Raw genomic sequence first — 44,489 nt, forward strand, 5'->3', positions numbered from 1 at the left:
CGGGGGTCGGCTCGTCTGCCGCTCGCGACACCGACGCGGCAGGCTCCGCGGCGACGGCAGGTTGCGGCTCGGCGAGCACGGCCGTCTCCGCGTCGGGACTCACGGGGTCCGCCGGGCGGGGCGGCACGTTCTCGGATCCGGCGGGGACGTACTCGCGCACGAACTCGAGCTGCTCCTCGGGGAGGGTCGGAGCACCGTCGGCTGCGGAGGCGTCGAGGGCGATACGGCCCTGGGAATCGAGGCGCCCCGGGCGATGCGCGGAATAGGACATCGTTCCACCATAGAAAAGGACGCCTGGAAGACCCGTGGGCGCTCGCTGTGCGCCAGCCGTGGACCGCCCCCTCCGCCCATCCCTCACGTCCGCCCCGCTCCCCCTCGTCGAGTGGTCAGTTTCTGTGGGTTCCACCGCCGCGAACCCACAGAAACTGACCACTCGACATGGCTGCGGCTCACTGTCCCCGCGGGCGCCCGATCTGCACACGATCGTCCGATCCGCGGAGGGATCGGTAGCTGCGGTGTGCAGATCGGGTTCGCGTGTGCAGATCGGGCCGGATGCGGCGAGCGGGGCCGAGGGACGACGCGAGGCGCCGGGGGGGGAGCCTCAGACCAGGGCTTCGGCGGCGGCCTCGTCCTCGGTGGTCGCGACGAGCTGGCCGCACGCGCCGTCGATCTCCTTGTGACAGCGTACGGCCCCACCCAGGACGGGAAAAGTCACGTCGGGCAGCGTCGAATCCCCTCGCTGTCCCGCTCAATCGGGGGTGCAGCCCCGGCTCCGGCTGCGCCCGATCTGCGCACGATGACCCGATCCGCGGTGGGATCGGCGGCGGTGTGAGGTCAACACTGCGGAACGAATAGACGACGCCGAGAGGTGCCCCGGGAATGGGGAACCTCTCGGCGTGGGGCGCGGAATATGTCAGAGCTTAGAACCAGTTCAACCAATCTCCGAGGAAGTAGATTCCCGTAATGAGCACAAGAGTCCCGACCCCGATCGACGACCAGATCATTCCCTGGTGTGTCGAATCCTTTTCGGACAGCTCGCGAAAAGAAGGGCCCACCTGACTGTCGTTGACACCCGGCATCTGCCCGAAATCTGAACGATGGGATTTCACTTCACGCCCCCTTGACGATTCATTCCGGCACCTCCAAGAGAGGGATAATGATCTCTTCGGCACCAACGATCGAACGGCCTTCTGCGCTTGCCGGTATGCGAACCGCACCGGAGACAGGGCTCGCGGAGTTCACGGCCACGGTGTCGGAGAGCCAGGTGAGCCCTGCGCCCGTCGTCGTCTCGAGGTCCAGGCCGCCCGTCGGTGAGTACAGAACCTGAAGGCTGCTTTCACCGTCGGGACTCAGGGCATGCAAGGAAACACCACCCGAACTCCCACTCCCGGCAGATCCGCAACTCGACGACGCATACTCCCCGTGGACGACATAGACGCACGAGCGCGCCTCGTTGATACCAGTCCAGAGCTCGGCAGCACCGATCGAACCATATGAGGTCAATGTCAAGCCTTCGACGTCACCAGCGCGAAGATCCGCGGCAGAGATCGTCGGAACCGGCGGTCCATCCGGTGAATCTTGCTCGAGCAAACCGAGTGGTGAAGACTTCGACGTACCGTTGAGCTTCGCATCGAGCAACCAGGCCTTTGCCTGAACGGTGTCGCCGGGATGATAGTCCCAGAACTCAAACGAAGCTTTGGTCGTCCCCCAGCCCCTCGGGCCGTTGACTTCCGCAGATCCGTTGCCGGACACCGAGTAGCCGTTGAACCACGCAGTTGTCTTCCATGTAGCGGAGGGGATCTCTGCTCGAAGTCCCGTTCGGGAGAAGTTCCCGGCCTCCGCCGTCTCGACGTATTCCCTGCCGTCGGGAGCAACTGAGCCATCCAGCCACATAAACGTTGCCGCGGATGCAGGGAGCGCGGCCGTGATTGTTGCTCCTACGACGAGCACTGCGACCGCGACCGCTCGACCGGCAAACTTCTTCTTCTGAATGTTATTCACACTAGTAACCTCATTGTTCCATTGAGCGTCACCATAGGAAGGTGAGCGTCCAAGCACGATACAGCGATGCCAGGGTGCCCACAAGGAATATCCCCAGTATTTCGGAGGTAATGTCCGCATGGAGTTGCAATAGTCGCCGCATGGGTGCGCGCGGATCCGGTTCGCGGCGGCGCCACTCCGCCCTGCTCCCGCAAGTAGCACACGATCCGCAGGCGTTATCGCGGGCAGGGATCGGTGGCTGCGGTGTGCAGATCGGGTTCGCGTGTGCAGATCGGGGCGGACGCGGCGAGCGGGGCCGAGGGACGACGCGAGGCGCCGGGCGGGGGGAGCCTCAGACCAGGGCTTCGGCGGCGGCCTCGTCCTCGGTGGTCGCGACGAGCTGGCCGCACGCGCCGTCGATCTCCTTGCCGCGGGTGTCGCGGAGGGTCGTCGGGATCCCGGCGTCGTTGAGCCGACGCACGAACTCGTCCTGCACGTCCTTCTCGGACGCGGTCCAGATGGATCCAGGGGTCGGGTTCAGCGGGATCGGGTTCACGTGCACCCAGCCGCGACCACGCGCGTTCAGCTTCTCCGCGAGGAGGTCCGCCCGCCATGCGTGGTCGTTCATGTCCTTGATGAGCGCGTACTCGATCGACACTCGACGGCCCGTCTTGTCGAAGTAGCCTCGGGCGGCGTCCAGCGCCTCGTCGACCTTCCACCGGGAGTTGACCGGGATGAGCTCGTCGCGCAGCTCGTCGTCCGGGGCGTGCAGCGACAGGGCGAAGGTGACCGGGATGTCCTCGTCGGCGAGCTTGTGGATCGCCGGGACGAGCCCGACGGTGGACACCGTGATCCCGCGGGCGCTCATGCCGAGCCCCTCCGGTTGAGGCGCCACCATGACGCGGACGGCATCCATCACGCGCTTGTAGTTCGCCAGCGGCTCGCCCATCCCCATGAAGACGATGTTGCTGACCCGCTCCATGGAGCGATCGTCCGCGCGCTTGCCGCCGAGCTCGCCCCGCGCGATCGCCCGGTTCGCCCGGACGATCTGCTCGACGATCTCCGCCGTGGACATGTTGCGGGTGAGGCCGGCCTGACCGGTGGCGCAGAACGGGCAGTTCATGCCGCATCCGGCCTGGCTGGACACGCACAGCGTGATCCGGCCGGGGTACCGCATCAGGACCGACTCCACGAGGGCGCCGTCGTGCAGGCGCCAGAGGAACTTGATCGTGTCGCCGCGGTCCGTCTCCAGGCGGCGGACCTCCGTGAGCAGGTTCGGCAGCAGCCCGCCGACGAGCTCCGCCCGCTGGGCAGCGGGCAGATCCGTCATCTCGGCGGGATCGGACGTGTAGTGCGTGAAGTAGTGGGTGGCCAGCTGCTTGGCCCGGAAGCCCGGAAGGCCCAGCTCCTTCGCCTTCTCCACGCGCTCGGAGGGCGTGAGGTCGGCGAGGTGCACCGGAGGCTTGCCGCGCTTGGGGCTCGCGAACTGCAGGAGCGGACGCCCTCCGGCATCCTTCTTCTGGGTCCAGCCCTCGGTGGCCGGCCGCACCTGCGGCGCGGCGGGCGTGCGCTCGGGCCGCGCGGGCGCAGGGTTCTCGGTCATCCCTCCAGGGTACGCGGTGGCGGGTGGGAGAGCGCTGGGGCAGCTCCGGCGACGGGGGACGACGTTTCGACTCGTCGCTGCGCTCCTCGCTCAACGAGCGACACCCGGGACGACCACCGGTCGTTGAGCGAGCGCAGCGAGACGAAACGCCTGCCCCCGCGACCGAAGCGTTTCGACTCGACACCGCGCTCCTCGCTCGACGACCGAGACGACCGAGACGGGGACACGGCGAGGGGCGGGACGACAAACGCCGCCCCGCCCCTCGCGTGCGGATCACTCCCCGCGCAGGACCTTCCGCCGGTGCAGCACCGCGGCGGTGCCGATGCCGAGGGCCACGAGGCCCAGCAGCGCTCCGAGCGCAGGACCCCACGGGTCGAGACCGGTCACCGGCAGCGCTCCGCCGCCGTCGGCACCCGCGTCACCCGACGGAGGGCCGGTCGGCGCGGGCGTCGGCGGATCCGTCGGCTCCGGCGGGTCCGTCGGCGTCGGCGTGGGCTCGGTCGGGCTCGGCGTGGGAGTGGGGGTCGGGGTGTCGGCCACCTCGACCGGGTACATCCACGCGTTCACCGCGGACCGGGCACCGTCGGACGCCGCGGTCGCGAACGACACGAGCACCATGGCGTCCTCGGTCATCGCCGCCTGCGTCTCGGCGTCGAGCGGGATCCGGATGCTGCCCCCGCCGATGTTCACCTCGGCGGTCGCGGTCGCCAGGAGGTGCCCGCCCATGTCCGGGGACCACGGCGGCGCCGCGCCGTCCTCTTCGGAGCACGCCTCGAAGCCGTACTCGTCACCGGGGCAGCTCGACGTCCACACCGGCACGAAGCGCGCGTCCCCCTTCCACACGAACACCCGGGCGGTGCCCGCGGCCTCCGCGCTGTAGGAGAGCGTCGCCCCCTCCGCGTCGAAGGCCACATCGCCCATCGTCAGCGCCGTGGTCGGCTGCAGCCCCGAGATCGTCCCGCCGCGAGTCGCGGACTGGAACACCGTCTGCGGCGACTCCACGCCCTGCAGCGCGGTCTGCGGGATGATCGCGGCCGGAGCCTCGATCGGACGCGACGACGGCGGCGTGTAGCCGTCGAGGTACGCGTGTCCCCATCGGTACGGCTCGGACTGCTGCGAGCCGAACGCCGACCAGGCTGTGCGCGTCTGCCCGATGAAGTCCTGCGTGTCGGAGTCGTACGGCGTGACGTTGAGCCCGAGGTAGGTCGGGTCCACCGTGTTGGTCGCTGCGTCCCCCGTGGGGACCGCGCTGGTCGGACCGACCGCCGCGGGAAGATCCGCGAGCGGGATCTTCACCTCGACGTCGTAGGCGCCGCCCTCGTACGCCCCGTCGGCGGTGCGGGCCGCGCGCACCGCGACCTCCACGCCGGGCGCGTTCGGGCCGCCCTCGACCTCGTCCGCAAGGGGACCGGTCGAGAAGCCCTGGTGGTTGTCCGCGTCGCGCGACCAGCATGCGCCGTCCGGCCCGTTGCCGTTGGTCCCCTCCGGGTCGTCCGTGAACGGGAACATCCCGAGCTTGAACGTCGACGAGGTGTCCACGGAGGACCCGCGCGGATCCAGCAGCAGCTCCACCGAGTCGACGAGCCAGTGCCCGAAGCAACGGTCCGGCGTGGCCGCGGCGCTCGCGATGTCGTCCACCACGCGCACCTGCGCGTAGAGGGCGTCGTCGTGCCAGCCGAGCACGGCGGTGCTGCCGGCTCCGCAGTCCGTGCCGTCGGGCTCGCACGCGTCGCCCTCCCACACCGCTCCCAGATCCAGCGGGGTCCCGGTGTAGACGTCGTCGGGCGCGCCGTCCAGCGCCGGTGCCGCCGCGAGCTGCGGGATCACCGTCGTGGGGACGACGTGCAGCGACAGGTCCTCGGAGGAGGCGCCCAGCGCCGAGGTCGTCGTCGCCGTCACCGCCTCGACGCGCCCGCCCGGATCGGCGGGGTCGAGGTGGGTGAGGACGAACGGCACCGTGGCGGTCTCCCCGGGCGCGACGGCCGGGACGTCCTTCGAGGCCGCGTCGAGCGAGAATCCGGCCGGGGCCGTCAGCGCGACCGTCGCAGTCTGCGGCACCGCGCTGCGGTTCGTGACGACGACCGGGATCGTCTTCGACTCCCCCGCGCCGATGGCGGCGATGGCGTCGGCGGGCCCGCCGATGTAGGCACCGGTGCGGTCCATCCACTCCTCGTACTCCGCGCCGTTGCCGGTGCGCTCGAAGCGCCCGTCCACCGGCGGGACGAGGTCGACGCGGGTGTCGTTGTAGGCGGTGACCCCTGCCCCGGCGAAGTCCGCCGAGATGCGGAACCGGCCCGGAACGGCGTCGGCTGCGGGGGTCACGGTGAAGGTCGCCTCCGCGGGCGCGTCCGAGGGCACCGCGTCGAGCGACACGGGGCCGTCCACGCTCCAGCCGTCCGGAACGGTCAGCGACACATCGCCGCCGTCGAGCGCGTCGGCGCCCGAGCGGATCCCCACGGTGACCGAGAACGGCTCGCCCGCGGCGACGTGGGCCTCGGCGTCGATCGTGAAGGTGGATCCGAGCGGCAGGCCGCCCGGGTCCGCGACCACGGCGCCGTGCAGCGGCGCGTCGTCGGAGCCGGCGCCCGCGCTGCCGTTCGGCTGCATCGGGACGGCGGACCAGTCCACCGCGAAACGCTGGCACGTGGGGTCCACGACGGTCTTCACCATCTCGCGCGCCTGCGTCGGATGGGCGCGGGCGCCCTCGCCGCCGACCTGCGCCCAGGTCTTGGCCGAGCCGGCCGGCTGCCCGGCGAGGTTGCCCTCGGCCCAGGTGTAGGGCGAGTCGTAGCCGGACCAGGTGCCGACGACGGTCTGCGTGCTGCCCTCCTCCGGGATGAAGCCGGCGTTGCAGCCCGGGCCGTCCACGCCGCCGGTGCCGCCGGTGGCCGCGAACCAGCCCTGCGAGAGGATCCGCTTCACCTGCCACGGCTCGACGGCGCCCTCGCCCTCCAGCTGCTCCGGGAACATCGACGGGTCCGCCGCCGCAGCGGCGGCCTCCCAGACCATGCGGCCCTGCGCGTACTGGTGGTTGCCGTGGCCGGCGTCGAGAGAGGGCGTCCAGCCGACGAGGATCTCCGGCTGGGTCTCGCGGATGATGCGCACCGTGCGGCGCAGCGTCTCCTCCGCGTCCCACACCTGCGCGGTCAGCGGCGCCGAGGTGTTGTAGTAGAAGTCGACCCGGTCGAGGTTGAAGATGTCGACCGTGCCGGAGCGGACGTGCGAGGTCCGGTCCTCGTTCTCGCGGCGCAGCCCCAGGTCGGGGCCCGCCTCGGGGCCGACGGAGTTGGATCCGCCCTCACCGCGCGTCGCCATGATGATGCCGCAGCGCACGTCGTACAGGTCCTGCCAGACGCCGCACGGGGTGGTGAACCCCGCGTCGTCGTCGGGGTGTGCCCAGATCCCGAGCACGTCGATCTTCTCGCGCGCCGTCTCGGTGGCGATCGAGGGATCGCCCACCTCCAGCGCCGGGGGCTCGGCCGCCTGTGCGGCCGTCGGCAGGGCGAGGCCGACCATCGTCAGCAGCGCCGTCAGCACGCCGATGTGCTTGCGTCTCATCTCTCCTCCAGGGGGCGACGGCGCGGGTGACACCGTCATCGCCCGTCACCCTAGCGAGAGTTTCGCGCAGAGAGCAAGCACCAATGCGCAATTACGCGCAAGAGCGTTCATCAATACGCAGGCACGCCGCCGGGCGGCATCGGGCACCGATGCCGCCCGGTCGCACGACGTCGCTCACTCCCGGACGGCGCCCTCGATCATCCCCTTGATGAAGTGGCGCTGCAGGAAGATGTAGAGCACCACGACCGGCAGCGCCACGAGCACCGCTCCCGCCGCGAGCAGGGCCGTCCCCTGGGTGTACTGCCCCTGGAAGAAGGCGAGCCCCAGCGGCGCCGTCCGGACCGCGCCGTTCGGCGACATGACCAGCGGGATGAGGAACTCGTTCCACGTCCACATGAAGGTCAGCAGCACCAGCGTCAGGATCGCCGGACGCCCGATCGGCACGAGGATCTGCCAGAGGATGCGCATGCTCCCGGCCCCGTCCAGCCTCGCCGCCTCGATCATCGCCCGGCTCGACGTGCGGAAGTACGTCCGCATCCAGTACGTCCCGAAGGCGATCGACATCGCGATCTGCGGGAGGGCGACGCCCAGCACGGTGTTCGCCAGCCCCAGCGCCCGCATGTCGAAGAACAGCGGCACGATGAACGCCTCCGTCGGCACCATGATCCCGAGCAGGAACAGGTAGAAGAAGAACGTCGCGCCGCGGAAGCGCATCGTGCCCAGGGCGTATCCGGCGAGGATCGACGCCGTCACGGCGACGACCACCACGATCGCGGCGACGGCCACGCTCGTGAGCATGTACTGCCCGAACCGGCCGACCTCCCACGCCTCGGCGAAGTTCTCCGGGTGGAACAGGCCTCCCTCCCGCGCCGCGCTGACGCTCTGGGGGCCGAATGCGGTCGTCAGGATCACGCCCAGCGGCCCCAGCACGATGAGCGCGAACACGACGAGCACCACGTAGTTGGCGACGCGTTCGAACGCCGAGACCCTCATCGCTTCTCCCCGATCATGTTGACCACCGCGTTGATCGCGAACACGATCACGGTGAGCACGACGCCGACGGCCGCCGCCGCTCCGACCTCTCCCAGCTCGAACGCGCGGCGATAGACCTCGTAGCTCGGCACGGTCGTCGAGGTTCCGGGTCCGCCGCGGGTGGTGACGTAGACGAGGTCGAAGGTCTTCAGCGCCGCGACGATCGTCAGCGTCAGCGCGACCGTGATCTCTCCGCGCACCGACGGGAGGGTGATCGCGAAGAACTCCCGCGCCGCCCCCGCGCCGTCGAGGCGCGCGGCCTCGTAGAGCTCGCGCGGAACGCGGCTCATCCCCGCCATCAGGAGCACCGTGACCAGGCCCGTCGACACCCACGTGCCGATGAGGCCCACGGCGGGCAGCGTCCACGTGTAGTCGCCGAGCCAGGCGCGCGTGAGCCCGCCCAGCCCGATCGCCCGCAGGAACTGGTTGAGCGGGCCGTCCGGCGCGTAGATCTGGCGCCAGGTGACGGCGACGACGACCATCGCGATGACCTGCGGGAGGAAGATGACGGTCCGGAAGAACCCGAGCCCGCGCACATTCGAGCGGGTGAGGATCGCCGCGAGGACGAGGCCGATCGCGAGCGGGATGATCGCGAAGAACACGATGAGCACGAGGGCGTGCGCGAACGCGTCGCGCAGCTGTCCGTTGCGGGCGATCTCGATGTAGTTGTCGAATCCGACGAACGTCGAGGCCCCCAGCCCGTCCCACTCGAAGAAGGAGAACTGCACCGCCCGCCCCAGCGGGAAGAGCAGGAATCCGCCGTACAGCAGCAGCGCCGGCGCGAGGAACGCGTACGGCAGCCACCGCGGTCCGGAACCGCCGGAGGGGCCGGGGCGCCGTCGGGCGCCCCGGCCGGTCATGACCGCATCAGCCATTCGACGAGACGAACTCCGCGTAGTCGGCCTGCAGGGCGTCCACGAAGGCCTTCGCGTCGAGCTTCCCGTCGATCAGCCCCTGCAGGGCGTCGCCGAGGGTGTCGCTGAAGGTCGGCGTCGCGTAGTCGAGGTACGGCAGCAGGGCGCCGGTCTCGGTCACACGGCCGAACTCGGTGAACACGTCCGCCTGCACGCCCGAGGCCGGTGCGAGATCGGCGGTGCCGTTGACCGGCATGTTCCCGGTCTCGGCGAGGATCTTCATCGCCTCGTCGCTCGTGATGAAGTCGATGTAGGCCGCCGCGACGTCGGTGTTCTCCGCCGCCGAGGTGATCCCGAACGGAAGGCCGGTGCCGCCGGTCGTCGCGGGCGTTCCCGCCGAGGTGTCGGGGACGAAGAAGCCCACGTCGTCGCCCATGGCGTCCTCGAGGTCCGCGGCCAGCCACGACCCGCCGATCAGGAAGAGGCCCTGGCCCTTGCCGAAGTCCTGCCACGCGGCGTCGTAGTCGGTGCCGTTGGGACCGTCGTTGAAGTAGCCCTTCGACGACCAGTCCGCGAGCTGCTGGGCTGCGGCGACGTTGTCGTCCGTGGTCCAGTCCGCGCCCTCGTTGCCCAGGCCCAGGTCCCGGATCGTGTCGGCGTCGACGTGCTCACCCTGGATCGGACCGAAGACGTGGATCGCCGGCCACTTGTCGATGTTGCCGAGCACGAGCGGCTTCTGACCCGCGTCGTGGGCCTTCACCAGCGCGTCCTCGAACGCGGACCAGTCCTTCGGCACCTCCACGCCGAGCTGCGCGAGCCTCGACTTGGAGTAGAAGACCCCTACGATCTCACCGACCTGCGGCAGGCCGTAGACGCTGCCGGTGCCGAACTCGACGGCGCCGTCGCCGTACGTGGAGTACTGCAGGACGGACGGGGCGAACCGGTCGTTCCAGCCGTAGAGCTCGGCGTAGTCGTCGAGTGCACGGAGCTGGCCGCCCTTGACGAAGGCGCCCATCGTGTTGCGACCGTTGTTGGCCTGCACCACGTCGGGGGCGTCATCGCCGGTGAGGGCGAGGCGCAGGGTCTTGTTGAGGTCGTCGAACGCCTGGGAGTTGCGGTCGATCGTGACGTTCGGGTACTTCTCCTCGAACGCCTTGTTGAGCTTCTCCATCTGCTCGTTCTGCCCGCCGCGGACCTCCTGGTCCCAGACGGTGAGCGTGACGTCGCCCGCGGCGGCGACGTCGGTGCTGATCTCTCCGCTCGGCGTCGATCCGCCCGCGGGCGCCCCGGCCCCCGGCGCGCAGGCGGCGGACAGGGCGAGGACGAGAGCGGTGCCGGAGACGGCGGCGACGGTGCGCATGTGTCGCTTCATCGGGATTCCTTTCGTGGATGGTGCTGCGTGCGGCGCCGGCCTCAGCGAGGCGACGGCAGGGACTCGGGTGCGGACGGATGGTCGGGATGGGGGCCGGTCGGGATGGCGTCGTCGAGGAAGCCGTACCGGGTGCGCAGCTCCTCGTCGTCCGAGCCGCGCACGTTCTGCCACCACCGGGCGATGTCGGCCCAGCCCGGAGCGGACAGCGCGCTGCCCCGGCGCGTCACGGCGATGCCGCTCGCGAGCACCGCGAACGCGGCCTGGTCGGCCAGGGGCAGGCCGAGCAGGCCCGCACGGACGAGGGCGGCGGCGAAGACGTCGCCGGCGCCGGTCGGATCGAGGACGCGCACGGGCAGGGCGGGGACGACGACCTCGGCGCCGGAGGCCGCATCGATCGCGACCACTCCGTCGCCGCCGCGCGTGACGACCACGAGGGGGACCCGCTCGGCGAGCGCCCGCGCGGCCGACACCGGGTCGTCCGTGCGGGTGTAGGCCATGGCCTCGCGCTCGTTCGGGGTGAAGGCGTGGCAGGACTCCAGCGGTGCGAGGTCCTCCTGCCGCCAGCGCTCCGTGGAGTCCCAGCCGATGTCCACGAACAGCTGCGTGCCCGCGGCGGCCGCACGGCGCCACCAGGGATCGGCCGCGGCCGGATCGAGGGTCTTCAGGTCCGCGATCACGGTCCTCGCCTCCGGTGCGGCGCCGATCGCCCGCACGGCGTCGTCCAGCCCGGGCGCGTAGGTGATCATGCTGCGGTCGCCGCCGTCGGCGATCGCGACCGTCACGGGCATCGGGAGCTCGGCGAGGCGCCGGGACGCGGAGAGGTCCACGCCCTCCTGGTCCTGCAGGACCGACCAGCACCACGCGGAGAAGGCGTCGGTCCCGAAGGGCGCCGCGAGCGCGGTGCGGAGCCCCAGGCGCGCGCCCGCCACCGCGAGGGTGGCGATGCCGCCCGGGCTGATCCCGGCCGTGCCGGCGAACACCTCGGTGCCCTCCTGCGGCGCCGCGTCCAGCGAGGCGAAGCCGTAATCGAGGAAGACCGGGCCCGCAAGCCCCACGTCCCACCGGAATCGGGTGTCCACCGAGTGCTCCTCCCTCGCCATCGAAATCAGGGTTTGTCAGATCATACGCGCAACTGCGCATTACTGCACATTGATGCTCAATCATGACTGATATGCTCACCGCATGCTCACGACCACACGTCAGGCCCGCATCCTGGATTCCCTGCGCGCCGACGGCCAGGTGACCGTCGAAGAACTCGCCGACCAGTTCGGCGTCTCCGCCTCGACGATCCGACGCGATCTGAACGCGTTGAGCGCCGACGGCCTGCTGCGTCGGGTGCGCGGCGGAGGCAGCATCGAGTCCGACCGCGTGCCGTTCGCCGACGTGCAGCACCAGCAGCCCGAGGAGAAGGCGCGGATCGCGGCACGGGCCGCGGAGATGGTGCGCGACGGCGACATCGTCCTCCTCGACATCGGCACGACCACCGCCCTGCTGGCCCGGGCGCTCCGCGGCCGGCGGATCACCGTGGTGACGTCCAGCCTCGCCGCCGTCGACCAGCTGCGTGACGACGACGCCGTCGAGCTCATCATCCTCGGCGGCGCGGTGCGGAAGAACTACAACTCCATGGTCGGCGCGCTCACCGAGCAGGCCCTCGCCCAGATCCGCGCGACCGTCTGCTTCCTCGGCACGAGCGGCATCCGCGCCGACGGCACGATCATGGACACGACGGGCATGGAGGTGCCGATCAAGCGCGCCATGATCGAGTCCTCCCAGCGCGTCGTCGTCCTCGCAGACGCGACGAAGCTGCCGGGCGTCGGACTGCTCAGCGTGTGCGGCCCGGAGGCGCTGGACGCGGTGGTGACCGATGCGGATCCGGGGGCGCCGACCGTCCGGACCCTCCAGGAGGGCGACGTCGAGGTGGTGTTCGCATGAAGCTGACGATCGTCGGCGGCGGCGGCTTCCGCGTGCCCCAGGTCTTCGAGGCGGTCGCCGCGGACGGCGCACCGACCCGGATCGACGAGCTGTGCCTGTACGACGTGGCACCGGAGCGCCTCGACATCATCCGGGCCGTCATCGACGAGCTCGCTCCGTCCTATCCCTCCGCGCCGCGGGTCACGACGACCACGGACGTCGTCGAGGCGATGCGCGGCGCGGACTTCGTCTTCTCCGCCGTGCGCATCGGCGGCACCCGCGGGCGGATCGTGGACGAGCGCACGGCCCTGGACCTCGGCGTGCTCGGACAGGAGACCGTCGGACCCGGCGGCCTCGCCTACGCCCTGCGGACCGTGCCGTTCATGACGGAGCTCGCCCGAACCATCCGCGACGTGGCCCCGGACGCCTGGGTCATCAACTTCACGAACCCCGCGGGCATCGTCACGGAGGCGATGCGTCAGGTGCTCGGAGACCGTGTGGTGGGGATCTGCGACACCCCGATCGGCCTCATGCGCCGGGCGGTGGCCGCCTCCGGGGCATCGGCCGGGTCGGACATCACGTTCGACTACGTCGGCCTCAACCACCTCGGCTGGCTCCGGTCCGTCTCCGTCGACGGGCGGGATGTGCTCCCGGACGTGCTCGGCTCCGACGCGTCCCTGGAGTCGATCGAGGAGGCCCGTCTCATGGGCTTCGACTGGGTCCGCACGATCGGGGCGCTGCCGAACGAGTACCTGTACTACTACTACTTCACGCGCGAGGCGGTCGCCTCGATCCGTGGCGCCGCGGCGACGCGCGGCGAGTACCTCGACGAGCAGCAGTCCGCGTTCTTCGCCGCACCGCCGGCGCAGCCGCTCGAGGAGTGGCAGCGCGTGCGGCACGCCCGTGAGTCGACCTACATGGCCGAGTCGCGCTCCGAAGGCGAGAGCCGCCATGAGGAGGACGTCGACTCCGGGGGCTACCAGCAGGTGGCGCTGGACCTCATGGCCGCGATCGCCACGGGGCGCCCCGCGACGATGATCCTCAACGTCCGCAACGGCTCGCTCGTGCCGCAGCTGCCCGAGGACTCCGTGGTCGAGGTGGGCTGCATCGTGGACGCCGAGGGCGTGCACCCGTGGCCGATCGCCCCGGTGCGCGGCGACATGCTGGGCCTGATGACCCAGGTGAAGTCCGCCGAGCAGCTCGTGATCGAGGCGGCCACGCGCGGGTCCCGCGAGCTCGCATGGCGCGCGTTCGCCGCCCACCCGCTCGTGGACTCGGTCTCCGTGGCACGGAGGCTCGTGGACGGCTACCGCGCCGGCTTCCCGTCCCTGGGCGACCTCCTGCACTGACCCGCACGCCCGGCCGTCGAGCGATCGGAGCGAGACGAACGCCCCCGGTCACCACCCCCGGTCGTTGAGCGAGCGGAGCGAGACGAAACGCGCTACCCCGGACACCACCCCGGTCGTTGAGCGAGCGGAGCGAGACGAAACGCGCTACCCCGGACACCACCCCGGTCGTTGAGCGAGCGGAGCGAGACGAAACGCCCCGGGTCACCGCGTTTCGTCTCGTCGCTGCGCTCCTCGCTCAACGACCGGGGTGGGGTCCGTCCGTGCGCCGACGGCCGCGGGCGCTCCAGCCCCGGACCGCGTCGATCCCTCCCGCCATGAAGGCCTCGCGCTTCGCGTGCCCCCACCCCTGGATGCGCTTCTCCCACGCGAAGGCCTCGTCGATCCTCTCGAATCGCTCGTGCCATGCCAGCGCCACGGGGAGCCGCCGTCGGGTGTACGCGCTGCCCTCCCCCGCCGCATGCTGAGCGAGACGACGATCGAGGTCCGTGGTGCTGCCGACGTAAAAGGTGCCGTCCGCGCATCGGAGGATGTACGTGAACCCTGACATGCCCGCACGCTACCCACCGTCCCGGACATCTGTGCCGGGTCACCACGTTTCGACTCGTCGCTGCGCTCCTCGCTCAACGACCGAACACCCCCGGCCGTTGAGCGAGCGAAGCGAGACGAAACGCCCCCACCCCGCGAAACCAGGGCACCACGTCTCGACTCGTCGCTGCGCTCCTCGCTCAACGACCGAGGACCACCGATCCGCGCGGGACGAAACGCCTCAGCCGAGGAGGGGGCGCTGGGCGGTGCGCTGCTGCTCGTACTCGGCGCGGGCGCGCTGCGCCGACGGGGTCTCCGAGACCTCCGCCACGGGCACGTCCCACCAGCCCTCCCCGTCGGGGGCGTAGATCGTCGGATCCGTCTCGATGTGGATGAGCGTCGAGCGCTCCGACGCCTTCGCCGCGGCGAGCGCCGCGCGAAGATCGTCCGCCGCCGACGGCGACGGTGCGATCTCGACCACGTCGATCCCGTAGCTGCGGGCGTTCATGGCGAGATCCACCGGCAGGATCTCGTCCCCCTGGAAGTTCCGCGCCCGCGGATCGTAGGCCCGGTACTTCGTCCCGAAGCGCTCGGCGCCGATCGTCTCCGACAGGTGCCCGATCGAGGCATAGCCGTGATTCTGCACGAGCACGACGATGAGCTTGATCCCCTCGGCCACCGCGGTCGCCAGCTCCGAGCTCAGCATGAGGTAGGAGCCGTCGCCCACCATCACGACGACGTCGCGGGCGTCGCCGTCGGCGAGCAGGCCGCGCTTGGCGCCGAGGCCCCCGGCGATCTCGTATCCCATGGTCGAGTACGCGTACTCCACGTGGTAGCCGAGGGGATCGCTCACCCGCCACAGCTTGTGCAGATCCCCGGGCAGGGATCCGGCGGCCTGGACGATCACGTCCTCGTCCGCGAGCGCTCCGCGCACCACCCCGATGACCTCGGGCTGCCCCGGGCGCGCGAGCCCGGAGGGGGCGAACGCGGCGTCGACCGCCGCGTCCCAGCGCGCCTTCTCTCCGGCGACCCGATCCGCGTGCCCCGGATCCACCCGATGGCCCGCCAGCGCCTCGGTCAGCGCCACGAGGGTTTCCCGGGCGTCGGCGACGATCGGCAGGCGCGAGCCGTGCTTGTACGCGTCGAACGATGCGACGTTGACGTTCACGAACACGGCGTCGGGGTTCTGGAACGCCGTGCGCGACGCCGTGGTGAAGTCGCTGTAGCGCGTGCCGATACCGATGACGACGTCTGCGTCCGCGGCGATCCGGTTCGCCGCGGTGCTGCCCGTCGCGCCGACGCCGCCGAGGTACTGCGGGTGGTCCCAGGGCAGGGATCCGCCGCCCGCCTGCGTCGTGCCGACCGGGATCCCCGTGGCCTCGGCGAAGGCGCGCAGCGCCTCCTCGGCGCCGGAGTAGAGCACGCCGCCGCCCGCGACCACGAACGGACGCCGGGCGGAGCGGATCGCGGCGACCGCACGCTCCAGCGGACCCTTCTCGGGAAGCGGGCGACGCAGGTGCCACTCGCGCTCGGCGAGGAACTCCTCGGGCACGTCCAGCGCCTCGGCCTGCACGTCCTCCGGGAGCGCGATGGTCACCGCCCCGGTCTCGGCGGGGTCGGTGAGCGTGCGCATCGCGGCGAGCGCGATGGAGAACAGCTGTTCCGGACGCTGCACCCGGTCGAAGAACGCCGACAGCGGGCGGAACGCGTCGTTGACCGTCAGCCCGGTGTCCCGCGGCACCTCCAGCTGCTGCAGCACCGGGTCGGCGACGCGGGTGGCGAAGGTGTCGCTGGGCAGGAGCAGGGCGGGGAGCCGGTTCGTCGTGGCCAACGCCGCGCCGGTGAGCATGTTGGTGGCGCCGGGGCCGACCGAGGCGGCGGACGCGAACGTGGCCCGCCGCCGGTGCATGCGCGCGAAGCCGACGGACTGATGCACCATGGCCTGCTCGTTGCGGGCCTGGTAGTACGGCATGAGGTCGGGCTCGGCGAGGTTCGCCTGGTGCAGCGCCTGTCCCAGCCCGGCGACGTTGCCGTGGCCGAAGATGCCGAAGACGCCGGGGATCGTGCGCTCCCGGATCGTCCCGTCCACGGTCCACTGGCGGGCCAGGAACTCGACCAGGCCCTGCGCGACCGTCATCCGCCTCGTCTGCATCCGCGTGCTCCTTCGTCCGTGTAGGGCAGGCGCGGATCCACGCCCTGCTCCTGCCACTGTTCCCGCACCCAGGCGTGCGCCGGGTCGTCCGTGATGAGCCACGCCCTGTCCGGGTCCGGCCCCGCCATCACGTTGAGGTAGTAGAGGTCGTAGCCCGGCGCGGCGGCGGCCGGGCCGTGGTAGCCGTAGGGGACGAGGACCACATCGCCCGTGCGCACGCGCGCGTCCACCTCGATCTCGCCCGCCGGGGACGAGGACGTGGCGAAGGTCCCGAACGCGTCGGCCGCGGGGCGCGGCACGGTGCCCCGCTCGGGCGCGGACTCGAAGTAGTAGATCTCCTCCAGCCGCGTCTCGTGGCCGGGGACGTGCTCGTCGTGCTTGTGCGGCGGATACGAGGACCAGTTGCCGGCCGGGGTGATCACCTCGCACACGATGAGCCGTTCGGCCTCCAGCGCCTGGGGCGTCCCGAAGTTGTGCACCTGACGGCTGGACGCGCCGGCACCGCGCAGCTCGACGGGGGTGTCCGCGGCCGGGATCCGGCGGGTCGGATGGATCGCCTCCGTCCGGGACGACGCCACGGCCACGCGGCCCGCTCCCGTGATCTCCGCGGTGGCCGCGGCCGAGAGGTAGAGCACGTCGGTGGGGCCGTCGAACACGGAGGCCCGCCCGTCGAGGGCCGTCTCGGAGGTGCGCCCCTCCTCCGTATGCACCACGGTGAAGGAACCGGCGAGCGGCACGACCAGGCGTTCGACCCCCGTCTCCCCGAGCGTCAGCCGCCCGCCGCCGCCGAGCACGCCGATGCGCAGACCGGTGTGCTCCCATCCGGGGAGCGTCTCATCGACGACGCTCTCCCAGCCGTTCCGGGACAGCGTGCCGCGCGGGTGGACCCACTGCGGGTCGGTCGTGCTCATCCGGTGCTCCTGACTCGCTCAGCCGTTCTGCGGGAAGCCGAGGTCGATGCCGCCGTGCGTCGCGGGGTCGAGCCAGCGGCTGGTGATCGCCTTCTCCCGCGTGAAGAAGTCGAACCCGTGCACGCCGTACGCCTTGGCGTCGCCGAACAGCGACGCCTTCCACCCGCCGAAGGAATGGTAGGCCACGGGGACCGGGATCGGGACGTTGATCCCGATCATCCCCACCTGGACCTCGTGCTGGAACCGCCGGGCCGCGCCGCCGTCGTTGGTGAAGATCGCGGTGCCGTTGCCGAAGCGCCCGGAGTTGATGAGGTCGACGCCCTCCTGGTACGAGGCGACGCGGACGACCTGGAGGACCGGGCCGAAGATCTCCTCCTGGTAGGCGCGGGAGGTGGTCGGGAGGTCGTCGATGAGGGTGGGGCCGAACCAGAACCCGTCCTCACGTCCGTCGATGCGGAGGTCCCGCCCGTCCACGACGATCCGCGCGCCGTCCTGCTCGGCGATGTCGACGAAGGACGCCACGCGGTCCCGGTGCTCGCGCGTGATGAGCGGCCCCATGTCGGGCTCGCCGTCGGGGCCTCCGGCGCCGTCCCCGACGCGCAGGGTGGCGATCCGCTCCGCGATCCGGTCGATGAGCGCGTCCGCGACCGGCTCGACGGCGAGCACGACGGAGATCGCCATGCACCGCTCCCCCGCGGCGCCGTATCCGGCGTTCACCGCCTGGTCGGCGACGAGGTCGAGGTCGGCGTCGGGGAGCACGAGCATGTGGTTCTTCGCGCCGCCGAGCGCCTGGACGCGCTTGCCGTGCCGGGACGCGGTCTCGTAGATGTACTGGGCGATCGGGGTGGACCCGACGAACGAGATCGACGCGACGGCCGGGCTCGTGAGCAGCCCGTCCACGGCGGCCTTGTCGCCCTGGAGGACGGTGAAGACCCCGGCCGGGAGCCCGGCCTCGGCCCAGAGCTCCGCCAGCCACAGCGCGGCGGAGGGATCCTTCTCGCTGGGCTTCAGGACGACGGCGTTGCCCGCGGCGATCGCGATGGGGAAGAACCACATCGGGACCATGGCCGGGAAGTTGAACGGGGAGATGATGCCCACGACGCCGAGCGGCTGCCGGAGCGTGTAGACGTCGACCCCGGTGGAGGCGTTCTCGGAGTAGGCGCCCTTGGTGAGGTGCGGGAACCCGCAGGCGAGCTCCACCACCTCCTGACCGCGCAGGATCTCGCCCATCGCGTCCGAGCGCACCTTGCCGTGCTCGGCGGTGATGAGCGCGGCCAGCTCGTCGCGGCGCGCGTTCAGCAGCTCGCGGAACGCGAACATCACCGTCTGCCGCTTGGCGATCGAGTACCCGCTCCACTCGGCGAACCCGCGCTCGGCGGAGGCGATCGCGGCGGCGATCTCGTCTTCCCCGGCCAGCGCGACGCGGCCCGACACTGCTCCGGTCGCGGGGTTGTGCACGGGAGCGGTGCGGCCGTTCTCAGGGGCGTGGGGCGCGCCGTCGATCCAGTGCGGGATGAGGGGCGCGGCGGTGTCGGTGGTCATCGATGGTCCTTGTCTGGGGGTCGGGCGTCCGGCGGGAGTCCCGTCGTCAGGACGCGGAGGTGAGGCCGGGGTGGACGAGGGAGGCGGCGATGTCGATCGCGGCCGCGACGTCGATGTCGGCGGAATACAGCAGGGTGCGTCCGACGGTCAGGCCGCGCACCCCCGGGAGCGAGAGGGCGTCCTCCCACGAGGAGAACGTGTCGTCGGGATCCGCGCCCGCATCCCCGCCGAGCAGCAGCACCGGCATCGTGGTCGCGGCGACGACCCGTTCCATGTCCTCGACGACGGGGAGCTTCATCCACGTCCGCGCGCTGCTCGCGCCGAGCCCCGAGGCGATGGCGATCGAGAGGATCACCCCCTCGGGGCTGAGGTCGTTGGCCACCCTCCCGTCGACGCGGCGGCTGAGGAACGGCTCGAGCATGATCGGCAGCTCCGCGCGGGCGGCGGCGGAGACCGCGGCGGCGGTCGCCTCGAGGGTGGCGGCGGTGCCCGCATCGTCCAGGTCCACGCGCACCAGGGCCTTCGCGAAGTCCACGCCGGACTCGACCATCGCGGGGACGTCGTATCCCGTGTAGCGGTCGTCCATCTCGAAGGAGGCGCCGCGGAGCCCGCCGCGGTTCATCGAGCCGACGAGGATCTTGTCGTCCAGCAGCCCGAGGACGGCGAGGTCCTCCAGGACGTCGGGGGTCCCGAGCACGCCGTCCACGCCGGGATGGCGGAGCGCGATCGCGAGACGCTCGAGGAGCTCGTACCGGTCCGCCATGGCGTACGGGGAGGAGCCGACCGCGAGGGCGCCGCGCGCCGGATGGTCGGCCGCGATGATGAACAGCCGTCCGTCGTCGCGGATGACGTCGCGCCGCCGGCGCCGAGCGAGGATCGCGGGGATCTCCCCCGGGCTCTCGGCGCGCACGGTCCGCAGCCGCGCGAAGTCCTCCTCGGTCAGCACGGACATCAGCGCTCCCCCTCCACGATGCGGGCGACCTCGGCCTCGGTGGGCATGGCCGTCGAGCACTCCCGCCGCCCGGCCACGATCCCGCCCGCGACGTTGGCATACGTGAGCGTGCGCTCCAGGTCCCACCCGGCGAGCAGACCATGGCAGAGCGCGCCGCCGAAGGCGTCCCCCGCCCCGAGTCCGTTCACGACGTCCACGACGGTCGCCGGGACCTCGATCCGCTCGGTCCGGGTCTTGGCGAGGACGCCCTTCGGCCCCTGCTTGACGATCGCGAGCTCCACGCCGCGATCCAGCAGCGCGTCCGCGGCCCGCTCGGGCTCCGTCTCGCCGACGGCGACCTCGCACTCCTCGCGGTTGCCGACCGCGACGGTGGCGAAGGCGAGCGCACGCTGGATCTCGGTCCGCGCCGCCTGCACGTCGGCCCAGAACATGGGCCGGTAGTCGAGGTCGAAGACGGTGTGGCGGCGACGCTCCCGCAGTGCGAGCAGGTCGATGTGCGTCTGCCTGCTCGGCTCCTCGCTGAGTCCCGTCGCCGTGAACCACATCAGCGCCGCCCCGCGCACGGCCTCCGGGTCGACGTCGGCCGGAACGATCTGCAGGTCGGGCGCCGTGGGCTCCCGGTAGAAGTACAGCGGGAAGTCGTCCGGGGGGAAGATCTCGCAGAAGGTGATCGGGGTCTTGTACGTCGGGTCCGTCGGCACGAACGCATTGCGCACGCCGAGCCGCGCCAGCTCGTCCTGGAGGTAACGGCCGAAGGGGTCGTCGCCCACCCGGGAGAGCAGGGCGACGTCGTGGCCGTACCGGGCGGCGGCGACCGAGACGTTGGCGGCGCTTCCCCCGAGGTACTTCCCGAAGCTCGTCACCTCGGCCAGTCCCACGCCGTCCTGCAGCGGGTACAGGTCGACGCCGAGGCGTCCGATCGTGAGGATCTCCGGTATCGATCGGTCCTGCGCCATCTCGCCCCTCTCCTCGGCTTATATGTCCTTACATTATCACTTAGGTGTCGAGACGGCGACGGATCGTGACGACCTGACCGCCCGGCACGGACAGCGATCCCGGATCCACCGCGCCCTCCGGCCGGCCGTCCAGATCCGTCCGCGTCCATGCCCCCGGCGCGGCGAAGCCCAGGACACGTTCCTCGTCGAGGTAGTTCACGAACCGGAGCTCCGCCCGATCGTCGACGCGGCGCGCCGACTCCAGCACGACGTCGCCGTCGAGCACCCCCGCCACGGCGGGCGCGGGAAGCGGCAGATCCCGTTCGCCCGTCCCCCGCACGACGATCGGGTCGTGCCGGAACAGATCCGAGGCGCGGACGATCGCGGCGTCATCGGACGAGGGCAGGATCGCGAGGTCCGTGTGGACGGCCACACCGAGGTACTGCGCGCCCGGGACCGGGATCTCGGACCCGGCCGGCTCGTCGCGGAGCGGATGGAGGTTGACGCTCATCATCCCCACGGAACGGGAGAGGGTGAGCGCCAGCGCGTCGTCGCCGCCCGGGGCGGACACCAGCTCGTACTCCGTGAGCTTGCGGACGAGCACGGCTGCACGGCCCGCCGCGGCGAATCGGTAGGCCGGGTAGGTCGGCAGCGGGTACTCGCCCCATCCGCCCTCGGCCTCGCGTCCGCGCGCGGTGATGCCGTACTGCCCGGCGCTGCGTGAGGCGTCCAGATCCACACCGCCGACCGGCACGAGGACCCTCAGGCGGTGGTCGGAGGCGGTGTTGACGTGGTCGACGCCGACCCGCAGGAACGGCTCGCCCTCGCGGAGCTCGACCGTCGTCTCCACGACCAGCGGCACGGTCGCGGAGGAACGGCGACGGCTTTCGTCGAGGCCCTCGGGAACGTCGTAGGCACGGCGGATGAGGAGGCGCCCCCGCAGCGGCCCCTCCTCCTGGACGACGATCTCCACCGACCGGGGCGTCGTCACGGACGAGGAGACGCCACCGTCGTCCGCGACCGGTCCGTAGTTGTAGGAGTCGCCGCGGTCGCCGTCGTCGACGATCGCCAGAGCGCCGTCGAGGACGGTCCCGTCCGCGGCCTCGATCCGCACCGTCCCGTCGTCCGCCACGGTCGCGGTCAGCGCGGCGTTGGCGAGGCTGCGCGCGGTCACCCGCACGGGGTCGGTCGGGGCGGGCGCTGCGGTCTCGGACACGGCCGCCAGTCCGAGCCCGGGCACATCGGCCGCGAGCAGGGCGCGCCGACGAGGATCCGCGATGGTCTCGACGTGCCAGACCGCCTCCCCCTCGGGGTCCGCCGCCACGCGCTCCTCGAGCTCCGCGGTGAAGGCCGCGAGGTCCCACACGCCCTCCGGGCTCTCCGCCACCCGGAACCGCAGGGACGACGCACCCCACGCATAGCCGTTGATCTGCTGCCCGAACAGCTCCCGGCCGTGGATGCGGCGGAGGATCTTCGGCAGGTCGGCCGTCCGCAGGCGCTCGTCGCCGAGGACGGTGGGGAGGGGGTCGAGCAGCTGCACGCCGGCGGAGAGCTCCCGCGCCTCCGCGTCGTGCAGCGTCACCTCGACCTGGGTGCGCCGCGCGGCTCCCGCCGGGTTGAACACGAGGTGCTGCGCCGGGGTGACGCCCCGCGCGAGGTCGCGCATCACGCTGTCGATCACGCCGCGTGCGATGTGCCCGGCCGTGTGGATGCGCGTGCCCACCTGCTCGGCCGTCGCGTCGACGCCGCAGCCGGTCACCGAGTCGTGCGCGGTGCTCTCCACGAGGCGATACCACGCGGTGTCGAAGAACCGGCGGTGGTCGCGCGAGCCGAAGACGAGGTCCAGTCGTTCCGCGGCGGCGAGCGCGCGCTCGGTCCGCCCCATCTCGGCCTTCAGGTTGGTGCGGATCGAGAACACTCCCGGGAGGAGGTTGCCGCGCGCATGCGAGCGCAGCTCGCCGCGGACCGCGGGAAGCCGATCGAGTGCGGCGTCGTCGGTGCCGTATCGGGCCAGGTGCTCGTCGAGCGTCGCGATCGACATGCGCGGTGCGCCGCCGAGCGCGTCGTAGGCGGCGACGACCTCGGTGAGGTCCTCGGGCGGAGCGGAGTGGTCGGTCCCCAGCATGGCGAGGACCGGGTCGTCCCCGTACCAGGAGGCGGTGCGCGCCGCGTAGTCCGGGGCGAGGTCGGCGAGCTGCCCCGCGAGCGCGAACATGTCCAGACCGTTCCCGTACCCGTCGAACAGGTACTCGCAGCGCACGGCGTCGCCGTTCGGCGCGGTCCAGGCGAACGCGTGCTCCCGCACGGCGGCCGGCGCGCCGCGCCAGAGGGCGCCGTGGCGGATCCCGAAGCCGCGCAGGATCTGGGGCATCTGCGCCGCGTGCCCGAACATGTCGGGGAGATACCCGACGGGCATGGCCCCGCCGAGCCGCGCGCTGGCGGCACGGCCGAGCTCGAGGTTGCGCACGATGGTCTCCCCGTCGCACGCGAACTCGTCGAGCAGGATGAGGAAGGGTCCGAGGCTCAGGCGCCCCTCCTCGACCAGGGCGACGACCCGGTCGCGGTTCTCCGGCCGCATCTCCAGATAGTCCTCGATCGCGGCCGCCTGCCCGTCGAGTGTGAACCGATAGGCGGGCTCCTCCTCCAGCAGCGCGAGCAGCCGGTCCAGCATGTGCACCAACCGCAGCCGGAACACGTCGTGCGGCTCGTACCACTCCCGATCCCAGTGGGTGTGCGGGACGACGACGATCTCACTGCTCACGGACGGGACTCCGGTTCTCTCGGGGGCGGTTCGGTGGGGGCGGGGCGACGGTTCAGGCGCTGAGCGCCAGGATCCGCCGGTCGGGGTGCAGCAGGGAGTACGGGCCGGCGGCGGGATCCGCGTCGAACTCCGCACGGGCTCCGTGGACGGTGCGTCGGCCGCCGAGACCGTCGACGAGGATGAGCCCGTCCGCGTCGATCGCGACGAGCGCACCGTCCAGGCGCAGCAGAATGGGCGCGGTGAGGACGTCCGGGACGGTCAGGCCGTCCCGTTCCGTGACGCCGCCCATGATCGCCGTGCGCCCGGCGGCGACGCCGGCGAGGATCGCCTCGGCGCTGGGCTCCTCGGCCGCGACCCAGGTCGTGGGGGTCCCGGGCCCTACGCGCTGACCGCGCATGTGGAAGTCGGAGCCGCCCAGGAGGGTGACCCCGGTGCCCCACCGCGCGAAGAACGCGAGCGGTGACGTCGCGATGAGCTCCCGGTACCACTCCGAGTGCCACAGCTCGAGCGCGCGCGGCAGCCGTTCCAGCGGGTGCAGCCACGAGCAGTCCCCGCCGAGCGGATGGTTCACGCTCAGCACCCCGCCGCGGCGATCGACCTCGTCGACCCATTCCTGAGCCGGTCGGCGGAAGTCGATCCAGCCGATGTCGCCGAAGGCGTTGGCGTGGCCCCGGTGGGTGGTGACCTCCTGCCCCGGCAGCAGCGTGATCCCCTGCCGTGCGCCGACCGAGGGGAGGTGCGCGTGATGGCTGGTGGTGTTGTGATCGGTGACGGAGAGGAAGTCCAGGCCGGCTGCGGCGCCGAGCGCCGCCAGGCCGGAGATGCTCTCCTGGCCGTCCGAGTGGAGAGTGTGCCCGTGGAAGTCGCCGGCGTACCAGCGCATCCCGGCGGGAGCGGGCAGCCCTCGCGCGCTCCCGCGCGGCACGCCGCGCACCGGGGCGGCCTCCGGACCGTGGTCGATGCCCGACTCCGCCGGCGTCCGGACCTCCACGACCACGTCCGCGCCGCCCGGCGCCAGCCGGTGCACGCCCAGGATCACGTTCCATTCGCCCTCTTCGAGGGGCCCGGGGAGGTAGCCGGGCGTGGCGTCGTCCGCCCGGATGACGTACGACGTCCGCGCTCCACCGGACCATCCGCGCCAGCCCGCCGCCCCCTCGCACCCGAGGTCGATCACCGCCGCGGCCGCGTCGTAGGCGATACGGACCTCGATCGAGTCGGTCCCCGCGGGGACCTCGAACGGCACCCGCACGTAGCGGTCCTCGTTCTGGATCTCGTGCGTGAGGTGCAGCGCGGTGCGGTCGATGCCCATCAGCCGATGCGCTCCGTGCTCTCCTCGTCGAACAGCAGCGCTCGCGAGAGGTGGGGGACCACCCAGCCTCGCGCGCCCGGCTCCGGCTCATGCTCCTCGGGGACGACCACCTGCAGCTTGTGCTCACCGGCGCCGACGAGGACGAGGGTGCTCGCCCCCAGCGTCTCGGTCACGATCACCTCGGCAGGGATCCCTCCGGCCGAGGGCTCGGTCGACCAGGTGACGTACTCCGGCCGGATCCCGAACACGACCCGCTGCCCCTCCGCGACCAGCGCCGCGGTCTCGGCGGGCAGCGGCACCGCGGTCTCGCCGATCCGCACGGTCCCCGCGGACACGGCGGTGGGGATCAGGTTCATCGGCATGGATCCGATGAACCCGGCCACGAACGTGTTGTTCGGACGGTGGAAGATCTCCCGCGGCGAGCCGATCTGCTGGAGCTTCCCGGCCTTCATGACGGCGATCCGGTCGGCGAGCGCGAGCGCCTCGGCCTGGTCGTGCGTCACGAACACCGTCGTGACGCCCAGGTCGCGCTGCAGCTCCTTGAGGAAGGTGCGCGCCTCCAGACGCAGCCGCGCATCCAGGTTCGACAGGGGCTCGTCGAGCAGCAGGACGTCGGGCCGGGTGGCCACGGCACGGGCGAGCGCGACGCGCTGCTGCTGTCCGCCGGAGAGCTGACCGGGGCGACGCTCGATCAGACCGTCCAGGGACAGCCCGTTCGCGACCGACTCCGCCGTCGCGCGGCGCTCTCCCTTCGCGACCCGCCGGATGCGCAGGGGGTAGGCGATGTTGTCGCCGACGTCCATGTGCGGGAACAGGGCGTAGTCCTGGAAGACCATGGCGACGCCGCGCTCCCCCGGCTCGGCGTTGGTCACGTCCTTGTCGCCGATCGTCAGGCGGCCGGAGGTGATGCTCTCCAGGCCCGCGATCGAGCGCAGCAGCGTGGTCTTCCCGCATCCGGAGGGGCCGAGGAGCGCGAAGAACTCGCCGTCGGCGATCTCCACGTCGATGCTGTCGACGCCGCGCACCCCGCCGGGGTACTCCTTGACGAGCTCGTGGGCTGAGATTCTGGCCATCAGGACTTGATTCCTCCGTGGAAGCGGAAACCGTAACGTCGGTTGACGAAGAAGTAGATGAGGAGGACCGGCACCGAGAACACCAGCGAGAACGCGGAGATCAGGCGCAGATCCGCCTGTCCGCTCTCGGTGTAGAAGGTGTACATCAGCACGGCGGCCGGCTGCATGTCGGGCGTGCGCAGCAGGAGGAACGGGACGAGGAAGTTGCCCCACACCTGCACGATGGTCCAGATCGCGATGAACGCGAGGCCGGGCCGGGCGATCGGCACGACGACGTCCTTCAGGATCCGGAACGGGCCCGCACCGTACAGCCGCGCGGACTCCTCGTAGGACTTCGGGATCGAGTCCATGAAGTCCTTGAGGATGAAGATGACCGTCGGGAGGATCCCTCCCGCGAGCACCAGGATCACGCCGACGTGGGTGTTGATGAGCTGCAGCTGGGTGATGAGCTGGAACGTCGGGACCATGGCGGCGGTGCCCGTGACGATCGAGGACAGCAGCAGCAGCGCGTACAGGATCGCGTCGCGCCCGGGGATGTTGATCCGGCTCATCGCGTAGGACGCGAGCGCCCCGAGCACGATGACGACGACCATCGTGCCGATCCCGAGCAGGAGCGAGTTCCCGATCGATCGCAGCGCGTAGGGGTTCTCCGCCAGGCGCGCGAAGCTGTCCAGGGTCCAGTCCGGCCACGACACCGTCAGCGACGGCGTCGCGTCGAAGGGAGCGAGCACGAGCCAGACCATCGGCAGCGCGAAGAACAGCGACACGACGACGAGCACGAGCACGAAGAGCACGCGCGAGACGAAGTGGATGACGGACCGGTCGCGGGCGACGGTCTTCACGGCGGACATCATGCGCGGGCCTCCTTCGCGCTCTTCGATCCGGTCTTCCGTCCGCTCTTCCCGCTCCGGCCCCGGGAGACGCGCATGTACATCAGCGCGATGACGAGGTTGATGAGGAGCATGATGAGCGAGATCGCCGCCCCGAGCCCCAGCTGGCCGCCCGGGATCGCCGTGCGGTAGATGTACACGGACAGGATGTCGGTGGCTCCGTTGGGCCCTCCTGCCGTGAGCAGGTAGGGCGTGAACGTGTTGAACGTCCACAGCGTGATCAGGAGCGTGTTCGTCAGCAGGTGGCCCTTGATGTTCGGCAGGATCACGTCGCGGAGCTGCTGCCAGGTGTTCGCGCCGACCATCCGCGCGCTCTCCAGCTGCGACGGTGGCACGGCGCTGATGGCGGAGGAGAACAGCTGCATCGAGAACGCCGTCCCGACCCAGACGTTGAAGATGATGATGCACTCCATGGGGTGCTGGATCAGCCAGGCCGCCCCTTCCGTGCCGAGAAGCGCGTTGAGGGTGCCGCTGCGGCGGTCCAGGAGCGCGAGCCACAGGAACGATGCGACCGAGGCCGGGATCACCCAGGCGGCGAGCACGAGCGTCTCCACGGTCGTCTTCACCCAGCCGCGGACGTTGCGCAGCATCCACGCCAGCGCGAAGCCCAGCACGGTCTGGCCGATGATGCCCGACACCAGGACGAAGACGAGCGTCAGCCAGAGCGAGTTCCAGAACTTCGGGTCGGCGAGCGCCTGGGAGAAGTTGTCCAGCCCCACGAACTGCGGGTTCGCCGCGGCGAGGCCCGTGAGCCGGTAGTCGGTCATCCCCAGGTAGACCGTCCACAGCGCGGGGAAGAGCAGGAACAGACCGATGAGGATCAGGCCGGGAGCGGCGAACAGCGTCGCCCGGACGCGGCCCAGCCCCGCCACGTCCTCCGCCCGGCGCCGGCGGGGGCGCGGACGCCCCCCGCCGGCATGGTCGCGTTCGCGGTCACTTCGAGATCGCGTCCTCGCCCACGACCCCTTCGAGACCGCCGACGTACGTCTTCAGCGCGTCGTCGACCGAGGTGCCCGTGGCGACGTCGAGCGTGGCCTGCTGGAGCAGCACCGACACCTGCGGGTAGGCCGCGAGGCCGGGACGGTAGGCGGTGATCGGGAGCACCTCGTCGTTGACGAACGTGAGCATCTTGTCGCTCGCGAGGATCTTCTCGTTCACGTCGGTGCGCGGCGTGATCGAGATGGTGCCCGCGACGCGCGCCTCGAACGCCTCCGGCGAGTTCATGAACGCCAGCAGCTCCCACGCGAGCTCAGGGTTCTTCGAGTTCGGGTTGAGCACGCGACCGGTCCCGCCCGACATCGAGACGAAGTCCTGGCCGTTGATGCCCTTGCCCGGCTTCACGGCCGGGATCTTCGCGTAGCCCACGACCTCGTCGCGATCGGCCATCGGAGCGGTTCCGACGCCTTCGGCGGGGTTGATCACCGATCGCCAGAAGTAGTCGCCCTCGAGGAGGATGCCGATCTTGCCCTCGGCGAAGAGTTGGAACGACGTGTCGCGTCCGGAGGCCTCCTGCTGCAGCACCGGGTCGCCCAGTCCCTCGTCGACGTAGATCGTCTTGTAGAGGTCGAGCGCCTCCTTCAGGCCGTCGCTCGCACCGATCCACTTCCCGTCCTCGTAGACCTCCTCGCCGGTGCCGACGATGAGCGGGAGCAGACCCTGCATGGTCGTCGCCTCGCCCATCGCGGTGCCCGCATTGAGCTGGATCGGCGTCACGCCCTCGACCTTCTTGAGCGCCTTCGACGCCTCGATGATCTCGTCCCAGCTCGTGGGCTGCCAGTCCTCAGGCAGTCCCGCCTCGGCGAAGAGCGTCTTGTTGTAGTACAGGACGCGGCCGTCGGCGCCCTGCGGGACGCCGTACCGGTCGCCGTCGAACGACAGCGCGTTCTGCACGGCCTCGGGGATCTGCGCCCAACCGTCCCAGTCGTCGGAGGACGCGGCCACGTCGGCGAGCGGCTTGATGTACCCGGCTTCGGCGAACTCCCCCACCCAGATGCCGTCCATGCCGATAATGTCGGCGCCCTTGCCGGACTGCAGGTCCAGGGCGATCTTCGTCTTGTAGTCCTCGTCGTCCACGCCCTGCGGCTGGAACTCGACGGTGACGTCCTTGCCGTCGGCCTTCATCGCCTTCTCGAACTCCGGGACGACGTAGTCGGCGATCCAGTCCGCCTCCGCTGCGTTCTTGCCCCCGGTGATCGAGTTGGCGGTCAGGGTGAGCGTGACCGGGCCGGATTCTCCGCCACCGGATTCCCCGCCCGCGTCGCCGTTCGAGGCGCCGCCCGAGCAGCCGGCCAGCACGACCGCACCGGCGGCCGTGAGCGCGAACGCCGTCAGAAGCCGGCGCTTTCCGTTCGTGATCATTGTCGACCTTTCTGTGTGACGACCGGTGTGCGCGCCCGGCCGTGCTGAGGTGTTGCGGGACGGGACTACTGCTCCGATGCGGCCTCGACGCCCGGATCGAGCGCGAGGCCCTTCGAGACCGCGAGCGCACGGATGATCCGCTGCCCGACGCGCACGTCGTCGACCGACTCCTCGACGCCCGCCCCGTCGGGACGCTCGCCGCGGACCAGCGCCGCCAGCGCGGACAGCTCGTTCTCGAAGGCCTCCTGCTGCATCCAGCGCGACTCGGTCACGCTGATGCCCAGCTCCGGATCACCCTGCGTCACGCGCAGGACGGTCGGGAGGTTGGTCACGTACGGCACCCCGAAGACGAGCTCGATCGTGCCGCCCTCGTGGTGGAAGGCGACGGTCTCGCGGTAGTCCGGGTAGCCGTCGATGTAGTGCCAGTCGATGGTCCACGGCGTCTCGTCCCGGGCGAGCGTGCCGCGCGCATGGACGGATCCGGGCATCTTCGGGCCCCAGTGCTCGGCGTGGTGGACCTCGCCGAGTCCGCCCACGAGCATCCGCAGCAGGCCGACGTCGTGGATGATCGACCCGAGCACCACGTTCGTGTAGAGGGTCCGCAGATCGGCGGGCAGCGAGGCGCCCACGGCCGTGTCCACGACGTCGGAGGTCGCGGACAGGATCGGCGCGAGCATCTCCGGGGTCACGTCCCCGGTCGGCGCGGCCAGGCGCGCATAGGCGAGCTGCGACCCGTCGAGCGGGTGCAGGACCTGCACGCTGACCGCACGCAGCGTGACGTCGGCGAGGAGCTCGGCGGCGCGCCGGGAGGCGTGGTCGTACTCCTTCATGTAGCCGACCCGCACCCAGTCGCGCAGGTCGATGCCCGCCCCGTCCGCGTACGTGCGCAGGGCGTCGAGCTCGGCGAGCGAGTAGGACAGCGGCTTCTCGGCGAGGACCCGGATCCCGGCGCGGACGAGCCGGAGCACGTCGCCCGCGTGCGATCCCGTGGTGGCGAGGATCGCCGCGTCGACACGGGACTCACCGCTTTCGACCGCCTCCGCCAGGGCCTCCACCGAGGCGAACCGGCCCTCGTCCGCGACGCCGTACCGCGCCGCCATGTCCGCGACCCGCTCCGCGGAGAGGTCCACCAGCGCCGCGATCTCGAAGTCCTCGGCGTTGCGGCGCAGCAGCGGCAGGTGCACGCTCTGGCTGATCGCCCCCAGGCCGATGACGGCCACCCGCGTCCTGGTCATGCGAACCACCGCCGCAGCGCCTCGCGGTTCGCGACCTGATCGGTCCGTGCGCGGTCGATCTCCTCGATCGAGCGCGGGACGACGTCCTGCTCGACGACGAGCCAGCCGGAGTACCCGTCGTCCACGATCTCCTGCACCAGCGCATCCATGTCCAGATCCCCTTCGCCGAGCGCGACGAACACGCGCTTCTCCCAGACCGAGCGCATCGGGTCGTCGGCCTCCATCGCCTCCGCCAGCACCCGGGTGCGGGCGTCCTTGAGGTGGAGGTGGTTGATGCGGTCCTTCCACCGGCGGTAGTCCGCGAGCGGGTCCCCGCCGCCGATGAGGAGGTGGCCGGAGTCGAAGGTGAGGCCCACGTCGGTGGAGGCGAGGAACGCGTCGACCTCGGCGGGCGTCTCCACGTGGGTGCACGCGTGGTGGTGGAAGGTGGGCTCGAGCCCGCGGGCGCGCACGCGCTGTGCCGCGATCCCCACCCGCGCGGCGAAGCGGTCCCAGTCCGCGCCCTGGAGCATCAGCTCGGGTGCACCGCCCGGACGCGCCCGACGCTCGGCGCTGCCCGCGTCGGCCAGGGTCGGCAGCGGAGCGAGCGCGGGCCCCGCCTCCGCGGCGGCCACGAACACGTCGAGCGTGTCGTCGAGTCCCGCCAACGCGGCGTCGAACGTCTCCTGATCGGCGGTGAACGGCAGATCGACCCATCCCCCGGCCAGCTCCAGCCCGTGGCGGCGGAGGCGGTCCACGAGCTCCTCCCCGCGCCCGAGGAGTCCCACCGGCCCGAGGTCGATGCCCTGGTATCCGGCCTCGCCGATCCAGGCGGCGAGCTCCTCCCCGTCGGGCAGGGCGACGAGATCGGGCCGGGCGAGCTCGAAGACCCCGTAGCTCACCGGCGCGTTCGCGATGCGGATCACGCGTGTTCCTTTCCTCATCGAAGGAGCAGACCCCGCTCGGAAGGGTGTGGAGCCCGGGTCCGCCGAAATGTTAGCAAGTAACGACATATGCATCAATGGGTGTCCTGATGAACGATCGGAGACCTCTCGCGGACGGGGAGGAGACGCCCCGGGAAACGACGCTCGCAGCGCGAGACCACGGCTTCCGGGGCGTTCCCGAGGCCAATCGTCCGATTGTCGCTACAATGTGACCGCGTCGCTTCGGCGCGGCGTCGCAGAAAGCGGGGATCGATGGCCGACGACACCGTCCACTGGCCGAACGAGCTGTTCGCCGACATCGACCGGACCGGCCCCGTCCCCCTCTACTTCCAGGTGTCCACGCGGCTCCAGCAGGCGATCCGCTCGGGGACGATCCCGGCCGGGGCCCGCCTGGAGAACGAGATCTCCATCGCGGAGCAGCTGGGCGTCTCGCGTCCGACCATCCGGCGGGCGATCCAGGAGCTCGTGGACAAAGGCCTGCTCGTGCGGCGCCGGGGCATCGGCACCCAGGTGGTGCAGGGCTCGGTCACCCGGCAGGTGGAGCTCACCAGCCTCTACGAGGACCTGCAGAGCGCGCACCACGAGCCCGGCACCGAGGTGCTGGTGCACGAGGTCGTCCCCGCGGACGACCAGGTCGCGGCCGCCCTGGGCTGCGAGCCGGGGACCGAGGTGCTGCACCTGCGCCGCCGGCGCAGCACGGACGGCGTCCCCGTCGCGGTCCTGGAGAACTACCTGCCCGCCGAGTTCGCCGTCGTGACCGCGGAGCAGCTCGAGGCGCGCGGCCTCTACCAGATCCTGCGCGCCCGGGGAGTGGCCATCCGGGTCGCCAAGCAGACGATCGGCGCGCGACGGGCCGAGGACGACGAGGACGAGCTGCTGGGGATCGACGAGGGCGGCCCCGTCCTCACGATGGAGCGCGTGTCGTTCGACCAGTCCGGCGCGGCCGTCGAGTTCGGCATCCACTGCTACCGCCCGGACATGTACAGCTTCGAGACGACCCTCGTTGCGAAGTAGCCCGCCCGGTCGCTCACCGGCCCCAGCGAGGGTCGTTGAGCGAGCGCAGCGAGACGAAACGCCCCCAGCCGCGCGTCACCACGTTTCGTCTCGTCGCTGCGCTCCTCGCCCAACGACCGACACGCCCCCACCCCCGGTCGTTGAGCGAGCGCAGCGAGACGAAACGCCGACGCCCTCCGGCAGACTGGAGGGCATGGAACCGTGGATGTGGATCGTCGCCGTCGTCGTGCTGCTCGTGATCGCGGGGGTCCTGGTGCGGTCGCTGAGCCCGAAGCGCCCGGAGCCGCTGAGCCCGGCGACCGCCTCCGCGGCGCCGGCGACGACCGCCATTCCGATCGCGCGCGCGGACGGCACGATGGATCCCGCCGTGGTGGCCGAGATCGACCGGCTCGTCGCGACGGACCAGAAGATCGCCGCGATCAAGGTGCTCCGCGATCACCAGCCCCTCTCCCTGCAGGAGGCGAAGGACCGGATCGACGTCTGGATCCCCGGCTCGGCGCCTCAGCCCGCGTCGGCCGCGCCGCGCGGCTTCTCCGCCGACTCCCTGCCGCCGACGACCCGCGCGGAGATCGACCGGCTCGTCGCCGCCGGACAGCCGATCGCGGCGATCAAGATCCTCCGGGAGGCGACCGGCCTCGGACTGAAGGAGTCGAAGGGCGTCATCGACTCGTGGCGCTGACGACCTCTCCCCGCTGAGAGGATGGACCCGACCCGAAGGAGACCCGCATGACCGATCGACTCGCCCGCGCCCGTTCCGCCGGAGTGCTCGCCGTGCTCCGCGCCCCGTCGCCCGAGTCCGCGCTCGACACGGCCGAAGCCCTGATCCGCGGCGGCATCAGCGGCATCGAGGTGACCTACTCCACCCCGGACGCCCCGGCCGTCATCCGAGAGCTCATCTCCCGTCACGGCGCGGACGCATACGTCGGGGCCGGGACCGTGACGACCCCCGCCGAGGCCGCCGCCGCCGCGGAGGCCGGCGCGGAGTTCCTGGTCTCGCCGGGCACCCGCCCCGATCTGACCCGGGCGATGATCGAGACGGGCACCGTGGTCATGACCGGGGCGCTCACCCCGTCGGAGGTCATGGAGGCGCGGGAGCTCGGCGTTGACGTGGTGAAGATCTTCCCCGCCTCCCTCGGCGGCCCCTCCTACCTCAGCGCGCTGCGCGGCCCGTTCCCGGACGCCCCGCTCATGCCGACCGGCGGCGTCACCCCCGACAACCTCGCGGAGTGGTTCGCCGCGGGGGCCGTCGCCGTGGGCGCCGGGGGCGACCTGGCGCGGGGCGCGTCGATCGCCGCGGGAGACTGGGCGGACATCGAGCAGCGCGCCGTGCGCTTCGCCGCCGCCCTCGCCGCCGTTCGCCGCTGACACGCGCACGCACCGGCCGTCCCGCACACCGGCGCGCTTCCCGCCCGTCGAGGCACGGGTCCCGAACCACTCGGCTCCCGCACAGCCGCATTTGGTATACCAATTGCATGACGCTCTTCCGCTCACCCCGCCTCCCCGGCGCCGTCGCCGCCGCGGTCCTGGCCGCGACCGCGACCCTGCTGGTGACCGGCTGCGCTCCGGCAGCCGAGGACGGGTCACCGGCCCCGCCGGCCTCCCGCACCCCCGCGCCGAGCATGACCGCCCCTTCCCCGACGACCCCCCGAACGGAGACCGAGATGGCCGCGATGGACTCCGCCCTGTATTCCGCCGCCGCCACCGGTGACGCGGCGGCGGTCCGCACCGCGATCGAGGGCGGCGCGAACCTCGAGACACGAGGAGCGGCCGGCATGACGCCGCTCGTCGCCGCGACCAAGGAGAACCACGTCGAGGCCGCCCGCGCGCTGATCGAGGCCGGGGCGGACGTGAACGCCAAGGACGACATCCAGGACTCCGCGTACCTCTATGCCGGCGCGCGCGGGCACGACGAGATCCTGCGCCTCACCCTGGCGCATGGCGCGGATCTCGCGAGCACGAACCGCTTCGGCGGCACCGCGCTGATCCCCGCCTCCGAGCGTGGCCTGCTCTCCACGATCGGGATCCTGCTGGAGGCCGGGGTCGACCCGGACCACGTGAACGACCTCGGCTGGACGGCCCTGCACGAGGCGATCGTGCTGGGCGACGGCTCCGAGCGCTATGTGCTCGCCGTGCGCGCTCTCCTCGACAGCGGTGCGGATCCGACGATCCCCGACGGCAACGGCACCGCGCCGCGCGACCTCGCGCGGCAGCAGGGCTACGACGCCATCGTCGCCGAGCTCGACAACGCCCGTCCCCGGTAGCCGAGTGGTCAGTTTCTGTGGGTTGAGACGCCGCCAACCCGCAGAAACTGACCACTCGAGAGACGGGGGGCCGTCGTGGGCGTCAGTCGAGGAAGATGTCGGGGTACAGCCGGTCGTCCGCCGTCCCGGGGACGGCCGCGTACGCGGAGAAGTCCGTGACGCCGTCCGCCTCGAGCACGTCCTCCACGATGAGGGACTGCCCGGTGTACTCGCGCGCAGGCTTGGTCAGCACGGCGTACGCCGCGTCCGCGTAGATCTCGGGCGTGCGGCTCGCGGCCATCACCCGATCGCCGCCGAGGAGGTTCTGCACGGCGGCCGTCGCGATCGTCGTCCTCGGCCACAGGGTGTTTGCAGCGATCCCGGCCTCGGCGAACTCCGCGGCGAGCCCCAGCGTCACCATCGTCATGCCGAACTTCGCCAGCGAGTACCCGGTGTGCGCGCCGAGCCACCGCGGCGTCGGGTTCAGCGGGGGCGACAGCGACAGGATGTGCGGGTTCGGGGAGTCCTTGAGGATCGGGATCGCCGCGCGAGACAGGAGGAACGTCCCGCGCACGTTCACGTCCTGCATCAGGTCGTACTTCTTGGCCGGGAGGTCCAGCGATCCGGACAGGTCGATCACGCTCGCGTTGTTGATCACGGCGTCGATCCCGCCGAACTCGCCCTGGGTCTTCAGCACCGCCTCGGTGATGTCGTCGTCCTCCCGCACGTCCCCGACGATCGGGAGCGCTCGGCCGCCGGCCGCGCGGATCTGCTCCGCCGCGGTGTGGATCGTGCCCTCGAGCTTCGGATGCGGCGTGTCCGTCTTCGCCAGCAGCGCGACGTTCGCGCCGTCCGCCGCCGCGCGAAGAGCGATCGCGAGGCCGATGCCGCGGCTTCCGCCGGACATGAGGATGGTCTTGCCGGCCAGCGGCTTGGTGTCGGTCATGGTGCTCCTCGGGGTCGTGTCGGGGTGATGCGCCGCCATCCGCTCCGGTGGACCGGAGCGACGGATCGCGGCGCGAGAGCGGGCGGCCTACTTCGGCGCCATGCGGATCGCGCCGTCGAGGCGGATCGTCTCGCCGTTGAGGTAGCCGTTCTCGACGATGTGCTGGACGAGCGCGGCGTACTCGTCGGGACGCCCGAGCCGCTGCGGGTACGGCACCTGCTGGCCGAGCGAGGCCTGCGCCGCCTCGGGGAGTCCCGCGAGCATGGGCGTCTCCATGATCCCGGGGGCGATCGTGCACACGCGGATCCCGTAACGGGCCAGCTCCCGCGCGATCGGCAGGGTCATGGCGTGCACGCCGCCCTTCGACGCGGCGTAGGCGGGCTGTCCGATCTGCCCGTCGAAGGCGGCGACGCTCGCCGTGTTGACGACGACGCCGCGATCCCCGCCCTCGGTCGGCTCGGTGCGGGCGATCGCCGCGGAGGCCTGCGAGATCACGGTGTAGGTGCCCACGAGGTTGATGCGGATGATCCGCTCGAAGCCGGACACGTCCGTCGGATTGCCGTCGCGGTCCAGCACCTTCGCCGGGGGCGCGATGCCGGCGCAGTTCACGACGATCCGCAGCGGCGCCTTCTCGGAGGCGCGGTCGACCGCCGCGCGCACCTGGTCGACGACCGTGACGTCGGCGGGAGCGAAGGCGAAGCCGTGCTCCTCGGCGACCGCCGCGCCGTCGGACCCGGGCAGGTCGACGATCGTGACGACCGCGCCGGCCTCCGCCAGACGACGGGCCGTGGCGAGTCCGAGTCCGCTGGCGCCTCCGGTGACGAGAGCGCCTGATCCGTGGATCTGCATTCGTGTTCTCCTTCGAACGGGTGAGCCCGAGTCCCAGCCTAGGCGGTCCTGAGTCCCACCGCGGTCATCGCCGGAGCGGGCCCGGCGCGGGCGGGTCTCGCGTGCGAGCCTACGTCAGCGCGCGTCTGGCGGGGAGCCCGGCCACGGCGGCGCCGCATCGGCGGCCACCGGGCAGGATGGAGGCATGACCATCCCGTCCGAGCCCGTCACGATCCCCGACCGCGTCCGGGACCTCGGCGGCGACGCCGAGCTCGTCTGCGTGTGGAGCAACGACTATGGCGGGCTCACGTTCCGTGCGACTCCGACGGGCGGCGAGGCCTTCTACGTCAAGTGGGGACCACGCAACGCCGAGTCCTCCATGCGCGACGAGGCCGAGCGGATGCGCTGGGCAGGATCGTGGATCCGGGTCCCCCGCGTCCTCGCGCACGGCGAGGACGACACACACGAGTGGCTCGTGACGACGGCGGTCGAGGGGCTGAGCGCGGTGGATCCGCGCTGGGCCGACGAACCCGAGACCGCGGTGCGCGCCGTCGGGGAGGCGCTGCGCACGATGCACGACGCGCTGCCCGTCGCGGAATGCCCCTGGGAGTGGACGGTCCCCACCCGCATCGCGAACGCGGCGGCGCGCGGGCTCGTGGTCCCCGAGGCGCTGCGGACCCCGCCCGCCGTCGACCGGCTCGTGGTCTGCCACGGGGACGCCTGCATGCCGAACACGCTGATCGGTCCGGACGGACGCCCGGCCGCGCACGTCGACCTCGCCGCGCTCGGGGCGGCCGATCGCTGGGCCGACATCGCCGTCGCCTCGATGAGCACGGAGTGGAACTACGGCCCCGGGTGGGACGACGTGCTCATCGAGGCGTACGGCGCAGAGCCCGATCGGGAACGGCTCGCGTACTACCGCGATCTGTGGAACGCCACCTGATCGCGCCGGCTCAGTAACGCAGGCCGTGCCCGAACCGGAAGGTCGGGTCCTCGGTGTCGAACGCCACGTCGGAGCGGCTCGCGATGACGGCGGCGTCCGACCTCGGCAGGTCGAACGGCAGCGCCCCCTGAGGACCGCGGTCGCCGAACAGCACCGCGAGCACGGCCTGGTCGGACGCGCCGTAGTCGGCGAGCACCGCGCGGGCGGACTCCTCCAGGCCGCCGAGCACGGCGGGGCGGTCGAGGTAGACGTCGATCACGGTCGGCACCGTCTCGGCGATACGGGTGAGACGCGCGTGCTCCTCGGCCGGGAACTCCAACGACCCGGAGTGGAACATCGCGGAGAACCCGCCGCGGTCCCGGTCCTCGAACGGCGCCTTGATGCGCAGGATCGCGACGTCCGCCTCCTCGGGCGTGGCCACGACCGTGGCGAACCCGCCGAGCACCTCGGCGTCCACGCCCTCGGCGTAGACCGAGACGCCCCGCGACAACGGCAGGATCGCGTCGGTGTTCGTCAGGAGCGTGAGCGAGTCGCTCTGCGCGGCGAGCCCCTCCTCGACGAAGTCCGCGCGGCCGACCACGGCCTCGGCGCGGTCCTCGTCCACGAACGGGTCGTCGAAGAGCCCGAGGCGGAACTTCTCGCGCAGCAGCCGCCGGACCGAGACGTCGAGACGCTCCTCCGAGACCGCACCGCTCCCGAGCAGGTCCAGGAGGACGTCGGTGCACAGCTCGCCGCCGAACTGGTCGACGCCGGCGTCGAGCGCCTTCACCATCCGTTCCGGGCGGGTCAGGTGCTCCAGCCCCCACGCCCGCGCCGGCATCGGCGTGCCGAGGATCTCGGCGTCGGTGAGCAGGCCCCAGTCCGTGCAGACGATGCCTTCGAAGCCGAGCCGGTCGCGCAGCAGATCGGTCAGGACGTCCTTGTTGAAGCCGAACCCGACCTCCTCCCAATCGGTGCCGACGGGCTTGCCGTAGTAGGGCATCATCTGCGTGGCGCCGGCGCCGATCGCGGCGATGAACGGCCGGAGGTGGTACTCCTGCGCTCCTCCCGGATACACCTGCTCCTTGCCCCACTCGAAGTGCGGATCCTCGCCGTCGAGCTGCGGCCCGCCCCCGGGGAAGTGCTTGACCATGGTCGCCACGGAGTCCGGTCCGAGCTCTTCGCCCTGGAAGCCGCGGATGTAGCCGACGACGAGCGCGGAGGTGAGGTCCGCGTCCTCGCCGAACGTGCCGTTGATGCGCGACCAGCGCGGCTCCGTGGCGAGGTCGATCTGCGGGTGCAGCGCCACCCGCAGCCCGACGGCGAGGTACTCCTGCCGCGCGATGTCGCCGAAGCGCTGCAGCCGCTCCGGCGAGCGCAGCGCGGCGAAGCCCAGCGTCTCCGGCCACTGGGAGAAGGGCCCCGCAAGGATCGAGGTGAGGGGGTTGTCGCTGAACGCGTGGCGCGGATCCGTCGAGAACGTGAGGGGGATGCCGAGGCCGTCCTCCCGCGCCACGCGCTGCAGCACGTTGTGCCAGACGGCGAACTCCCGTCCGTCCGGGGCGGCGCCGAGGATGTTGAAGTGGTTCATCCGGCGCTTTCGCACCATCGACTCCGCCGACGGGATCCCGAACGTCGGGTTGCCGACGGACGGGTCGCCGAACGCGACCATGGTGTGGAAGAGCATGCCCGCCTTGTCGGCGGCGTCCATGCGCGACAACACGTCCTCCACCCGCTGCTCGACCGGCAGCGCCGCATCCTGGTACGGGAAGCGCACCTCGTCCTGTGTCATTCCTGTTCTCCTCACTCGATCGCTGCGGTCAGCGCGCGGACTTGATGAACCAGACGCAGAACGCGCCCAGGATGCTCAGCACGATCCCGACCGGGAACAGCCCGGCGTACCCGAACACGAGCACGATCGCACCGGCGACGCCGGGAGCGAAGGTCTGCGGCAGCGTGGCGGCGATGTTGACGACCCCGAGGTCCTTCGCGAAGGACTTCGCCGACGGGAGCACCTGGCTGATGAGCGCCGTGTCCACGGCCTGGAACATGCCGAACCCGAACCCGATGATCGCCGTCATCACGAGCCACGACGTGTAGGTCGGCCAGATCCACGGCAGCGCGAGCGCGACGCCCATGACGACGGACGAGCCGAACACGAAGGGCTTGCGACGCCCGATCCGGTCCGACAGCGGGCCGGAGATGATGGTGGCGACGATCGTGCCGACGAGGCCGACCATGCCGAGGACCGGGATCACGGTGTTCGGGTTTTCGACGCCCAGGTAGTCGCCGAGGATGTAGAGCTGGTAGCCGGTGACGCCGAAGTAGCCGGTGTAGAGCAGCAGCCGGCCGGTGAAGGCCCAGAAGAAGTCCGGGTGCTTGACCGGGTTCACCCAGAACGTGCGCAGGAAGTCGCCGAGGCGGAACGGCTCCCGGGCGAAGTTCGTGCTGGGGTGGTCGGGGTTGAAGACGACGAAGAGGGTGAGCACGAGGAGCGCGAACGCGGCGAAGAAGACGTACCCCATGACGAGGTTGTCGAACAGCATGGCGCCGACGATCTGGCCCCCGAGAGCGCCCGCCATCAGCCCGATGCCGAACAGCGTGGCGAACGTCCCCCGACGCGAGACGGGCACCCGGTCCGGGAGGACGGCCGACAGCGGTCCCTGCGCGACGTTGTAGAACACCTGGACCAGGCACCATCCGATCACGATCCCGACGAGCGAGTTCGCGAACGCGAGACCGACGAGCGACAGCCCGCCCGCCAGCGCCCCGAGGAGGATCCAGGGTGCGCGCCGGCCGTACTTGGACCGTGTGCGGTCGGAGATCTGGCCTGCGGCCGGCTGCGCGATCATGGCGCAGAGCGCGCCGATCGTGGCGACGATCGCGAAGTAGGCGACCTTCTGCTTCTCGTCCGGGTAGAGCAGTTCGATCTGGTGCGGCAGCAGGATGCCGGGCACCGCACCCCAGATCACGAAGATCGCGAAGTTCGCCGGCAGGATCCATCCGAGCAGACGCGGCAGGCCGCGCACGGGCGGGGGCGGGTCGTCCTCGCCGGACGCGGTCGCGACGAAGGTCGTCTCGGTCAGGGGCGCACGCACCTCATCGGGTGCGTCGGAGGGGATCGACGACATCGTCCGTCCTTCGGGTCGGGGGCGCTGCCGGCCGGGTGTCCGGGAGCGCCGAGGGTCCGCCGCGTCCTCGCGGCGATAGGCACGCTAGCACGAATACCTGCACATGTGTAGGTTTTTGAGGACGGGTACGCTCGGCGACGGATCTCCCCGATCTGCGCGCGACGGATCGATGCGCCCGCTGCAGTGTTCCGGGGACCGGAGAGTCGATGACGAGGGAGCGGATGACCACCACACGCGGATACACGACGGGGCGCGCCCGCCGCGCGCAGATCATCGCCGTCGCCACCGAGCTATTCGGTCGCGTCGGCTTCAACAGCGCCACGATGCGGGAGATCGCCGAGGCCTGCGACATCACCCGCGCGGGCCTGTCGCACCACTTCCCCACCAAGGAGTCGCTGATGGAGGCGGTGCTGGAGACCCGGGACGTCGAGGACCGCGAGCGGTTCCGCCGTAACGGCTCGCGCGGCTCCGACGGCCTGGGCGTGCTGCGGGGCATGGTGGATCTCGCGCGCCACAACACCCAGGTCCCCGGCATCATCGGGCTCTACGCGGTATTGTCCGCGGAAGCGGCCGCTCCCGACCACCCTGCGCACGACTACTTCGTCCGTCGCTACGCGCGGATCCGCGAGGGCACTGCGACGGCTCTCCGCCGTGCTCGGGACGCTGGGTTCCTCGCCGCCCACGTGGACGAGGATCAGGCCGCCGCGGAGCTCACCGCGATCATGGACGGGCTGCAGCTGCAGTGGCTGCTGGATCCCGACTCCGTCGACATGGCCGCCGCCGTCCGCCGCCGGATCGAGGAGCTGCTGACGGTCCCCCTCGACCCGCCCGCCTGACGACGGGGCCCGGCACGGTCAGGACCAGATGAAGCGGAACGTCCCCGCCGCGACCGCGGCGGCCAGAGCGGCCGCCATGATGGCGAGACCGCCGAGGAGGGCGACGGCATCGCGAGGGGACAGGCGGGACGGACGCGACCAGGTCCGCGGGATCCCGGATCCGAACCCGCGCGCCTCCATCGCCATCGCCAGCTTGGTGCCCCGGCGCACCGCGAACACGAGCAGCACGAACGCCATCGACGCGACCCGGCGGATCACCCCCCGGTCCCCCACGCCGCGGGCGCGCCGGGCCAGGGACATGGTCCGCCAGTCGTCCACGAACAGGCCGAGCATGCGGGTCCCGGCGAGGACGCCCAGCACGAACCGGCTGGGCAGGCGCGCGACCTGCGCGAGCGCGTCCGCCAGTTCCGTGGGATCGGCCCGGCCGAACAGCAGGATCGTGGGCAGCCCGAGCGCGATCACCCGGATGCTCACCGCGACCGCGAGCTGGATCGACCCCTCGCTGATCGCCGCGACGCCGAACGTCCAGAACACCCGGCCCTCGGGCTCGGCGTAGAGGAGCATGCTCACGCCGGCGACGGGGGCGACGAGCAGGAGCAGCGACAGCCGCGTCAGCACCGTCCGATAGGAGAGCCCGGTCAGGGGGACGCACAGCAGCTGCAGTCCGATCGCGACGAGACCGCTCACGACGTCGATCGACGCGAACAGCGGGATCGACAGCACCAGGGCCAGGAGGATCCGGGTGACGGGGTTGACCGCGGAGATCCAGCCGCGCGGGGCCTCCTCCCCCGGCGTAGGCACCGGGAGCGCGACGTCACGCGGCGAGCGGACCGGTGCCGTCATGCCGCCCTCCCGAGCCCCGTATCGGCACGGGCGAGGTCGACGCGGCGACCGCCGAGCAGATCGATCACGGCCTCGTCGTGGGTGACCGCGACGATCGACGTGCCCCGCGCGATCTGCTCCTGCAGGAGCCGGACGAGCTCGATCCATCCCCGCCGGTCCTGCCCGAACGTGGGTTCGTCGAGGACGATGACCGAGGGCGACGCCGCGAGCGCGGTCGCCACCGAGAGCCGGCGCTTCTGACCGCCGGACAGGGTGAACGGGTTGGCGGCGGCGAGCGGGGCGAGGTGCAGCCGTTCGAGGAGCTCGCCGACCACCGCGTCGATCCGAGCGGAGTCCCATCCGAGCGCCTTCGGCCCGACAGCGAGCTCGTCGCGCACGGTCTGTGTGAGGAACTGGTGCTCGGGCTCCTGGAAGACCGTCCCGATCCGGGTCAGCAGCTCGCGCGACGACCAGGAGATCGGCTGCAGTCCCTTGCGTCCGCGCAGCGCCTCGTCCGCGAGGACCTCGCCGGAGAGCGGGCGCAGGAGCCCGGCGAGGGTGAGCGCGAGGGTCGATTTGCCTGCCCCGTTGGGGCCGGTCACCACCGTGGCCGCTCCGGCCGGGACGGCGAGGTCGAGTCCGGTCCGCACCGGGCGACGCCCGTCCCTGCTCACCGCGAGATCGACGGTCCTGAGGATCGCCGGGTCCGCCTCACCCGCGGCGGGCAGGGCGGCAAGGCCGGTCGGACGGCCCGGGATCCAGACGCCCGCAGCCGCGAGCGCGTCGCCGTGGCGGGCGAACACCTCCGCGGGTGGGCCGTCGGCGAGCAGCCCCCCGTCGGCGGCGAGCACGATCACGCGGGTCATCAGGTCCGCCCACACCGGCGTGCGGTGCTCCACGATGACGGCCGTCGCCCCCGTCTCGGCGAGGACCCTTTCCACGCTGGCACGGATCCCGGCGACGCCGTCCGGGTCAAGGTTGGCCGTCGGCTCGTCCAGCAGGAGCAGTCCCGGGCGCATCGCGAGCGCGCCGGCCAGGGCCAGCCGCTGCTTCTGACCGCCGGAGAGGGCCGCCGTCGGTCGCTCGAGCGGGACGTCGAGCCCGACCGCGTCGAGCGCCTGCGCCACCCGGACGGGGATGCTCGCGGCGGGAACGCCCAGGTTCTCGCAGCCGAACGCGACATCGTCGCCGACCTTCGACAGGACCACGCCCGCGTCCGGGTCCTGGAGCACCAGGCCGATGCGGCCGCGGCGCTGCTCCGGGTCGGCGCCGTCGACGTGCAGCAGACCGGCGCGCTCGCCCTCGTCGGCGTCACCGAGCAGCCCCGCCATCCCGGCGAGCAGCGTCGACTTGCCCGCCCCGGAGGCACCGAGGAGCAGGACGCGCTCGCCCGGCTCGATCGTGAACGAGACGTCGCGGACCGCGGGCAGGCGCCGTCCGGCGTAGCGCCACCCCCAGCCGTCGGCGACGACCCGTACGGGTGTCGTCACGTCAGACCTCGCGGCGCCGCTCGCGCCCCGCGGCGAAGCGGCTGAGCGCTCCCGTCGCGGCCAGCGCGCGCACCAGCAGCCAGCCGACGAGCCCCGCCAGCAGCGCTCCGGACACGACCACGCAGCCCAGGTAGATCGCGTTGAACTCGACCGACTTCAGGATGTTGGGCGAGCTGCCGTAGAAGAGCTCGAAGACCCACGCCGCGGCGCCCGCGCCGATGCCCGCGAGTGCGGCGACCGGCAGCGTGAAGCGACGGTAGAGGAAGAGCGCGAAGACGAGCTCGGCGCCGAGGCCCTGCACGAGTCCGGACAGGACTGTGGAGACGCCCCAGACGTTGCCGATCATCATCGAGACGATGGCCGCCACCAGCTCCACGACGAGCGCCGCGCCGGGCTTGCGGATCACGAGGCCGCCGACGACGCCGCCGATCAGCCAGATCCCCACGGCGATGCCGCCGAGACCGGGCGTGAGGCCGTCGGCGGCGGTGAACCAGGCGTAGCCGACGGTGTTCCAGACCCAGAAGACGAGGCCGAGGGCGACGCCGAGCACGGCGGCGACGACGATGTCGACGACCCGCCAGCGCAGGTTCCTCGTCCCCGTGGCAGTGACGACGGCGGATGCGGACGTGTTCATAGAGACTCCTCCCTGCGCCGGCATGATCCGGATCAGGTTCGACGGTCGAAGCGCGGATCGCTTCCTCTCAGCCCGGCTCGCCGGACTCCCGTGGTGTGTCCGCCCATCCTACCGCGACGCCCCGGTCGTTGAGCGAGCGCAGCGAGACGAACACGCCCACCCCGGTCGTTGAGCGACACTTCGACTCGCTTCGCTCGCTCAGTGCAGGTCACCGCGGGACGAAACGCCCCACCCTCGTCGCGGCGGTCGCGCAGGGCCCGGCCGGTACGGTAGATGCCGTGACGAACGACGACCACGGATCGACCCCGAACGCGCCCGCCGAGGCGCCCGAGGAGGCGTCCGCGGTCGCCGTGACCCCGGAGGGCGCCGGCGCGACGGACCCGACGCCGGACCACGCCCCC

Annotated in this window: 36 protein-coding genes, 1 pseudogene and 1 riboswitch; of the genes and pseudogenes, 8 read left to right on the forward strand and 29 right to left on the reverse strand. The window is 71.5% G+C overall.

Annotated elements, in window-relative coordinates; translation table 11 throughout:
- The 8 genes and pseudogenes from MR1_RS08905 to MR1_RS08935 all read right to left on the reverse strand — a co-directional run.
- Window positions 1-271 (reverse strand): annotated as a pseudogene (locus tag MR1_RS08905) (hypothetical protein); the annotation flags it as partial.
- Between the two features lie 857 nt (window positions 272-1,128).
- Window positions 1,129-2,001, reverse strand: coding sequence for a hypothetical protein (locus tag MR1_RS19705; RefSeq protein ID WP_157517982.1), 873 nt, complete (start codon window positions 1,999-2,001; stop codon window positions 1,129-1,131).
- Window positions 2,002-2,332: 331 nt separating this feature from the next.
- Entirely contained in the window at window positions 2,333-3,583 is a 1,251-nt protein-coding gene (rlmN, locus tag MR1_RS08910; protein WP_067245183.1) for a 23S rRNA (adenine(2503)-C(2))-methyltransferase RlmN, read from the reverse strand.
- 273 nt (window positions 3,584-3,856) lie between these two features.
- Window positions 3,857-7,141, reverse strand: a complete 3,285-nt coding sequence (locus tag MR1_RS08915; RefSeq protein ID WP_067245184.1) for a sugar-binding protein — start codon at window positions 7,139-7,141, stop codon at window positions 3,857-3,859.
- Window positions 7,142-7,315: 174 nt separating this feature from the next.
- The gene (locus MR1_RS08920) at window positions 7,316-8,134 is read right to left on the reverse strand and encodes a carbohydrate ABC transporter permease (RefSeq protein ID WP_067245186.1); all 819 of its coding nucleotides are present in this window, start codon (window positions 8,132-8,134) and stop codon (window positions 7,316-7,318) included.
- Window positions 8,131-9,048, reverse strand: coding sequence for a carbohydrate ABC transporter permease (locus MR1_RS08925; protein ID WP_231819747.1), 918 nt, complete (start codon window positions 9,046-9,048; stop codon window positions 8,131-8,133). The genes MR1_RS08920 and MR1_RS08925 overlap by 4 nt, the downstream gene beginning before the upstream one ends.
- A complete protein-coding gene (locus MR1_RS08930) occupies window positions 9,041-10,399 on the reverse strand; it encodes an ABC transporter substrate-binding protein (RefSeq protein ID WP_067245188.1) in 1,359 nt (452 codons plus the stop codon). Before MR1_RS08930 ends, MR1_RS08925 begins: the two co-directional genes overlap by 8 nt.
- Before the next feature lie 41 nt (window positions 10,400-10,440).
- Window positions 10,441-11,478, reverse strand: a complete 1,038-nt coding sequence (locus MR1_RS08935) for a carbohydrate kinase family protein (RefSeq protein ID WP_067245190.1) — start codon at window positions 11,476-11,478, stop codon at window positions 10,441-10,443.
- 103 nt (window positions 11,479-11,581) lie between these two features.
- On the opposite strand from MR1_RS08935, the gene MR1_RS08940 reads away from it, so the two are divergent.
- Both MR1_RS08940 and MR1_RS08945 read left to right on the forward strand, forming a co-directional pair.
- A complete protein-coding gene (locus tag MR1_RS08940) occupies window positions 11,582-12,331 on the forward strand; it encodes a DeoR/GlpR family DNA-binding transcription regulator (protein ID WP_067245192.1) in 750 nt (249 codons plus the stop codon).
- On the forward strand, window positions 12,328-13,659 hold the full coding sequence (locus MR1_RS08945) for a 6-phospho-beta-glucosidase (protein WP_067245194.1): 1,332 nt from the start codon (window positions 12,328-12,330) through the stop codon (window positions 13,657-13,659). Before MR1_RS08940 ends, MR1_RS08945 begins: the two co-directional genes overlap by 4 nt.
- Window positions 13,660-13,894: 235 nt before the next feature.
- Here the strand turns inward: MR1_RS08945 and MR1_RS08950 are convergent, their stop codons facing one another.
- From MR1_RS08950 to MR1_RS09015, 14 genes are all read right to left on the reverse strand, one after another.
- Window positions 13,895-14,206, reverse strand: a complete 312-nt coding sequence (locus tag MR1_RS08950; RefSeq protein WP_067245196.1) for a GIY-YIG nuclease family protein — start codon at window positions 14,204-14,206, stop codon at window positions 13,895-13,897.
- A gap of 219 nt (window positions 14,207-14,425) precedes the next feature.
- Window positions 14,426-16,336, reverse strand: coding sequence for a 3D-(3,5/4)-trihydroxycyclohexane-1,2-dione acylhydrolase (decyclizing) (gene iolD, locus MR1_RS08955; protein ID WP_067245198.1), 1,911 nt, complete (start codon window positions 16,334-16,336; stop codon window positions 14,426-14,428).
- Entirely contained in the window at window positions 16,318-17,247 is a 930-nt protein-coding gene (gene iolB, locus MR1_RS08960) for a 5-deoxy-glucuronate isomerase (protein ID WP_067245200.1), read from the reverse strand. Before iolB ends, iolD begins: the two co-directional genes overlap by 19 nt.
- Before the next feature lie 18 nt (window positions 17,248-17,265).
- Window positions 17,266-18,789 (reverse strand): CoA-acylating methylmalonate-semialdehyde dehydrogenase, encoded by a 1,524-nt coding sequence (locus MR1_RS08965; protein ID WP_067245203.1) that lies wholly within the window; start codon window positions 18,787-18,789, stop codon window positions 17,266-17,268.
- Window positions 18,790-18,835: 46 nt separating this feature from the next.
- Window positions 18,836-19,741, reverse strand: a complete 906-nt coding sequence (locus MR1_RS08970; RefSeq protein WP_067245205.1) for a Cgl0159 family (beta/alpha)8-fold protein — start codon at window positions 19,739-19,741, stop codon at window positions 18,836-18,838.
- Window positions 19,741-20,697 carry a 5-dehydro-2-deoxygluconokinase gene (iolC, locus tag MR1_RS08975; protein ID WP_067245206.1) on the reverse strand — a complete coding sequence of 319 codons (957 nt, stop codon included), beginning with the start codon at window positions 20,695-20,697 and terminating at the stop codon, window positions 19,741-19,743. Before iolC ends, MR1_RS08970 begins: the two co-directional genes overlap by 1 nt.
- Window positions 20,698-20,737: 40 nt before the next feature.
- A complete protein-coding gene (locus MR1_RS08980; protein WP_067245207.1) occupies window positions 20,738-23,437 on the reverse strand; it encodes a glycoside hydrolase family 38 N-terminal domain-containing protein in 2,700 nt (899 codons plus the stop codon).
- A gap of 52 nt (window positions 23,438-23,489) precedes the next feature.
- Window positions 23,490-24,746 carry a CehA/McbA family metallohydrolase gene (locus tag MR1_RS20070; protein WP_067245208.1) on the reverse strand — a complete coding sequence of 419 codons (1,257 nt, stop codon included), beginning with the start codon at window positions 24,744-24,746 and terminating at the stop codon, window positions 23,490-23,492.
- Entirely contained in the window at window positions 24,746-25,819 is a 1,074-nt protein-coding gene (locus MR1_RS08990) for an ABC transporter ATP-binding protein (RefSeq protein ID WP_067245209.1), read from the reverse strand. Before MR1_RS08990 ends, MR1_RS20070 begins: the two co-directional genes overlap by 1 nt.
- The gene (locus MR1_RS08995) at window positions 25,819-26,673 is read right to left on the reverse strand and encodes a carbohydrate ABC transporter permease (protein WP_217996208.1); all 855 of its coding nucleotides are present in this window, start codon (window positions 26,671-26,673) and stop codon (window positions 25,819-25,821) included. The genes MR1_RS08990 and MR1_RS08995 overlap by 1 nt, the downstream gene beginning before the upstream one ends.
- The gene (locus tag MR1_RS09000; protein ID WP_067245211.1) at window positions 26,670-27,581 is read right to left on the reverse strand and encodes a carbohydrate ABC transporter permease; all 912 of its coding nucleotides are present in this window, start codon (window positions 27,579-27,581) and stop codon (window positions 26,670-26,672) included. The genes MR1_RS08995 and MR1_RS09000 overlap by 4 nt, the downstream gene beginning before the upstream one ends.
- Window positions 27,582-27,642: 61 nt before the next feature.
- Window positions 27,643-29,067, reverse strand: a complete 1,425-nt coding sequence (locus MR1_RS09005) for an extracellular solute-binding protein (protein ID WP_067245214.1) — start codon at window positions 29,065-29,067, stop codon at window positions 27,643-27,645.
- A gap of 65 nt (window positions 29,068-29,132) precedes the next feature.
- Complete coding sequence (locus MR1_RS09010; RefSeq protein ID WP_084344485.1) at window positions 29,133-30,302, reverse strand: Gfo/Idh/MocA family protein; 1,170 nt, start codon at window positions 30,300-30,302, stop codon at window positions 29,133-29,135.
- Entirely contained in the window at window positions 30,299-31,207 is a 909-nt protein-coding gene (locus MR1_RS09015; RefSeq protein ID WP_231819736.1) for a sugar phosphate isomerase/epimerase family protein, read from the reverse strand. Before MR1_RS09015 ends, MR1_RS09010 begins: the two co-directional genes overlap by 4 nt.
- A 270-nt stretch (window positions 31,208-31,477) precedes the next feature.
- Between MR1_RS09015 and MR1_RS09020 the strand changes: the two genes are divergently transcribed.
- The 4 genes from MR1_RS09020 to MR1_RS09035 all read left to right on the forward strand — a co-directional run bounded on the left by MR1_RS09020 (window position 31,478) and on the right by MR1_RS09035 (window position 34,500).
- Entirely contained in the window at window positions 31,478-32,239 is a 762-nt protein-coding gene (locus tag MR1_RS09020) for a GntR family transcriptional regulator (protein WP_067245220.1), read from the forward strand.
- Window positions 32,240-32,432: 193 nt separating this feature from the next.
- Window positions 32,433-32,918: a ribosomal L7/L12 family protein gene (locus MR1_RS20075; protein WP_067245223.1), complete on the forward strand. Its 486-nt coding sequence runs from the start codon at window positions 32,433-32,435 to the stop codon at window positions 32,916-32,918.
- Between the two features lie 47 nt (window positions 32,919-32,965).
- A complete protein-coding gene (locus MR1_RS09030) occupies window positions 32,966-33,604 on the forward strand; it encodes a bifunctional 4-hydroxy-2-oxoglutarate aldolase/2-dehydro-3-deoxy-phosphogluconate aldolase (RefSeq protein WP_067245226.1) in 639 nt (212 codons plus the stop codon).
- Window positions 33,605-33,711: 107 nt separating this feature from the next.
- Window positions 33,712-34,500, forward strand: a complete 789-nt coding sequence (locus tag MR1_RS09035) for an ankyrin repeat domain-containing protein (protein WP_084344486.1) — start codon at window positions 33,712-33,714, stop codon at window positions 34,498-34,500.
- An 82-nt stretch (window positions 34,501-34,582) separates the two neighbouring features.
- Here MR1_RS09035 and MR1_RS09040 read toward each other — a convergent pair whose 3' ends face one another.
- Both MR1_RS09040 and MR1_RS09045 read right to left on the reverse strand, forming a co-directional pair.
- Window positions 34,583-35,425, reverse strand: a complete 843-nt coding sequence (locus MR1_RS09040) for an SDR family oxidoreductase (RefSeq protein ID WP_067245228.1) — start codon at window positions 35,423-35,425, stop codon at window positions 34,583-34,585.
- An 87-nt stretch (window positions 35,426-35,512) separates the two neighbouring features.
- Window positions 35,513-36,274, reverse strand: a complete 762-nt coding sequence (locus tag MR1_RS09045; protein ID WP_067245230.1) for an SDR family NAD(P)-dependent oxidoreductase — start codon at window positions 36,272-36,274, stop codon at window positions 35,513-35,515.
- Between the two features lie 184 nt (window positions 36,275-36,458).
- On the opposite strand from MR1_RS09045, the gene MR1_RS09050 reads away from it, so the two are divergent.
- Complete coding sequence (locus tag MR1_RS09050) at window positions 36,459-37,196, forward strand: aminoglycoside 3'-phosphotransferase (RefSeq protein WP_067245232.1); 738 nt, start codon at window positions 36,459-36,461, stop codon at window positions 37,194-37,196.
- A gap of 10 nt (window positions 37,197-37,206) precedes the next feature.
- Here MR1_RS09050 and MR1_RS09055 read toward each other — a convergent pair whose 3' ends face one another.
- Both MR1_RS09055 and MR1_RS09060 read right to left on the reverse strand, forming a co-directional pair.
- Window positions 37,207-38,967 carry a glycoside hydrolase family 3 protein gene (locus MR1_RS09055; protein ID WP_067245234.1) on the reverse strand — a complete coding sequence of 587 codons (1,761 nt, stop codon included), beginning with the start codon at window positions 38,965-38,967 and terminating at the stop codon, window positions 37,207-37,209.
- A 28-nt stretch (window positions 38,968-38,995) separates the two neighbouring features.
- The gene (locus tag MR1_RS09060) at window positions 38,996-40,306 is read right to left on the reverse strand and encodes an MFS transporter (protein WP_067245236.1); all 1,311 of its coding nucleotides are present in this window, start codon (window positions 40,304-40,306) and stop codon (window positions 38,996-38,998) included.
- A gap of 221 nt (window positions 40,307-40,527) precedes the next feature.
- Here MR1_RS09060 and MR1_RS09065 point away from each other — a divergent pair, with 221 nt between their 5' ends.
- A complete protein-coding gene (locus MR1_RS09065; RefSeq protein ID WP_067245238.1) occupies window positions 40,528-41,142 on the forward strand; it encodes a TetR/AcrR family transcriptional regulator in 615 nt (204 codons plus the stop codon).
- 18 nt (window positions 41,143-41,160) lie between these two features.
- Here the strand turns inward: MR1_RS09065 and MR1_RS09070 are convergent, their stop codons facing one another.
- From MR1_RS09070 to MR1_RS09080, 3 genes are all read right to left on the reverse strand, one after another.
- The gene (locus MR1_RS09070) at window positions 41,161-41,985 is read right to left on the reverse strand and encodes an energy-coupling factor transporter transmembrane component T family protein (RefSeq protein WP_084344488.1); all 825 of its coding nucleotides are present in this window, start codon (window positions 41,983-41,985) and stop codon (window positions 41,161-41,163) included.
- Window positions 41,982-43,454 (reverse strand): ABC transporter ATP-binding protein, encoded by a 1,473-nt coding sequence (locus MR1_RS09075; RefSeq protein ID WP_084344489.1) that lies wholly within the window; start codon window positions 43,452-43,454, stop codon window positions 41,982-41,984. The genes MR1_RS09070 and MR1_RS09075 overlap by 4 nt, the downstream gene beginning before the upstream one ends.
- Window position 43,455: 1 nt before the next feature.
- Window positions 43,456-44,088 (reverse strand): ECF transporter S component, encoded by a 633-nt coding sequence (locus MR1_RS09080; RefSeq protein ID WP_067245240.1) that lies wholly within the window; start codon window positions 44,086-44,088, stop codon window positions 43,456-43,458.
- Window positions 44,081-44,190: riboswitch (TPP riboswitch) on the reverse strand. Its footprint overlaps the gene before it by 8 nt.
- Window positions 44,191-44,489: the final 299 nt, after the last annotated feature.

The organism is Microbacterium resistens NBRC 103078, assembly GCF_001552355.1.
In the GTDB taxonomy this organism is placed as follows: domain Bacteria; phylum Actinomycetota; class Actinomycetes; order Actinomycetales; family Microbacteriaceae; genus Microbacterium; species Microbacterium resistens.

Excerpts from the sequence above, each read along its gene's own strand:
- iolD (WP_067245198.1), bottom strand. The coding sequence starts at position 16,336 with ATGCAGACGAGGCGGATGACGGTCGCGCAGGGCCTGGTCGAGTTCCTG.
- iolC (WP_067245206.1), bottom strand. The coding sequence starts at position 20,697 with ATGGCGCAGGACCGATCGATACCGGAGATCCTCACGATCGGACGCCTC.
- MR1_RS09005 (WP_067245214.1), bottom strand. The coding sequence starts at position 29,067 with ATGATCACGAACGGAAAGCGCCGGCTTCTGACGGCGTTCGCGCTCACG.
- MR1_RS08990 (WP_067245209.1), bottom strand. The coding sequence starts at position 25,819 with ATGGCCAGAATCTCAGCCCACGAGCTCGTCAAGGAGTACCCCGGCGGG.
- rlmN (WP_067245183.1), bottom strand. The coding sequence starts at position 3,583 with ATGACCGAGAACCCTGCGCCCGCGCGGCCCGAGCGCACGCCCGCCGCG.
- MR1_RS09060 (WP_067245236.1), bottom strand. The coding sequence starts at position 40,306 with ATGTCGTCGATCCCCTCCGACGCACCCGATGAGGTGCGTGCGCCCCTG.
- MR1_RS09010 (WP_084344485.1), bottom strand. The coding sequence starts at position 30,302 with ATGACCAGGACGCGGGTGGCCGTCATCGGCCTGGGGGCGATCAGCCAG.
- MR1_RS08940 (WP_067245192.1), top strand. The coding sequence starts at position 11,582 with ATGCTCACGACCACACGTCAGGCCCGCATCCTGGATTCCCTGCGCGCC.
- MR1_RS09035 (WP_084344486.1), top strand. The coding sequence starts at position 33,712 with ATGACGCTCTTCCGCTCACCCCGCCTCCCCGGCGCCGTCGCCGCCGCG.
- MR1_RS09040 (WP_067245228.1), bottom strand. The coding sequence starts at position 35,425 with ATGACCGACACCAAGCCGCTGGCCGGCAAGACCATCCTCATGTCCGGC.
- MR1_RS09030 (WP_067245226.1), top strand. The coding sequence starts at position 32,966 with ATGACCGATCGACTCGCCCGCGCCCGTTCCGCCGGAGTGCTCGCCGTG.
- MR1_RS20075 (WP_067245223.1), top strand. The coding sequence starts at position 32,433 with ATGGAACCGTGGATGTGGATCGTCGCCGTCGTCGTGCTGCTCGTGATC.
- MR1_RS08920 (WP_067245186.1), bottom strand. The coding sequence starts at position 8,134 with ATGAGGGTCTCGGCGTTCGAACGCGTCGCCAACTACGTGGTGCTCGTC.
- MR1_RS09080 (WP_067245240.1), bottom strand. The coding sequence starts at position 44,088 with ATGAACACGTCCGCATCCGCCGTCGTCACTGCCACGGGGACGAGGAAC.
- MR1_RS08995 (WP_217996208.1), bottom strand. The coding sequence starts at position 26,673 with ATGATGTCCGCCGTGAAGACCGTCGCCCGCGACCGGTCCGTCATCCAC.
- MR1_RS09065 (WP_067245238.1), top strand. The coding sequence starts at position 40,528 with ATGACCACCACACGCGGATACACGACGGGGCGCGCCCGCCGCGCGCAG.
- MR1_RS08925 (WP_231819747.1), bottom strand. The coding sequence starts at position 9,048 with ATGGCTGATGCGGTCATGACCGGCCGGGGCGCCCGACGGCGCCCCGGC.
- MR1_RS09055 (WP_067245234.1), bottom strand. The coding sequence starts at position 38,967 with ATGACACAGGACGAGGTGCGCTTCCCGTACCAGGATGCGGCGCTGCCG.
- MR1_RS08945 (WP_067245194.1), top strand. The coding sequence starts at position 12,328 with ATGAAGCTGACGATCGTCGGCGGCGGCGGCTTCCGCGTGCCCCAGGTC.
- iolB (WP_067245200.1), bottom strand. The coding sequence starts at position 17,247 with ATGAGCACGACCGACCCGCAGTGGGTCCACCCGCGCGGCACGCTGTCC.
- MR1_RS09020 (WP_067245220.1), top strand. The coding sequence starts at position 31,478 with ATGGCCGACGACACCGTCCACTGGCCGAACGAGCTGTTCGCCGACATC.
- MR1_RS08930 (WP_067245188.1), bottom strand. The coding sequence starts at position 10,399 with ATGAAGCGACACATGCGCACCGTCGCCGCCGTCTCCGGCACCGCTCTC.
- MR1_RS08950 (WP_067245196.1), bottom strand. The coding sequence starts at position 14,206 with ATGTCAGGGTTCACGTACATCCTCCGATGCGCGGACGGCACCTTTTAC.
- MR1_RS08915 (WP_067245184.1), bottom strand. The coding sequence starts at position 7,141 with ATGAGACGCAAGCACATCGGCGTGCTGACGGCGCTGCTGACGATGGTC.
- MR1_RS08970 (WP_067245205.1), bottom strand. The coding sequence starts at position 19,741 with ATGTCCGTGCTGACCGAGGAGGACTTCGCGCGGCTGCGGACCGTGCGC.
- MR1_RS20070 (WP_067245208.1), bottom strand. The coding sequence starts at position 24,746 with ATGGGCATCGACCGCACCGCGCTGCACCTCACGCACGAGATCCAGAAC.
- MR1_RS09045 (WP_067245230.1), bottom strand. The coding sequence starts at position 36,274 with ATGCAGATCCACGGATCAGGCGCTCTCGTCACCGGAGGCGCCAGCGGA.
- MR1_RS09070 (WP_084344488.1), bottom strand. The coding sequence starts at position 41,985 with ATGACGGCACCGGTCCGCTCGCCGCGTGACGTCGCGCTCCCGGTGCCT.
- MR1_RS08965 (WP_067245203.1), bottom strand. The coding sequence starts at position 18,789 with ATGACCACCGACACCGCCGCGCCCCTCATCCCGCACTGGATCGACGGC.
- MR1_RS09050 (WP_067245232.1), top strand. The coding sequence starts at position 36,459 with ATGACCATCCCGTCCGAGCCCGTCACGATCCCCGACCGCGTCCGGGAC.